This is a genomic window from Escherichia sp. KTE159, from assembly GCF_000408805.1.
Lineage (GTDB): Bacteria > Pseudomonadota > Gammaproteobacteria > Enterobacterales > Enterobacteriaceae > Escherichia > Escherichia marmotae.
Map to the genome: position 1 here is coordinate 1,574,951 of NZ_KE137292.1, position 57,671 is coordinate 1,632,621.

52 protein-coding genes, 2 tRNA genes, 1 pseudogene and 1 other annotated feature (2 of these 56 running past the window's edge) are annotated in these 57,671 nt (G+C 49.3%); of the genes and pseudogenes, 22 read left to right on the forward strand and 33 right to left on the reverse strand.

What is annotated here, in order from left to right; all coding sequences use genetic code 11:
* Both cysB and topA read right to left on the reverse strand, forming a co-directional pair.
* A protein-coding gene (gene cysB / locus A31E_RS14025) for an HTH-type transcriptional regulator CysB (RefSeq protein ID WP_000776256.1) crosses the window boundary here: on the reverse strand, positions 1-652 show its 5' portion. The gene continues 323 nt to the left of window position 1, outside the view; only the first 652 of its 975 coding nucleotides appear in the window; the start codon lies at positions 650-652; its stop codon lies off the left edge, out of view.
* 209 nt (positions 653-861) lie between these two features.
* Positions 862-3,459, reverse strand: a complete 2,598-nt coding sequence (gene topA / locus A31E_RS14020) for a type I DNA topoisomerase (RefSeq protein ID WP_001516492.1) — start codon at positions 3,457-3,459, stop codon at positions 862-864.
* Between the two features lie 379 nt (positions 3,460-3,838).
* Here topA and A31E_RS14015 point away from each other — a divergent pair, with 379 nt between their 5' ends.
* Complete coding sequence (locus A31E_RS14015; RefSeq protein ID WP_001031530.1) at positions 3,839-4,090, forward strand: YciN family protein; 252 nt, start codon at positions 3,839-3,841, stop codon at positions 4,088-4,090.
* Between the two features lie 35 nt (positions 4,091-4,125).
* Here A31E_RS14015 and sohB read toward each other — a convergent pair whose 3' ends face one another.
* Positions 4,126-5,175 (reverse strand): protease SohB, encoded by a 1,050-nt coding sequence (sohB, locus tag A31E_RS14010; RefSeq protein WP_000422073.1) that lies wholly within the window; start codon positions 5,173-5,175, stop codon positions 4,126-4,128.
* A 217-nt stretch (positions 5,176-5,392) separates the two neighbouring features.
* Between sohB and A31E_RS14005 the strand changes: the two genes are divergently transcribed.
* Both A31E_RS14005 and cobO read left to right on the forward strand, forming a co-directional pair.
* Positions 5,393-6,151, forward strand: coding sequence for a YciK family oxidoreductase (locus tag A31E_RS14005; RefSeq protein ID WP_000559299.1), 759 nt, complete (start codon positions 5,393-5,395; stop codon positions 6,149-6,151).
* Complete coding sequence (cobO, locus tag A31E_RS14000) at positions 6,148-6,738, forward strand: cob(I)yrinic acid a,c-diamide adenosyltransferase (protein WP_001516495.1); 591 nt, start codon at positions 6,148-6,150, stop codon at positions 6,736-6,738. Before A31E_RS14005 ends, cobO begins: the two co-directional genes overlap by 4 nt.
* Positions 6,739-6,790: 52 nt before the next feature.
* Here cobO and A31E_RS13995 read toward each other — a convergent pair whose 3' ends face one another.
* From A31E_RS13995 to rnm, 6 genes and pseudogenes are all read right to left on the reverse strand, one after another.
* Entirely contained in the window at positions 6,791-7,099 is a 309-nt protein-coding gene (locus A31E_RS13995; protein ID WP_001516496.1) for a hypothetical protein, read from the reverse strand.
* A 10-nt stretch (positions 7,100-7,109) separates the two neighbouring features.
* A complete protein-coding gene (locus A31E_RS13990; protein WP_016248755.1) occupies positions 7,110-8,132 on the reverse strand; it encodes a hypothetical protein in 1,023 nt (340 codons plus the stop codon).
* 169 nt (positions 8,133-8,301) lie between these two features.
* Positions 8,302-9,177 (reverse strand): 23S rRNA pseudouridine(2605) synthase RluB, encoded by an 876-nt coding sequence (gene rluB, locus A31E_RS13985; RefSeq protein ID WP_001291217.1) that lies wholly within the window; start codon positions 9,175-9,177, stop codon positions 8,302-8,304.
* A gap of 212 nt (positions 9,178-9,389) precedes the next feature.
* Positions 9,390-11,290 (reverse strand): annotated as a pseudogene (locus A31E_RS0122635) (DUF2207 domain-containing protein).
* A 27-nt stretch (positions 11,291-11,317) separates the two neighbouring features.
* A complete protein-coding gene (locus A31E_RS13980) occupies positions 11,318-11,938 on the reverse strand; it encodes an L-threonylcarbamoyladenylate synthase (RefSeq protein ID WP_001516499.1) in 621 nt (206 codons plus the stop codon).
* The gene (gene rnm, locus A31E_RS13975; RefSeq protein ID WP_001285652.1) at positions 11,935-12,816 is read right to left on the reverse strand and encodes an RNase RNM; all 882 of its coding nucleotides are present in this window, start codon (positions 12,814-12,816) and stop codon (positions 11,935-11,937) included. Before rnm ends, A31E_RS13980 begins: the two co-directional genes overlap by 4 nt.
* A 137-nt stretch (positions 12,817-12,953) precedes the next feature.
* Between rnm and trpL the strand changes: the two genes are divergently transcribed.
* From trpL to trpA, 6 genes are all read left to right on the forward strand, one after another.
* The gene (gene trpL / locus A31E_RS24155; protein ID WP_001700591.1) at positions 12,954-12,998 is read left to right on the forward strand and encodes a trp operon leader peptide; all 45 of its coding nucleotides are present in this window, start codon (positions 12,954-12,956) and stop codon (positions 12,996-12,998) included.
* Positions 12,975-13,068, forward strand: a sequence feature (Trp leader region). It overlaps the preceding gene by 24 nt.
* A gap of 21 nt (positions 13,069-13,089) precedes the next feature.
* Positions 13,090-14,652 carry an anthranilate synthase component I gene (trpE, locus tag A31E_RS13970; RefSeq protein WP_001194558.1) on the forward strand — a complete coding sequence of 521 codons (1,563 nt, stop codon included), beginning with the start codon at positions 13,090-13,092 and terminating at the stop codon, positions 14,650-14,652.
* Positions 14,652-16,247, forward strand: coding sequence for a bifunctional anthranilate synthase glutamate amidotransferase component TrpG/anthranilate phosphoribosyltransferase TrpD (trpD, locus tag A31E_RS13965; RefSeq protein ID WP_000763504.1), 1,596 nt, complete (start codon positions 14,652-14,654; stop codon positions 16,245-16,247). Before trpE ends, trpD begins: the two co-directional genes overlap by 1 nt.
* Positions 16,248-17,609 (forward strand): bifunctional indole-3-glycerol-phosphate synthase TrpC/phosphoribosylanthranilate isomerase TrpF, encoded by a 1,362-nt coding sequence (gene trpCF, locus A31E_RS13960; RefSeq protein WP_077688154.1) that lies wholly within the window; start codon positions 16,248-16,250, stop codon positions 17,607-17,609.
* An 11-nt stretch (positions 17,610-17,620) separates the two neighbouring features.
* Positions 17,621-18,814, forward strand: coding sequence for a tryptophan synthase subunit beta (gene trpB / locus A31E_RS13955; RefSeq protein ID WP_000209515.1), 1,194 nt, complete (start codon positions 17,621-17,623; stop codon positions 18,812-18,814).
* The gene (gene trpA / locus A31E_RS13950; protein ID WP_001516501.1) at positions 18,814-19,620 is read left to right on the forward strand and encodes a tryptophan synthase subunit alpha; all 807 of its coding nucleotides are present in this window, start codon (positions 18,814-18,816) and stop codon (positions 19,618-19,620) included. Before trpB ends, trpA begins: the two co-directional genes overlap by 1 nt.
* Before the next feature lie 168 nt (positions 19,621-19,788).
* On the opposite strand, the gene ompW is transcribed toward trpA, so the two are convergent.
* Positions 19,789-20,442 carry an outer membrane protein OmpW gene (ompW, locus tag A31E_RS13945; protein WP_000737210.1) on the reverse strand — a complete coding sequence of 218 codons (654 nt, stop codon included), beginning with the start codon at positions 20,440-20,442 and terminating at the stop codon, positions 19,789-19,791.
* Positions 20,443-20,958: 516 nt separating this feature from the next.
* On the opposite strand from ompW, the gene A31E_RS13940 reads away from it, so the two are divergent.
* The 3 genes from A31E_RS13940 to yciA all read left to right on the forward strand — a co-directional run bounded on the left by A31E_RS13940 (position 20,959) and on the right by yciA (position 22,775).
* Positions 20,959-21,702 (forward strand): YciC family protein, encoded by a 744-nt coding sequence (locus tag A31E_RS13940; RefSeq protein ID WP_000028560.1) that lies wholly within the window; start codon positions 20,959-20,961, stop codon positions 21,700-21,702.
* A gap of 30 nt (positions 21,703-21,732) precedes the next feature.
* Positions 21,733-22,272: a septation protein A gene (locus A31E_RS13935; protein ID WP_000808656.1), complete on the forward strand. Its 540-nt coding sequence runs from the start codon at positions 21,733-21,735 to the stop codon at positions 22,270-22,272.
* A 104-nt stretch (positions 22,273-22,376) separates the two neighbouring features.
* Entirely contained in the window at positions 22,377-22,775 is a 399-nt protein-coding gene (yciA, locus tag A31E_RS13930; protein ID WP_000108161.1) for an acyl-CoA thioester hydrolase YciA, read from the forward strand.
* A gap of 39 nt (positions 22,776-22,814) precedes the next feature.
* On the opposite strand, the gene tonB is transcribed toward yciA, so the two are convergent.
* Positions 22,815-23,534: a TonB system transport protein TonB gene (tonB, locus tag A31E_RS13925; protein ID WP_001516503.1), complete on the reverse strand. Its 720-nt coding sequence runs from the start codon at positions 23,532-23,534 to the stop codon at positions 22,815-22,817.
* A 223-nt stretch (positions 23,535-23,757) separates the two neighbouring features.
* Here tonB and A31E_RS13920 point away from each other — a divergent pair, with 223 nt between their 5' ends.
* Positions 23,758-24,054, forward strand: a complete 297-nt coding sequence (locus tag A31E_RS13920; RefSeq protein ID WP_000967596.1) for a YciI family protein — start codon at positions 23,758-23,760, stop codon at positions 24,052-24,054.
* A gap of 319 nt (positions 24,055-24,373) precedes the next feature.
* On the forward strand, positions 24,374-25,615 hold the full coding sequence (kch, locus tag A31E_RS13915; RefSeq protein ID WP_000020081.1) for a voltage-gated potassium channel protein: 1,242 nt from the start codon (positions 24,374-24,376) through the stop codon (positions 25,613-25,615).
* A gap of 34 nt (positions 25,616-25,649) precedes the next feature.
* Here the strand turns inward: kch and A31E_RS25745 are convergent, their stop codons facing one another.
* Complete coding sequence (locus tag A31E_RS25745; RefSeq protein ID WP_122983112.1) at positions 25,650-25,823, reverse strand: YciY family protein; 174 nt, start codon at positions 25,821-25,823, stop codon at positions 25,650-25,652.
* Between the two features lie 142 nt (positions 25,824-25,965).
* Between A31E_RS25745 and cls the strand changes: the two genes are divergently transcribed.
* Positions 25,966-27,426, forward strand: coding sequence for a cardiolipin synthase (gene cls / locus A31E_RS13910; protein WP_000214527.1), 1,461 nt, complete (start codon positions 25,966-25,968; stop codon positions 27,424-27,426).
* A 34-nt stretch (positions 27,427-27,460) separates the two neighbouring features.
* The gene (locus A31E_RS13905) at positions 27,461-27,790 is read left to right on the forward strand and encodes an HI1450 family dsDNA-mimic protein (protein ID WP_000366964.1); all 330 of its coding nucleotides are present in this window, start codon (positions 27,461-27,463) and stop codon (positions 27,788-27,790) included.
* Positions 27,791-27,840: 50 nt separating this feature from the next.
* Here the strand turns inward: A31E_RS13905 and oppF are convergent, their stop codons facing one another.
* From oppF to ychE, 6 genes are all read right to left on the reverse strand, one after another.
* Positions 27,841-28,845 (reverse strand): murein tripeptide/oligopeptide ABC transporter ATP-binding protein OppF, encoded by a 1,005-nt coding sequence (gene oppF / locus A31E_RS13900; protein WP_000994879.1) that lies wholly within the window; start codon positions 28,843-28,845, stop codon positions 27,841-27,843.
* Positions 28,842-29,855: a murein tripeptide/oligopeptide ABC transporter ATP-binding protein OppD gene (oppD, locus tag A31E_RS13895; RefSeq protein ID WP_000110968.1), complete on the reverse strand. Its 1,014-nt coding sequence runs from the start codon at positions 29,853-29,855 to the stop codon at positions 28,842-28,844. Before oppD ends, oppF begins: the two co-directional genes overlap by 4 nt.
* Positions 29,856-29,866: 11 nt before the next feature.
* Positions 29,867-30,775: an oligopeptide ABC transporter permease OppC gene (gene oppC, locus A31E_RS13890; protein ID WP_000979659.1), complete on the reverse strand. Its 909-nt coding sequence runs from the start codon at positions 30,773-30,775 to the stop codon at positions 29,867-29,869.
* 14 nt (positions 30,776-30,789) lie between these two features.
* Positions 30,790-31,710, reverse strand: coding sequence for an oligopeptide ABC transporter permease OppB (gene oppB, locus A31E_RS13885; RefSeq protein ID WP_000911114.1), 921 nt, complete (start codon positions 31,708-31,710; stop codon positions 30,790-30,792).
* Between the two features lie 85 nt (positions 31,711-31,795).
* The gene (gene oppA, locus A31E_RS13880) at positions 31,796-33,427 is read right to left on the reverse strand and encodes an oligopeptide ABC transporter substrate-binding protein OppA (protein ID WP_024193583.1); all 1,632 of its coding nucleotides are present in this window, start codon (positions 33,425-33,427) and stop codon (positions 31,796-31,798) included.
* Between the two features lie 733 nt (positions 33,428-34,160).
* Positions 34,161-34,808, reverse strand: a complete 648-nt coding sequence (ychE, locus tag A31E_RS13875) for an NAAT family transporter YchE (protein ID WP_000616766.1) — start codon at positions 34,806-34,808, stop codon at positions 34,161-34,163.
* A gap of 478 nt (positions 34,809-35,286) precedes the next feature.
* Between ychE and adhE the strand changes: the two genes are divergently transcribed.
* On the forward strand, positions 35,287-37,959 hold the full coding sequence (adhE, locus tag A31E_RS13870; protein WP_000301631.1) for a bifunctional acetaldehyde-CoA/alcohol dehydrogenase: 2,673 nt from the start codon (positions 35,287-35,289) through the stop codon (positions 37,957-37,959).
* A gap of 320 nt (positions 37,960-38,279) precedes the next feature.
* On the opposite strand, the gene tdk is transcribed toward adhE, so the two are convergent.
* Complete coding sequence (gene tdk / locus A31E_RS13865; protein ID WP_000068068.1) at positions 38,280-38,897, reverse strand: thymidine kinase; 618 nt, start codon at positions 38,895-38,897, stop codon at positions 38,280-38,282.
* A 599-nt stretch (positions 38,898-39,496) separates the two neighbouring features.
* Here tdk and hns point away from each other — a divergent pair.
* Positions 39,497-39,910, forward strand: a complete 414-nt coding sequence (gene hns, locus A31E_RS13860) for a histone-like nucleoid-structuring protein H-NS (RefSeq protein ID WP_001287385.1) — start codon at positions 39,497-39,499, stop codon at positions 39,908-39,910.
* A gap of 143 nt (positions 39,911-40,053) precedes the next feature.
* On the opposite strand, the gene galU is transcribed toward hns, so the two are convergent.
* The 3 genes from galU to rssA all read right to left on the reverse strand — a co-directional run bounded on the left by galU (position 40,054) and on the right by rssA (position 43,175).
* The gene (gene galU, locus A31E_RS13855) at positions 40,054-40,962 is read right to left on the reverse strand and encodes a UTP--glucose-1-phosphate uridylyltransferase GalU (RefSeq protein WP_000719000.1); all 909 of its coding nucleotides are present in this window, start codon (positions 40,960-40,962) and stop codon (positions 40,054-40,056) included.
* Positions 40,963-41,163: 201 nt separating this feature from the next.
* Entirely contained in the window at positions 41,164-42,177 is a 1,014-nt protein-coding gene (gene rssB / locus A31E_RS13850; protein WP_001516510.1) for a two-component system response regulator RssB, read from the reverse strand.
* 86 nt (positions 42,178-42,263) lie between these two features.
* Positions 42,264-43,175, reverse strand: a complete 912-nt coding sequence (gene rssA, locus A31E_RS13845) for a patatin-like phospholipase RssA (protein WP_024191887.1) — start codon at positions 43,173-43,175, stop codon at positions 42,264-42,266.
* Between the two features lie 112 nt (positions 43,176-43,287).
* Here rssA and A31E_RS13840 point away from each other — a divergent pair, with 112 nt between their 5' ends.
* From A31E_RS13840 to A31E_RS13825, 4 genes are all read left to right on the forward strand, one after another.
* The gene (locus A31E_RS13840) at positions 43,288-43,746 is read left to right on the forward strand and encodes a YchJ family protein (RefSeq protein ID WP_016248760.1); all 459 of its coding nucleotides are present in this window, start codon (positions 43,288-43,290) and stop codon (positions 43,744-43,746) included.
* Positions 43,747-43,795: 49 nt separating this feature from the next.
* On the forward strand, positions 43,796-44,638 hold the full coding sequence (gene purU, locus A31E_RS13835) for a formyltetrahydrofolate deformylase (protein WP_000555861.1): 843 nt from the start codon (positions 43,796-43,798) through the stop codon (positions 44,636-44,638).
* 159 nt (positions 44,639-44,797) lie between these two features.
* Positions 44,798-44,882: transfer RNA gene (locus A31E_RS13830), tRNA-Tyr, on the forward strand.
* 21 nt (positions 44,883-44,903) lie between these two features.
* Positions 44,904-44,988 (forward strand) — tRNA-Tyr (locus tag A31E_RS13825).
* A gap of 16 nt (positions 44,989-45,004) precedes the next feature.
* On the opposite strand, the gene A31E_RS13820 is transcribed toward A31E_RS13825, so the two are convergent.
* The 11 genes from A31E_RS13820 to A31E_RS13770 all read right to left on the reverse strand — a co-directional run.
* Positions 45,005-46,102: a fatty acid desaturase family protein gene (locus A31E_RS13820; RefSeq protein WP_016248761.1), complete on the reverse strand. Its 1,098-nt coding sequence runs from the start codon at positions 46,100-46,102 to the stop codon at positions 45,005-45,007.
* Positions 46,089-47,216, reverse strand: coding sequence for a sterol desaturase family protein (locus tag A31E_RS13815; RefSeq protein WP_016248762.1), 1,128 nt, complete (start codon positions 47,214-47,216; stop codon positions 46,089-46,091). The genes A31E_RS13820 and A31E_RS13815 overlap by 14 nt, the downstream gene beginning before the upstream one ends.
* Positions 47,209-47,826 (reverse strand): phosphatase PAP2 family protein, encoded by a 618-nt coding sequence (locus A31E_RS13810; RefSeq protein WP_010375759.1) that lies wholly within the window; start codon positions 47,824-47,826, stop codon positions 47,209-47,211. Before A31E_RS13810 ends, A31E_RS13815 begins: the two co-directional genes overlap by 8 nt.
* Positions 47,823-49,109, reverse strand: a complete 1,287-nt coding sequence (locus A31E_RS13805; protein WP_016248763.1) for a F390 synthetase-related protein — start codon at positions 49,107-49,109, stop codon at positions 47,823-47,825. Before A31E_RS13805 ends, A31E_RS13810 begins: the two co-directional genes overlap by 4 nt.
* Positions 49,106-49,912, reverse strand: a complete 807-nt coding sequence (locus A31E_RS13800; protein WP_001074136.1) for an MBL fold metallo-hydrolase — start codon at positions 49,910-49,912, stop codon at positions 49,106-49,108. Before A31E_RS13800 ends, A31E_RS13805 begins: the two co-directional genes overlap by 4 nt.
* Complete coding sequence (locus tag A31E_RS13795; protein WP_016248764.1) at positions 49,890-50,906, reverse strand: NAD-dependent epimerase/dehydratase family protein; 1,017 nt, start codon at positions 50,904-50,906, stop codon at positions 49,890-49,892. The genes A31E_RS13800 and A31E_RS13795 overlap by 23 nt, the downstream gene beginning before the upstream one ends.
* Entirely contained in the window at positions 50,903-51,910 is a 1,008-nt protein-coding gene (locus A31E_RS13790) for a 3-oxoacyl-[acyl-carrier-protein] synthase III C-terminal domain-containing protein (RefSeq protein ID WP_010375753.1), read from the reverse strand. Before A31E_RS13790 ends, A31E_RS13795 begins: the two co-directional genes overlap by 4 nt.
* A gap of 251 nt (positions 51,911-52,161) precedes the next feature.
* Complete coding sequence (gene narI, locus A31E_RS13785; protein WP_001160120.1) at positions 52,162-52,839, reverse strand: respiratory nitrate reductase subunit gamma; 678 nt, start codon at positions 52,837-52,839, stop codon at positions 52,162-52,164.
* Positions 52,839-53,549, reverse strand: a complete 711-nt coding sequence (gene narJ / locus A31E_RS13780) for a nitrate reductase molybdenum cofactor assembly chaperone (protein WP_000571675.1) — start codon at positions 53,547-53,549, stop codon at positions 52,839-52,841. Before narJ ends, narI begins: the two co-directional genes overlap by 1 nt.
* Positions 53,546-55,084 carry a nitrate reductase subunit beta gene (narH, locus tag A31E_RS13775; protein WP_000702663.1) on the reverse strand — a complete coding sequence of 513 codons (1,539 nt, stop codon included), beginning with the start codon at positions 55,082-55,084 and terminating at the stop codon, positions 53,546-53,548. The genes narJ and narH overlap by 4 nt, the downstream gene beginning before the upstream one ends.
* Positions 55,081-57,671, reverse strand: partial view of a nitrate reductase subunit alpha gene (locus tag A31E_RS13770; RefSeq protein WP_016248765.1) — the 3' portion only. 1,153 nt of this gene lie beyond the right edge of the window; the window shows 2,591 of its 3,744 coding nt (coding positions 1,154-3,744); its start codon lies off the right edge, out of view — the gene reads right to left on this strand; it ends in the stop codon at positions 55,081-55,083. The genes narH and A31E_RS13770 overlap by 4 nt, the downstream gene beginning before the upstream one ends.

The following is a 57,671-nucleotide window of genomic DNA, read 5'->3' on the forward strand; positions in this document are numbered from 1 at the left end:
GCGTCAACCCTGCGCGGTTAAAAGCGGTATCCAGTTCAGAGCGTCCGGTAAAACCGAAGGTATACGTCACCAACGGATACTGCGCCAGTTCTTCAATGGTGATTGCATTTTTGCCTGCCAGTGGGTGGTCCGGGGTCACCACAATAGCCCGGTTCCAGTGATAGCATGGCAGCATCACCAAATCTTCATACAAATGAAGTGCTTCCGTGGCAATAGCGAAATCGGCATTACCTTTAGAGACTGCATCGGCAATTTGTGTCGGTGATCCCTGGTGCATATGCAAAGAAACGCGAGGATAACGCTCAATAAAACCTTTGATGACGTTTGGTAACGCATAGCGTGCCTGAGTGTGAGTAGTGGCAATATATAATGAGCCTTTATCTGGCCAGGTGTGCTCTCCGGCAACCGATTTAATGGCATCTACTTTCGACAGGACTTCACGAGCAATACGAATTATTTCCTGCCCGGCTGGAGTAACCTGCGTCAAATGCTTGCCGCTGCGGGAAAAAATTTGAATGCCCAACTCATCTTCCAGCATTCTGACTTGCTTACTGATCCCAGGTTGTGATGTGTAAAGTCCTTCAGCCGTTGATGAGACATTCAGGTTATGATTGACCACCTCAACAATATAGCGAAGTTGTTGTAATTTCATGTTAAACCATCCACTTAGACGCCATCTGAACATCGTTTTTTCGTCACACCTGGCGGGTGACTAATACGATTTAATAATAAAAAAAGCGATAACTATAACCACTATATCATTTATAGCTTTAGTGTATAGGTGTGCAGAAAAAATAATATGTAATAAAAAAGGGCCGTTTTCGCGACCCTTTGTTTATAAAAACCGGAAAAAGTTAAAGGTTATTTTTTCCCTTCAACCCATTTGCCATCTACATAAAATGCTGACCAGCCAGTTGCCTTTCCATCTTTTTCCGAAGAGACATATTGCTGTTTGGTTTTACGGCTAAAGCGAACCATTGTCTTATTACCTTCCGGATCCTGCTGCGGCGCATCGGCCAGATAACGCAATTTTTCCGGTAAACGGTCGCGGAAGCGATAAAGCTCTTCCACCAGCGGTGCACGCGTTTCACGTGATTTCGGGAAGGTATTGGCAGCCAGGAACACACCGGCAGCACCATCACGCAGCACGAAATAAGCATCCGATTTTTCGCACGGTAATTCTGGCAGCGGAACCGGATCTTCTTTCGGCGGCGCGACTTCACCGTTACGTAAAATCTTACGCGTGTTTTTACACTCTTCGTTAGTGCAGGCCATGTATTTACCGAAACGCCCCATTTTCAGATGCATTTCAGAACCACATTTTTCACACTCAACGATCGGGCCGTCATAACCTTTAATGCGGAATTCGCCCTCTTCGATCTCGTAACCGTCGCAGGTTGGGTTATTACCACAGACATGCAATTTACGTTTCGGATCGATGAGATAGCTATCCATCGCCGTGCCACACTTCTGGCAACGACGTTTGGCGCGCAGCGCGTTGGTTTCAGCATCTTCGCCTTCCAGCACGTTAAGCACTTCGTTTTCCGGCACCAGGTTGATGGTGGTTTTGCAACGCTCTTTCGGCGGTAGCGCATAGCCGGAACAGCCGAGGAATACCCCGGTACTGGCAGTACGAATACCCATTTTGCGGCCACAGGTCGGGCAATCGATACTGGTCAGAACCATCTGGTTCGGCCGCATACCGCCCTCTTCCGGATCTTTTTCCGCTTTATCGAGCTGCTGGGTGAAATCCGAGAAGAAGTGATCCAGTACGGCTTTCCACTCTGCTTCGTGATTCGCCACCTGGTCGAGGCTGTTTTCCATCTGCGCGGTAAAGTCGTAGTTCATTAACTCACGGAAATTTTCTTCCAGGCGATCAGTTACGATCTCACCCATTTTTTCCGCATAGAAACGACGGTTTTCTACGCGCACATAACCACGATCCTGAATGGTCGAAATGATCGACGCATAGGTGGAAGGACGACCAATACCGCGTTTTTCCAGTTCTTTAACCAGCGAAGCTTCACTGAAACGGGCTGGCGGTTTGGTAAAGTGCTGAGCAGGTGTCAGCTCAACAAGCGACAGTGAGTCACCTTTATCGACAGCCGGTAAAATACGATCTTCATCGCCTTTACGCAGCGCGGGCATCACTTTCGTCCAACCGTCGAAACGCAAAATACGTCCGCGCGCTTTCAGGCGGAAATCACCTGCGCCAACGGTCAGCGTGGTGGAGTCATATTTCGCCGGGGTCATCTGACATGCAACGAACTGACGCCAGATTAACTGGTACAGTTTCTGCGCATCCGCTTCCATATCTTTCAGCGATTCTGCCATTACATTGACGTCAGAAGGACGAATCGCTTCGTGCGCTTCTTGAGAGTTTTCTTTGCTGGCGTATTGGTTCGGGCTTTCCGGCAGATATTTCTTACCGAAATTATCGCTAATATATCCACGAACCATATTTACCGCGTCCTGACTCAGGTTAGTGGAGTCGGTACGCATGTAAGTGATATAGCCAGCTTCATACAGACGCTGCGCCATCATCATGGTTTTTTTCACGCCAAAACCAAGACGGGTACTGGCAGCCTGTTGCAATGTGGAAGTAATAAAAGGCGCGCCAGGTTTACTGGTTGTCGGTTTGTCTTCACGTTCCAGCACGCTATAGCGCGCTTTTTCCAGCAGACTTACCGCTGCCTGAGTTTGTTCTTTAGTCGCCGGGCGGAACGGTTTGTCGTTCTGATGGGTCACCTGCAAGGCCAACGCTTCGCCTGATGGTGTGGTCGTGCTGGCATCCACCTCCCAGAACTCTTCCGGTACGAACGCTTTAATTTCTCGTTCACGCTCGACCACCAGGCGAACCGCCACTGATTGCACACGCCCGGCAGAAAGACCGCGAGCAATCTTTTTCCACAGCAGCGGAGAAACCATATAACCCACCACACGGTCCATAAAGCGACGCGCCTGCTGGGCATTAACACGATCAATATTCAGCTCACCAGGTTTGTTGAAAGCCTGGCGGATCGCGTTTTTAGTAATTTCGTTAAACACCACCCGGCTATAGCGCGCATCATCACCACCAATCACTTCCCGCAGGTGCCATGCAATGGCTTCCCCTTCGCGGTCAAGGTCGGTTGCGAGATAGATGTGGTCGGCTTTTTCAGCCAGTTGTTTCAGTTCAGAGACGACCTTCTCTTTACCAGGCAACACTTCATAGTGCGCCTCCCAATTGTGCCACGGGTCAACCCCCATACGGTTGACGAGAGCGCCACGTTCATCCTTTTTAGGCTTTTTAGCCGTCTTGGTGGAGGTAGAGTCGGCACTCTTTTTAGTAGTTGAGCCACTGGTCGGCAAATCGCGGATGTGACCGACGCTGGATTTCACCACGTAGTCACTACCCAGATACTTGTTGATCGTTTTGGCTTTTGCCGGGGACTCAACGATGACAAGAGCTTTACCCATATTCACCTTACCTAATTTGATTCTTCCAGGAATGCGTCGCACATTGATAAACCTTCCACTGGCAACGAGTTACCGATATGGACTCGCTCTCTGCGGATATCAACCCCTTGTCGTGACTCTGTTCACGAAAATTCAGGTGACTGAGTTAGCAGGTCTTTGCCTACAGGCGCTATAGCACGACGGAATTTTGGTCGAATGTCAAGCAAATCTATTGCCAGATTGACGAAAGCGTCACACTGTACCTGATAAAATCCGTTACGCAACTTTATTAGCATGCAAAATCCAAAGTTGCCAGTAAGGCGCACCTGACGCCAGCGTGGTATATTTGTCTGCAAGCCATGCCTGGCGTAGACTAATGTCCTTGTTTAAGGAGTAAATAATGAACAAAGAGACACAACCCATCGACCGCGAAACGCTGTTGAAAGAGGCCAACAAAATCATTCGTGAGCATGAGGATACGCTCGCAGGAATTGAAGCCACCGGCGTTACGCAGCGTAATGGCGTACTGGTGTTTACCGGCGATTACTTTTTAGATGAACAAGGATTGCCGACTGCGAAAAGCACCGCGGTGTTTAATATGTTTAAACACCTGGCTCACGTGCTCTCGGAAAAATATCATCTGGTAGATTAAAGCAAAACGCGAGGTCTGAACCTCGCGTTTGTCTTTTACATCAAAGGCTTTTGCCCGCGTTGCCACCAGCGTAACAACAATCGGTCGACGCTCTCTGCCGCACTGCCGGTAAATCGGTCTATTAACCGTTTACGCTGCATATAACGCACGTTAACCACTTCACGGCCTTCCATCAGACTCAGAATCACTTCATCACTGGTGTTTATTTCGTCAACCAGACCTTTCTCTACCGCCTGTTGCCCGTACCAGTGTTCGCCAGTAGCCACCTCTTCAATATCCAGAGACGGACGCATACGTTTTACAAAAGCTTTAAATAGCTGATGTGTTTCGTTCAGTTCTTCACGGAATTTCTCACGCCCTTCTTCGGTGTTTTCACCCAGCAATGTCAACGTCCGCTTATATTGCCCGGCAGTATGCAGTTCGATATCAATATCTTTACTTTTCAGGAAGCGGTTAAAGTTGGGCATTTGCGCCACCACACCGATGGAGCCAACAATGGCAAACGGTGCGGAAACAATTTTATCCGCAACACAGGCCATCATGTAGCCGCCGCTGGCAGCCACTTTGTCTACCGTAACGGTTAAAGGAATGTTTTTATCGCGCAGACGCTGCAACTGCGAGGCTGCCAGACCGTAACCATGAACCATACCGCCGGGGCTTTCCAGACGCAAAACCACCTGGTCACGCGGCTTAAATGCCGCGAGTACCGCAGTGACCTCTTCACGCAGCGAGTTCACTTCATGCGCGTCCATGCTGCCTTTGAAATCCAGCACCCAAACACGGGGCTTACTGTCAGTCACCACCTCGCCCAGTTTGGCTCTCGCTTTCGCTGCTTTCGCTTCTTGCTTGTGCTTTTTCTTCTGCGCTTTATGCCACTGTTTTTGCTGATGTGTATCCATCAGCGCTGCGGCCAGTTCTTCTTTCATCTCCTTATATTGTTCGCTGAGATTATTAACCCGTAACTCGCCACGCTGGCGCTTATTACGTTGGGCAACATTGACAATAATGGCGGCAATAGCCGCAATCGCCACCACAACAGTGACAATTTTCGCCAAAAACAAACCATATTCAGACAACAATTCCACGAGTCCCACCTTGGTTAAACAACGCTTTGCTTCACAGTTTACAACAGGCATGTTAAGCCGTCTCGCAGAGATATTCTTGACGAGAAAGTATGACAAAGTATTCATTTTACGGCGTTATCGCTCCTGGCTGATTGAAATGCGCCTCTGTTTAAGGCATAACCCCTCAAAGTCATAAGTACACTGGCAACGCGACGGATAATGTCGTTGAGGAGTAGCCATGCATTACCAACCAAAACAAGATTTACTCAATGATCGTATTATCCTGGTGACCGGTGCCAGCGACGGAATTGGTCGTGAAGCCGCTCAGACTTATGCGCGTTATGGCGCGACGGTGATTTTACTGGGTCGTAACGAAGAAAAATTACGTCAGGTCGCCCGGCGTATGTTCGAAGAGACCGGACACCAGCCACAGTGGTTTATTCTCGATTTGCTGACCTGCACATCCGAAGATTGCCATCAACTGGCACAGCGCATTGCCGTTAATTATCCGCGTCTGGACGGCGTTCTGCATAATGCCGGATTGCTTGGCGAAGTTTGCCCGATGAGCGAACAAAATCCGCAGGTCTGGCAGGATGTCATGCAGGTCAACGTAAATGCTACCTTTATGCTGACCCAGGCACTTCTTCCTTTATTACTCAAATCGGACGCCGGTTCGCTGGTCTTTACCTCATCAAGCGTTGGACGTCAGGGGCGTGCCAACTGGGGCGCATATGCTGCCTCTAAATTTGCCACCGAAGGGATGATGCAGGTACTGGCCGATGAATATCAGCAGCGTCTGCGTGTGAACTGCATTAACCCGGGCGGTACGCGCACCGCCATGCGTGCCAGTGCCTTCCCTACGGAAGATCCGCTGAAGCTCAAAACACCCGCCGATATCATGCCGCTATACCTCTGGCTGATGGGCGATGACAGCCGCCGTAAAACCGGTATGACCTTTGACGCCCAACCGGGCCGTAAACCAGGAATTTCCCAATGAGTGACGAACGCTACCAACAGCGTCAGCAACGTGTTAAAGAAAAAGTGGATGCCCGCGTGGCGCAGGCCCAGGATGAGCGCGGCATTATTATTGTTTTTACTGGCAATGGAAAAGGCAAAACCACTGCGGCATTTGGTACGGCAACACGCGCGGTAGGTCACGGAAAAAAAGTGGGCGTCGTGCAGTTTATTAAAGGCACCTGGCCTAACGGCGAGCGCAATCTACTGGAACCACACGGCGTCGAGTTTCAGGTGATGGCAACAGGTTTTACCTGGGATACGCAAAACCGCGAAGCTGATACCGCTGCCTGCCGTGAAGTCTGGCAACATGCAAAGCGAATGCTGGCTGATTCCTCGCTGGATATGGTTTTGCTCGATGAGCTGACGTATATGGTGGCGTATGACTATTTGCCACTGGAAGAAGTGGTGCAAGCCTTAAATGAGCGTCCACATCAGCAAACGGTGATTATCACGGGTCGTGGCTGTCATCGGGATATACTTGAACTGGCAGATACCGTCAGTGAATTACGCCCCGTCAAACATGCGTTTGATGCAGGAGTTAAAGCACAAATCGGGATTGATTATTAAGTGAAAGCACCTCAAAAGATTGCCTCTTGAGGTGCTTTAATCATAATTATATTCAAGCGGCAATAGCGAAATTCAGAATGCGTTTAATCTCATTCAAATGTCCCGGATATGCTTCATGATTCTCAGCGTCAACATCTTCAATAAATAATATCAGTTCAGTAATTAACGCATTCGCATCTTCATAACTAATTCCGCTTAACTCTGGTGAGGTTTCAGAACCATAGTTAATCGTCAGGTTGTTCATAATCGAGAGGATAAGGATAAAATATTTATGACAAACCTTACATGTGGTTTTATTGCCCAGGGTATTATACAGCATGTCGAGTAATGCCAGTATTCTACGATTTTGTACATCGTTCATAAAAAGCCTCCTATAACATTATTCCGCTAGCAATAAGTAGTTTTGCCAGCCCCTCAGACGCCTTTAACCCACTAATTACTTGTGCACGTAATATTTCATTTAGCCTTTTTTGTTCAGCCGCTGTGCGTGTTTTATTAGTGTATAAATCCTTAAGGTGATTCCCCTCGTCAAGAAATGAGTTCAGTGCTTGTATTGCTGGAATTGCAGGATCTGCTGCACGAAGACGTGTTTCATTAATGCTGATAATCGCAGCCAGGAATTCTTGTCTGCTCTTCAATGTCTTAAATTCATTACCTCCTCCTTTTTTTAAGGAGGCATTGTAATAAACGAGATTATTATGTACCGTCGCAAAGGTATTTCTTCCGGTTTGTTTACCTTTTGTCGCGATATCGTTTCGTATATCAGTTAGATCATTTTTTATTCTTTGCCAATGATTATTTACCGTACTACCTATATTCCCTGCGCTTACCCTTGTATTATACAACCCATTGAAATAAAACACTAAATCTTTAACCGCTGCTGCAGATTTTGTTAATGTTCCACCATCATTGATGCCCAGAAGTGCCCCCGCATTATTCGCGTGATCCAGAGCTTGTTTAAGCAATATGAACTGTTTGCTGTCTTTAACATCTAAATCCTCATTCAAAAGTTCGACATAAGAACTCATACTGCTAATGATTTCCATAGAAGCCAGCAATCTTTCTTTTTCAGTAGCGACTATCTTTGTAGTAAAAAGATCTTCTTGAGATTTTTTGTGCTTATCTCCAGGTTGCTGACACAATGACTCATTACTGGTACTGTTTTCAATAACTACCTCATAATCTGGTCGGGGTGCACACTCTGGATTAGTCGCATAAAAATTAACAAGAAAGTTTTCACGAGAAGCATAGTATTGTTTAAAGAAACTTGCATTCGCCGCCACCGCCTTGTTACCCGCAGTAATAACAGTTTCAGCTTGTTCATTTTTCAAAGCATCGGTTGCACAACCTGAAATCATTAACAGCGATAGAAATACTCCACTATATCTAATCATAACCCACCTCTTGACGTTGAGTTTATCTCAGATAATTAAATAGTAATGTGGCTATTTCCGGGCATTATTCATAAGCAAGTATGAAATTAAATTAAAATGCTGCGACTATTTATCATGCTTCAAATGAAGAAAAGACCCCGCAGGGCCTTTATTTTATACTTAACTTAAATTAACCGTTATTATTACGTCCGCCAGAACGACGACCGCCGCTCACCTGACTGTGACGTTTCACCGCACGTCGAATTTGATTCGCCTTCATACGACGACGATCTTTTTCTACGGCAACTTTAGAACTGGTTTCTGGCGGCAGTTCCACCAGTTCACGCAAATAGTTAGTCTGAGCGAGATCCAGCTCCGTCCAGCCACCGCGTGGCAGGCCTTTCGGCAGTGGAATATCACCGTAGCGCACACGAATCAGGCGGCTAACCTGCACGCCAACCGCTTCCCAAAGACGACGAACCTCACGGTTACGGCCCTCGGTAAGAGTGACGTTATACCACTGGTTGATCCCTTCACCGCCACTGAACTTGATGGTTTTAAAGGCTGCCGGACCATCTTCCAGTTGCACGCCGCGACTCAAATCACGCAGTTTTGCATCGTCAACCTGACCAAATACACGCACGGCATATTCACGTTCAACTTCACGGCTTGGGTGCATTAAGCGGTTTGCCAGTTCACCATCGGTGGTGAACAGCAACAGACCACAGGTGTTAACGTCGAGACGGCCAACGGCAATCCAGCGCGCCCCACGCAGCTTCGGCAGACGATCAAACACGGTCGGACGCCCTTCCGGGTCATTACGAGTACACAACTCGCCTTCTGGCTTGTAATAGGCCAGAACGCGACAAATTTGTTCAGCGGACTCGCGTACCGAAATCAGGTGACCATCGATACGGATTTTCAGCCCAGGGGTAACTTCAACGCGATCGCCGAGTTTAGCAATTTTGCCATCAACACTCACACGACCGGCTTCAATAATAGATTCAATTTCACGGCGAGAACCGTGGCCGGCACGCGCCAGCACTTTCTGTAGCTTTTCGCTCATAGAGCTTCCTTTTGGTGTCGCCTTCCCAGGCGTCTGATATGCTTTTGTGCAACAATGAGTCAGAACTTACATCTGACTCACTGATAGTAAAGTCTGTTTGAACTCTTCAGGCCTTAAGTAAACGACTCGACGTTTTAACTGGCCTGGCTTTGAGGCGCAACATACTACACTATCTTTATGGTTAAAGCTTGTTTCGATTAACATCGGTTTGGTTACCAACCACCACCGCCTCCACCTCCCGCACCGCCACCAGCGCCAGAACCACCACCGGAATAGCTCCGCCCCAACAAACTGGTATAGGCCCCGCAACTCAGGTGCGTCTGTAATGAGAATAAAACGCCGTTACGGGCAATCTCTGGAGCGCGAATAGCCGAAGAGAGCGAAGGGGCGATGCGTAACGCCCATTCCCTCCCCAAATTTGCTGATATAGCCCAACCTAACAAAGCGTAATCCAGTTTCCGTGTTTCCCCTTTCCGCCGCCGCCCACTGTGCGTTGCCGCCTCTTTACGCGCAAGATAGTTAACGATAGCTTCACCGTGGGCATAACGTTGCTGCCCAGTTTGGGTAAACTTTGGCAGAAAAATATACCCCATGCCAGTGAGATAACCGGTCAGGAAAACAGCGCTAAAATAACCCGCTGGCATATACCAGTAAAAGAATACATCTCCGACATTGATGTAGAGAGAATAGAAGGCCACGCCTGAACAAATCAGTGGTAAAAACAAAGTGATTATTACACGATTAACGCAAGGCTTGTCATCATCGCGGGCCAACAAAAGCTCAAGGGAACAAAATAAAAAAGGAAGAAGCCAGCAGATCATAATAAACATATCGCCCACCAGACTCATTCCTGCCCAACCTATGGGACTCAGATTACCGTAGAGAATGACCGCCAATATCGCCATTCCCCCCCATTGCAAAAACGCATCAGGTCGGTAAAAGGAAGACTTTTTACGCGGCAGATAAAATTTCTGCATCCGTAAAAATGCTCTGCGTAAGACGCTGTTGCGCCTCCCCGTGAGAACGACCTTATCGCCTTTACGAATAACGCTTCCAGTAATAACTGCTCTGCGGGCAGTAATACCGCATTATTTCTGGTGGCGCCTTCATTAACATGGATCAGGGTTTGCTGATTTTTGTCATACTGATCTTCCAGATGAATTTTTCCTTTCACAATCAGATTTACGATATCGGCACAAAAACCTTTATCGTCGTAAACCAGCTTCGCATCGAGACGTAACATTCCGGGCGTGTAATCTGGCGGAATGACATCGGTTTCAATCACATCTACCGGCGTAAATTGCGGCCTGCGCTTCCAGAGATATAACCATCCACACGCCAGGAGCAAACACGGTAACCAAATGATAAGAGACGATGTTGAGGGTCCAAAAAGATGGCTAAAAATATTCGTCGTGTGTTGTGCCGGGGCATTATCCAGCAAGGCATGAGGCCAACGGTAGAGAACCGTGAAGTCTTCTCGATAAAACGGATCGCGAGATTCAATTCTTCCGTCCTCAAGGATGCGGCCATTTCGATATGTGTCGCCCTCATCTCCGGTAAAGATATCGATTTCACTAAATGGATTACCCGCAATATTAGAGAACTTGAGTGAAAATCGGGTCTTATAGATTTCAAACGGCCAGTTGCTACCGGTCACGTTCCAGATTAGCAGGTCAGAATCTCCCTCACGCAGGAAAGCATTTTTAACCTGATAATGAATTTGATAATGATAGTCGCCTTGAGGCAAGAAACGTTGTTTATCGCCCACGACAATACTCATTAACCCAATATGCCAGTCAAGATGCCAGGGTTCAGGAACGCCGTCACGGGTAACGCCAACAATACGATAGTTCAGCAGTGCAGCGTCCCCATTAGACTGCATCCATAGTCGTGGTAAATCACGAGAAAATCCGTGCTTAATCTGCTGATTTCGCGCCTGAAAATAAATATTCTCTTTGATGTCGAGCACCCCATCCGGTTGCAGAGTGGCTTCAACATCAAAGAGCGAGATCCCTTCTTCATATGAAGGGATCTCCGTGTTTTTCGCATAACTCAACGAAGAGAAAAAAAGCCCAACTATCAACAGCAAAATGCAGCGATATATCCCTGCCATAATCTTCCATCCGTGGAACGCAATTTCTTATAAGAAAGGTTTCACATCACCTACGCCTTCACGCACCACGACTGGTGTGTCATCGGTGAGATCGATAACCGTTGTCGGTTTCTGTCCGAGGTAGCCGCCGTGAATAATCAAATCTACCTGTTTTTCCAGACGATCTTTAATTTCTTCCGGATCGGATTCGGTAAATTCACTGCCAGGTAGCATCAGCGAGGTAGAAAGCATCGGTTCACCCAGCACCTCAAGTAATGCCTGGGCGATGGGGTTAGATGGCACGCGCATACCAATGGTTTTACGTTTTTCCTGCAACAGTCGGCGCGGCACCTCTTTCGTTCCCTTCAGGATGAAGGTGTAGTTACCTGGCGTGTTGTTTTTCATCAGGCGAAACGCGACGTTATCAACAAAGGAATAGGTCGAGAGTTCGGAAAGATCACGACACATCAGGGTAAAGTTGTGACCGTCCGGCAACTGGCGAATGCGACAAATACGCTCCATCGCGTTTTTATCTTCAATTTTACAGCCCAGTGCGTAGCCTGAATCGGTAGGATAAACAATCACCCCGCCTTTACGCACAATCTCCACCGCCTGGTTGATCAGACGCTGTTGCGGATTATCTGGATGGATATAAAAAAACTGACTCATACTTCCCTCTCTGTCTTGTTCTGTGGCTGTTCCCAAAGCTGCCAGACGCCTTCAACGCCTGCGGGCAGCCAGAGTTTACGCCCCAGTTCAATCCACGGGCACGGCTGATGAAAATCAGAGCCTTGTGATGCCCATAAATGGTGCTGGCGTACAAGTGTCGCCAGTTGGGTGCGTTCATTGGGCGATTGCTGGCATTGCGCGACTTCCATCGCGTCGCCGTGATGTTCGGCAAAATGCGCAACCAATCTTTTCAGCCACTTAGCACTAAGATTGTACCGCCCTGGATGAGCCAGCACCGCCTTACCGCCAGAATGATGAATGACATCAATAGCTTGTTCTATTGTACACCACTGTGGCGGAACGTATCCGGTTTTCCCGCGCGCCAGATATTTTTTAAAGACGTCCGCCATTGAACTGGCTTTGCCACACTCGACCAGAAAACGAGCAAAATGTCCGCGAGTTACCGCGCCGCCCTGCGCTAGTCTTCGCGCCCCTTCCAGCGCGCCCGGTATTTGCGCTTTTTCCAGCCTTTCTGCGATTAACTGCGCCCGCTGATTACGCCGTTCAGTTTGCTGTGCCAGGAATTCACACATTGCCGGATGAGAAATATCAATATTCAACCCGACAATATGAATTTCATGATTTTCCCATACGGTGGAAATTTCCACGCCAGGAATAAGATTCAGTGCCAGTCCCGAACGTGAAATTTCTTCTCTTGCTGGCGAGATCCCTGCCGTGGTGTCATGGTCGGTGATCGCCAGGGTGCCGACGCGCATTTCTGCGGCACGGTGTACCAGCGCTTCCGGTGTCAGGCAGCCATCGGAAGCCGTAGTATGGCTGTGCAGGTCATAAATGACTGCGTAATTCGTGTCGCTCAAGGCGCACTCCCATTTTGGATAATGTTTTTTGCGTCGTCATCATAACGGTTCTGGCAAATATTCTGAAATGAGCTGTTGACAATTAACCATCGAACTAGTTAACTAGTACGAAAGTTCACGTAAAAAGGGTATCGACAATGAAAGCGATTTTCGTACTGAAAGGTTGGTGGCGCACTTCCTGAAACGGGCAGTGTATTCACCATGCGTAAAGCAACCAGATACCCAGCCCGCCTAATGAGCGGGCTTTTTTTTGAACAAAATTAGAGAATAACAATGCAAACACAAAAACCGACTCTCGAACTGTTAACCTGCGCAGGTGCTTATCGCGATAATCCGACCGCGCTTTTTCACCAGTTGTGCGGAGCACGCTCTGCTACGCTGCTGCTGGAATCGGCAGATATTGACAGCAAAGATGATCTGAAAAGTCTGCTGTTAGTGGATAGTGCGCTGCGTATTACCGCATTAGGTGACACTGTCACAATTAAAGCGCTAACTGACAATGGGACATCTCTGCTTGCATTGCTGGATAGCACTCTGCCTGCTGGCGTAGAAAATGAACAATCGCCAGATTGTCGCGTGCTGCGTTTTCCGCCCGTCAGCACTCTTTTGGATGAAGATGCCCGTTTATGCTCCCTTTCGGTTTTTGACACTTTTCGTTTGTTGCAGGATCTGGTGAATGTGCCGAAGGAAGAACGAGAAGCGATGTTCTTTGGCGGCCTGTTCTCTTACGACCTGGTCGCAGGATTTGAAGATTTACCGCAACTGGCGGCTGAAAATAACTGCCCTGATTTCTGTTTTTATCTTGCTGAAACGCTGATGGTGATTGACCATCAGAAGAAAAGCACACGCATCCAGGCCAGCCTTTTTGGTCAGAATGAAGAAGAAAAACAGCGCCTCACTGCTCGCCTGAACGAACTTCGCCAGCAACTCACCGAAATCGCGCCGCCACTGCCAGTGGTTTCCGTGCCGCATATGCGTTGTGAATGTAATCAGAGCGATGAAGAGTTCGGCGGTGTCGTGCGTTCGTTGCAAAAAGCGATTCGCGCCGGAGAGATTTTCCAGGTCGTGCCATCTCGCCGTTTCTCACTGCCCTGCCCGTCACCGCTGGCAGCTTATTACGTGCTGAAAAAGAGTAACCCCAGCCCGTACATGTTTTTTATGCAGGATGATGATTTCACTCTGTTCGGCGCGTCGCCGGAAAGTTCACTCAAATACGACGCCACCAGTCGTCAGATTGAAATCTACCCGATTGCCGGAACACGCCCACGCGGTCGTCGCGCCGATGGTTCACTGGACAGAGACCTCGACAGCCGGATTGAACTATCGATGCGTACCGACCATAAAGAGCTTTCCGAGCATCTGATGCTGGTGGATCTCGCCCGTAACGACCTCGCGCGCATTTGCACCCCCGGCAGCCGCTACGTAGCCGACCTCACCAAAGTTGACCGTTATTCCTACGTGATGCACCTCGTCTCCCGCGTGGTCGGTGAACTGCGCCACGACCTTGACGCCCTGCACGCTTACCGCGCCTGTATGAATATGGGCACGTTAAGCGGTGCGCCGAAAGTGCGCGCCATGCAGTTAATTGCCGAAGCAGAAGGTCGTCGACGCGGCAGCTACGGCGGCGCGGTAGGTTATTTCACCGCGCACGGCGATCTCGATACCTGCATTGTCATCCGTTCGGCGCTGGTGGAAAACGGCGTCGCTACCGTGCAAGCCGGTGCTGGCGTGGTGCTTGATTCTGTTCCGCAGTCGGAAGCCGACGAAACCCGTAATAAAGCCCGCGCTGTACTGCGCGCTATCGCCACCGCGCATCATGCACAGGAGATTTTCTGATGGCTGACATTCTGCTGCTCGATAATATCGACTCTTTTACTTACAACCTGGCAGATCAGTTGCGCAGCAATGGTCATAACGTGGTGATTTACCGCAACCATATTCCGGCGCAAACCTTAATTGAACGTCTGGCGACGATGAGCAATCCGGTGCTGATGCTTTCACCCGGCCCCGGTGTGCCGAGTGAAGCCGGGTGTATGCCGGAGCTACTCACCCGTCTGCGTGGCAAGCTGCCGATTATCGGTATTTGCCTCGGTCATCAGGCGATTGTCGAGGCTTACGGCGGTTATGTCGGCCAGGCGGGGGAAATACTCCACGGCAAAGCTTCCAGTATTGAACATGATGGTCAGGCGATGTTTGCCGGGTTAAGCAACCCGCTGCCGGTGGCGCGTTATCACTCGCTGGTTGGCAGTAACATTCCGGCCGGTTTAACCATCAACGCCCATTTTAATGGCATGGTGATGGCGGTGCGTCATGATGCAGATCGCGTTTGCGGTTTCCAGTTCCATCCGGAATCGATTCTCACCACCCAGGGCGCACAACTGCTGGAGCAAACGCTGGCGTGGGCGCAACAGAAGCTGGAACCGGCCAACACGCTGCAACCGATTCTGGAAAAGCTGTATCAGGCACAGACGCTTAGCCAGCAGGAGAGCCACCTGTTGTTTTCAGCCGTAGTTCGCGGCGAACTGAAGTCCGAACAACTGGCGGCGGCGCTGGTGAGCATGAAAATTCGCGGCGAGCACCCGAATGAAATCGCCGGGGCGGCAACTGCCCTGCTGGAAAATGCTGCGCCGTTCCCGCGACCTGATTATCTGTTTGCCGATATCGTCGGCACCGGCGGTGACGGCAGCAACAGCATCAACATATCTACCGCCAGTGCTTTTGTCGCTGCTGCTTGTGGACTGAAAGTTGCGAAACACGGCAACCGCAGCGTTTCCAGTAAATCCGGTTCGTCCGATCTGCTGGCAGCATTTGGTATTAACCTGGATATGAATGCCGATAAATCGCGCCAGGCGCTGGACGAGTTAGGTGTCTGTTTCCTCTTCGCGCCGAAGTACCACAGCGGTTTTCGCCACGCGATGCCAGTTCGCCAGCAACTGAAAACCCGCACCCTGTTTAACGTGCTGGGGCCATTGATTAACCCGGCGCATCCGCCGCTGGCGTTAATAGGTGTTTATAGCCCGGAACTGGTACTGCCTATTGCCGAAACCCTGCGCGTACTGGGGTATCAACGTGCAGCAGTGGTGCATAGCGGCGGAATGGATGAAGTTTCTTTGCACGCGCCAACGATTGTTGCGGAATTGCACGATGGAGAAATCAAAAGTTATCAACTGACTGCTGAAGATTTTGGCCTGACGCCCTACCACCAGGAGCAACTGGCTGGTGGGACTCCGGAAGAAAACCGTGACATTTTAACACGCTTGTTACAAGGTAAAGGTGACGCCGCTCATGAAGCAGCCGTCGCGGCGAATGTCGCTATGTTAATGCGCCTGCATGGCCATGAAGATCTGCAAGCCAATGCGCAAACCGTTCTTGCGGTACTGCGCAGTGGTTCCGCTTACGACAGAGTCACCGCACTGGCGGCACGAGGGTAAATGATGCAAACCGTTTTAGCGAAAATTGTCGCAGACAAGGCGATTTGGGTAGAAGCCCGCAAACAGCAACAACCGCTGGCCAGTTTCCAGAATGAAATTCAGCCGAGCACGCGACATTTTTATGATGCGCTGCAGGGCGCACGCACCGCGTTTATTCTGGAGTGCAAAAAAGCATCGCCGTCAAAAGGTGTGATCCGTGATGATTTCGATCCTGCACGTATTGCCTCCATTTATAAACATTACGCTTCAGCAATTTCGGTGCTGACTGATGAAAAATATTTCGAGGGGAGTTTTGATTTCCTCCCTATTGTCAGCCAAATCGCACCACAGCCAATTTTATGTAAAGACTTTATTATCGACCCTTACCAGATCTATCTGGCTCGCTATTATCAGGCTGATGCCTGCTTATTAATGCTTTCAGTGCTGGACGATGAACAGTATCGCCAGCTCTCCGCCGTCGCCCATAGTCTGGGTATGGGCGTGCTGACCGAAGTCAGTAATGAAGAGGAACTGGAACGCGCCATTGTGCTGGGAGCAAAAGTCGTTGGCATCAACAACCGCGATCTGCGTGATTTGTCGATTGATCTCAACCGTACCCGTGAGCTTGCGCCGAAACTGGGGCACAACGTGACGGTGATCAGCGAATCCGGCATCAATACTTATGCTCAGGTGCGCGAGTTGAGCCACTTTGCTAACGGCTTTCTGATTGGTTCGGCGCTGATGGCCCATGACGATTTGAACGCCGCCGTGCGTCGGGTGTTACTGGGTGAGAATAAAGTGTGTGGCCTGACTCGTGGGCAAGATGCCAGAGCGGCTTATGACGCTGGTGCTATTTACGGCGGATTGATTTTTGTTGCCACATCACCGCGCTATATCAGCGTTGAACAGGCGCTGGAAGTGATAGCTGCAGCACCATTGCAATATGTCGGCGTGTTCCGCAATCACGATATTAATGAGGTCGTTGATAAAGCGAATACCCTGGCATTGGCGGCAGTACAACTGCATGGCAGTGAAGATCAGGAGTATATCGACGCCCTACGTGACGCTCTGCCTGAAAATGTTGCCATCTGGAAAGCATTAAGCGTCGGTGAAGTCCTGCCTGCACGCGATCTTCAGTTCGTCGATAAATATATTTTCGACAACGGCCAGGGCGGCAGCGGACAACGTTTCGACTGGTCACTGTTACATGGTCAATCGCTAAGCAACGTTCTGCTGGCGGGTGGTTTAGGCGCAGATAACTGCGTGGAAGCGGCACAAACCGGCTGCGCCGGGCTTGATTTTAATTCTGCTGTAGAGTCTCAACCGGGCATTAAAGATGCACGCGTTTTGGCCTCGGTTTTCCAGACACTGCGCGCATATTAAGGAAAGGAACAATGACAACATTACTTAACCCCTATTTTGGTGAATTTGGCGGCATGTACGTGCCACAAATCCTGATGCCTGCTCTGCGCCAACTGGAAGAAGCCTTCGTCAGCGCGCAAAAAGATCCTGAGTTTCAGGCGCAGTTTAACGACCTGCTGAAAAATTATGCCGGGCGTCCGACCGCACTCACCAAATGCCAGAACATCACGGCGGGAACTAACACCACGCTGTACCTGAAACGTGAAGATTTACTCCACGGCGGCGCGCATAAAACCAACCAGGTGTTGGGGCAGGCATTGTTGGCAAAGCGGATGGGTAAAACCGAAATCATCGCGGAAACCGGGGCCGGTCAGCATGGTGTGGCTTCTGCGCTTGCCAGCGCCCTGCTCGGTCTGAAATGTCGCATCTATATGGGTGCCAAAGATGTCGAACGCCAGTCGCCAAACGTTTTTCGGATGCGCTTAATGGGTGCAGAAGTGATTCCTGTACATAGCGGTTCCGCAACACTGAAAGATGCCTGTAACGAGGCGTTACGCGACTGGTCTGGTAGCTACGAAACTGCTCACTATATGCTGGGTACTGCTGCCGGCCCGCACCCTTACCCAACCATTGTGCGAGAGTTCCAGCGGATGATTGGCGAAGAAACGAAAGCGCAAATTCTGGAAAGAGAAGGTCGCCTGCCGGATGCCGTCATTGCCTGCGTTGGCGGCGGCTCGAATGCTATCGGTATGTTTGCTGATTTCATTAATGAAACTGACGTCGGTCTGATAGGTGTTGAGCCAGGTGGTCATGGCATCGAAACCGGCGAGCACGGTGCACCGTTGAAACATGGTCGCGTGGGCATCTATTTCGGTATGAAATCACCGATGATGCAGACCGAAGACGGGCAGATTGAAGAGTCTTACTCCATTTCTGCCGGTCTGGATTTCCCGTCCGTCGGCCCACAACATGCGTATCTCAACAGCATTGGGCGCGCAGATTACGTTTCAATTACCGATGATGAAGCACTGGAAGCGTTCAAAACACTGTGCCTGCATGAAGGGATCATCCCGGCGCTGGAATCCTCCCACGCCCTTGCCCATGCACTAAAAATGATGCGCGAAGCCCCAGAGAAAGAGCAACTGCTGGTGGTTAACCTTTCTGGCCGCGGCGATAAAGACATCTTCACCGTTCACGATATTTTGAAAGCACGAGGGGAAATCTGATGGAACGCTATGAAACTCTGTTTGCCCAATTGAAGGAGCGCAACGAAGGCGCATTTGTTCCTTTTGTTACCCTCGGTGACCCCGGCATTGAACAGTCGCTGAAAATTATCGATGCCTTGATTGAAGCAGGTGCCGACGCGCTGGAGTTGGGCATTCCTTTCTCCGACCCGCTGGCTGATGGGCCAACTATTCAAAACGCGACCCTGCGGGCTTTTGCCGCAGGCGTAACTCCGGCTCAGTGTTTTGAAATGCTGGCGCTGATTCGCCAGAAGCACCCAACCATTCCCATTGGCCTGCTGATGTATGCCAATCTGGTATTTAACAAAGGCATTGATGAGTTTTATGCGCAGTGCGAGAAAGTCGGCGTCGATTCAGTGCTGGTTGCTGATGTACCTGTAGAAGAGTCCGCGCCTTTCCGCCAGGCCGCGTTGCGCCATAACGTCGCACCTATCTTCATCTGTCCGCCGAATGCCGACGATGATTTGCTGCGCCAGATTGCCTCTTATGGTCGTGGCTATACCTATTTGTTGTCGCGTGCGGGTGTGACGGGTGCGGAAAACCGCGCGGCATTACCGCTTAATCATCTGGTCACGAAGCTGAAAGAGTATAACGCTGCGCCTCCATTACAAGGGTTCGGTATCTCCGCGCCGGAACAGGTAAAAGCGGCGATTGAGGCAGGCGCTGCGGGGGCTATTTCTGGGTCAGCAATTGTGAAAATCATTGAGCAACATATTAATCAGCCAGAGAAAATGCTGGCAGAGCTGAAAACGTTTGTTCGCCCGATGAAAGACGCCACGCGTCTTTGAGACTGATGACAAATGCAAAACTACCTGATGCGCTACGCTTATCTGGCCTGCATACACCATACAATACATTGATTTTTCAATATTTTGTAAGCCAAACAAGACGTTCACACCGCATCCGGCATCAACAAACCGCCAGAAAGTATCTGGCGGTTTGTTGATAGCAAAGAATTAAAAACGATAACCCGCAGAGAACATAAACACCCACGGGTCAAGGCGCACATGGTCAGAATAATGTCCTGCCGGCAGTACTGCGCCGTTGGATTTATATTTCACGTCGGTATCGATATCCATGTACCAGACCGACATATTAAGCAACCAGTCACGGTTGATGAGATAATCCAGACCAACTTGCCCCGCCACTCCCCATGAATCCTTCAGACTAAGATCGGATAATCCAAGACCTTCACCGGTATCATTGAAGTCATTATTAAAGAAGGTGGTGTAGTTAATACCAGCACCGACGTAAGGACGGAATTTACTGCTGGCATCACCAAAATACCACTGCGCCATCAATGTTGGCGGTAAATGGTGGACTGTCGCAATATCTCCGGTCGTGGCTGTGCCAACTTTATGGCGGAACGGTGATGCTGCCAGCAGTTCAACGCCAATGTTATCGGTCGCCATATAGGTAAAGGTCAGCCCCAGTTGGGTGTTATTGGTCACACTAAATCCACCCAGGCTTCCCAGAGTCCCACCCGCGCCTTCAGTTGGACGTACAGTCGCTGAACCTGCTCGAATGAAGAACTCACCTGCTTCATGCGCATAAACGCTGCCAGAGAGAAGTGTACTTACTGCCAATGCCGCCACTGTTAATTTTTTCATGCTCGCTCCGTCGTTATGGTTATAAAAACGTGACGAATATACCCACATTGGAGTAACAAGTGATCCTACACAGATCACACTACATTTTCTAAATCACCATTTATTGATCTGGATTAATTTAGAAGTTGCATTGCAAATCCTGGTTAATGTGATGTAAATCAATTCCACCGTATTTCACTCCAAATACATCCTTTTGCTACCTTATTGCCTCTTGAATCTGGTTCCTTTTTACTCTGCCACCCCAAAAAACCGTCAGTGTGTCGCTCTGAAAAGCACCTCTGGAAAACGGTAAACTGCGGTATTTATGCAAACAGACCGTCCATATGGCAGAAATTTGCCATATCAGGAGAAGTCTGGGAAATCAACGAAACCTGTAATCGCGCCCACGCCCTCGGCGGATTACCAGTGCTTTACAAAGATATGCTTTTCCATACATGTCCTGATGCTGCCACTGAGAGGCTAACCAGGGTACAATTGCCCGCTAATTAACACCTGCATAAAACTCAAGGAGAGTGCATGTCTATCACGGCGCAGTCCGTATACCGTGACACCGGAAATTTCTTCCGTAATCAATTTATGACCATTCTGCTGGTATCACTGCTATGTGCATTTATCACAGTGGTGTCAGGACATGTTTTCTCACCCAGTGACGCACAACTTGCGCAGCTCAATGACGGTGTTCCCGTTAGTGGCAGCGGTGGGTTGTTCGATCTGGTACAAAATATGTCCCCGGAACAGCAGCAAATTTTGCTGCGTGCGTCTGCCGCGTCCACCTTTTCAGGATTAATCGGTAACGCCATTCTCGCGGGCGGCGTATTATTAATTATCCAGCTAGTGTCCGCAGGTCAGCGGGTCAGCGCATTACGGGCAATTGGCGCGAGCGCTCCGGTATTACCGAAGTTATTCTTGCTAATCCTTCTGACGACGTTAATTGTGCAAATAGGCATCATGCTGGTGGTCGTTCCTGGTATCATCATGGCCATCCTGTTAGCACTGGCCCCCGTGATGCTGGTCCAGGATAAAATGGGCGTTTTCGCCTCCATGCGCAGCAGTATGCGACTGACATGGGCGAATATGCGTCTGGTGGCACCTGCGGTATTGAGCTGGTTACTGGCAAAAACATTGTTGTTGCTGTTTGCCTCTTCGTTTGCCGCATTAACCCCAGAAATTGGCGCTGTACTGGCGAACACCTTGAGCAATCTGATTTCAGCCGTATTGCTCATCTATCTGTTCCGCCTGTACATGTTAATTCGCCAATAATCCTGAAGCATTTGATTACGGAATCGTAAAATGAAGCAGTTTCTTGATTTTTTACCGTTGGTTGTCTTCTTCGCGTTCTACAAGATTTATGACATCTATGCGGCAACTGCGGCGCTGATCGTCGCCACGGCGATTGTGCTTATTTATAGCTGGGTTCGCTTTCGTAAAGTTGAGAAGATGGCCCTGATCACCTTTGTTCTGGTGGCCGTCTTCGGTGGTCTGACGCTGTTCTTCCACAATGATGAGTTTATTAAATGGAAGGTCACCGTCATTTACGCTCTGTTTGCCGGTGCCCTGTTGGTTAGCCAATGGGTAATGAAGAAACCGCTGATTCAACGTATGTTGGGTAAAGAGCTTACTCTGCCACAACCGGTGTGGTCGAAGCTGAATCTGGCCTGGGCAATCTTTTTTATCCTTTGTGGGCTGGCGAACATCTACATCGCATTCTGGCTGCCACAAAATATTTGGGTCAACTTCAAAGTGTTTGGTCTGACCGCCCTCACCTTAATCTTCACACTGTTAAGCGGTATCTATATCTATCGCCACATGCCACAGGAAGATAAATCATAATCTGCCAGCCAGTCCTGCGGGACTGGCGCTGCATCTCCTCTGTTCTCATCAGGAAAATCATAGTAGCATCGCGCCTGTGATTTTCCTTTTTAGTCGGTTTTACCATGTCAACAACACATAACGTCCCCCAGGGCGATCTGGTTTTACGAACTTTAGCCATGCCTGCCGATACCAATGCTAATGGCGATATTTTTGGTGGTTGGTTGATGTCGCAGATGGATATTGGCGGTGCCATTCTGGCAAAAGAAATTGCACACGGTCGCGTCGTGACCGTTCGCGTGGAAGGCATGACCTTTCTGCGACCTGTAGCAGTCGGTGATGTGGTGTGCTGCTATGCACGCTGTGTCCAAAAAGGGACAACATCGGTCAGTATCAATATTGAAGTGTGGGTGAAAAAAGTGGCGTCCGAACCGATTGGGCAACGCTATAAAGCGACAGAAGCGTTATTTAAGTATGTCGCTGTTGATCCTGAAGGAAAGCCTCGCACTTTACCCGTTGAGTAATAGTCAAAAGCCTCCTGTTGGAGGCTTTTGAGTTTTTGCTTACTGAATTTCGGTGGTGCCATTAATTTTAAACAGAATGTTTACCACAATTCCACTCCCTGGTTTACCCGGCTCGTAACGCCATCTGCGCATCGCGTTTTTCACTTCACGCTCAAACATATTCGCAGGTTTGGCAGAAAGAATTTGTACGTTATCCACCCGGCCATCCGGTGTAACGTCAAACTTAACCTTGACCTGCCCTTCAATGCGCAATGCCTGCGCGCGCGCTGGATACTGCGGCTGATTACGGCTTAGTGCGCGCGGACCTGACGCCACACTGGTAACTGGCTTGCTGCTTGCAGCCGTTGCCGTACTGGATGTCGGGCGAGTCGGTGCCGTATTTTCAAACGGTGACGCCGGGCGCGATTCTACCGGTTTAACATCGCGTTTTGGCTGTTCCTGCACCTTTTTCACCGGCTTCGGTTTCGGCTTAGGTTTCGGCTTCGGCTTTTCAATGACCACCGGCGCTTCTTTTGGCGGCTCTGGTATCGGCTCAGGTTCCGGTTCCGGCTCCACCACCGGCTCTGGCGGCGGTTGAACAGCTTGTGGCGGTTCAAGATCCGCTGGTGCAACCATGGTGACAGAAATCGGCTGCGCAGGCGCAGGTAGTTCAATAACCTGATGTACCGAGGTATAGAGTAGACCCGCCACAACAGCACCATGAATGCAGACCGAAAGTAACGTCGGCCAGGGGAAGCGGCGAGGTAAATCAAGGGTCATTGAAGTCATAATCGTTTCAGTAGAAAAACCAGGCCTCGATTTTAAATGCAAATAGCAATCATATTCAATAAGGCAAGGCGATCAGGATCAGTGAAAATGCATTTTTTGGCTCAATTGACCTTACTTTAAGTACAGCCTTAACAAAGACATCATCTTTCCGTTGCAGATCTTTGTCCTTTCAAATAACGTACTTTACAACTTTTCCGAACAAGGAGTTGCGCCCGTGTTGTATGTTATTTACGCTCAAGACAAAGCCGATAGCCTCGAAAAACGTCTTTCCGTTCGTCCGGCACATTTAGCACGTTTACAGTTACTGCATGATGAAGGCCGTTTACTGACGGCGGGACCAATGCCTGCGGTTGATAGCAATGATCCGGGTGCCGCAGGTTTTACCGGATCGACGGTGATTGCTGAATTTGAATCTCTGGAAGCAGCGCAAGCCTGGGCCGATGCCGATCCTTACGTAGCGGCCGGTGTATATGAACAAGTATCAGTGAAACCCTTCAAAAAAGTATTCTGAACATTTTCTCTTCTTCTAAGGGGCACGATGGTGAAAATCGTGCCCTTATTTATTGTTTCCTGGCTTAGGTACACCACACAATGATTGCTCCAGCAGCAACAAACAGTTAATAACTTTATCTGTATATCCTGATATATCATCAGCATATTCAGGAGAAAAATACATAATATCCTCCCCTTATGCGACAGAGCGCCTTAAAACCTTTGATTGCGACGGATAAAGTCATCTACTATTGATTAACACATTCATGAGTCGTATGTATGTTCACATTATGTACGCGTAAAGATAATTAAACAAAATTGTGGTTACAGAGGTATCAGTGAGTCACTGGGCTACATTCCGGCAAACAGCGGTAAATTTATGGGTGACACTACGGCACGATATTATCGCGTTGGCCGTCTTTCTAAATGGATTGCTTATTTTCAAAACAATCTATGGCATGTCGGTCAATCTGCTCGATATTTTCCATATCCAGGCATTTTCAGAACTTGACCTCTCCCTTCTGGCGAATGCACCTCTGTTTATGCTGGGTGTCTTTCTTGTACTGAACTCAATCGGCTTGCTGTTTCGGGCAAAACTGGCGTGGGCGATCAGTATCATTTTATTGCTGATTACACTTATCTACACCCTACACTTCTATCCCTGGCTGAAATTCAGCATTGGGTTTTGCATCTTTACACTGGTGATTTTGCTGGTGCTGCGCAAAGACTTCTCCCACAGTAGTGCCGCAGCCGGAACAATTTTCGCTTTTATTAGTTTTACGACGTTACTGTTTTATTCCACCTATGGCGCGCTTTATTTAAGCGAAGGTTTTAATCCGAGAATAGAGAGTCTGATGACGGCCTTCTATTTTTCGATAGAAACGATGTCAACGGTGGGCTATGGCGATATCGTCCCTGTTTCTGAATCGGCACGTCTGTTTACTATTTCGGTCATTATTTCCGGCATTACTGTTTTCGCCACCTCCATGACGTCTATTTTTGGTCCGCTTATCCGCGGAGGATTCAATAAACTTGTGAAAGGAAACAAGCATACGATGAATCGTAAAGATCACTTTATTGTTTGCGGGCACTCCATTCTGGCAATCAACACGATTCTGCAACTGAATCAACGCGGACAAAATGTGACTGTTATCAGTAATCTGCCAGAAGATGACATCAAACAACTCGAACAGCGATTAGGTGACAATGCTGATGTTATTTCCGGGGACAGCAATGACAGTTCGGTATTAAAGAAAGCGGGAATCGATCACTGCCGGGCTATTCTGGCGCTCAGTGATAACGATGCAGATAACGCTTTTGTCGTCCTGTCGGCTAAAGATATGAGCAAAGATGTCAAAACAGTGCTTGCCGTCAGTGATAGCAAAAATCTCAACAAAATTAAAATGGTACATCCGGACATCATTCTCTCGCCGCAACTGTTCGGCAGTGAAATCCTGGCGCGTATTCTCAATGGTGAAGAAGTTAATAATGATATGCTCGTCTCAATGTTGCTGAACTCCGGGCATGGTATTTTCAGCGATAAGAACGACGATGATGGCAACGAAACTGTGAAAAAATAAAACCGGATGGGCACCGTGATGGTGCCCGGCTCATTCAGATATTGTAGATCGCAAACAATAACGAGTTACGCTGTTTGTTTAGAAGGCACTTCCTGATGCTGTGGATACGCATATTTCGGCGCGACTGCCCCTCAAGCCAACGCGATTTCCGTCGGCTAGCCTGACGCTGCATGCGCCAGCGCCCCACTTCCGTTCTACTCCGCTTCATGTTAACTACTCTATGCAATAACAGAGTGGTCATTATACCTCCGCCCCCGACGCTGACCAGTGCTTTTCCGGTGTTTTTATTTGCCAGATGAATCCATATGCGTAAACTCATAACAATGCGCTTTCAAAAGGATTTCTAATCTATGACAACCGTTTATACGTTGGTGAGTTGGTTGGCCATTCTGGGATACTGGTTGCTCATTGCAGGCGTAACATTACGCATTCTAATGAAACGACGCGCCGTTCCCTCCGCTATGGCCTGGCTGTTGGTCATTTACATTCTGCCTCTGGTCGGAATTATTGCCTATCTGGCAGTCGGTGAACTGCATTTAGGCAAGCGCCGCGCCGAACGTGCAAGAGCGATGTGGCCTTCTACGGCTAAATGGCTTAACGATCTTAAAGCCTGTAAACACATTTTCGCGGAAGAAAATAGCAGTGTCGCCGGGCCGTTATTTAAGCTCTGCGAGCGCCGTCAGGGTATCGCGGGCGTTAAAGGTAACCAACTGCAACTGATGACCGAGTCTGATGATGTGATGCAGGCGTTGATCCGTGACATCCAACTGGCTCGCCATAATATTGAGATGGTGTTTTACATCTGGCAGCCCGGCGGCATGGCAGATCAGGTGGCTGAGTCGTTGATGGCCGCAGCCCGCCGCGGTATTCATTGCCGACTGATGCTCGACTCTGCCGGGAGTGTGGCTTTCTTTCGCAGCCCGTGGCCGGAGCTGATGCGTAATGCTGGTATCGAAGTGGTCGAATCCTTAAAGGTTAACCTGATGCGCGTATTTTTACGCCGCATGGATCTGCGCCAGCACCGCAAGATGATCATGATCGATAATTACATTGCCTATACCGGTAGCATGAATATGGTCGATCCACGTTTCTTCAAACAGGATGCGGGAGTAGGACAATGGATTGACCTGATGGCCCGCATGGAAGGTCCTATTGCTACCGCCATGGGGATTATTTATTCCTGCGACTGGGAGATTGAAACCGGAAAACGCATTCTGCCACCGCCGCCTGATGTCAATATTATGCCGTTTGAACAGTCCAGCGGTCATACGATCCATACCATAGCTTCTGGCCCCGGCTTCCCGGAAGACCTGATTCACCAGGCGTTACTCACCGCTGCATATTCAGCACGCGAATATTTAATCATGACGACGCCCTACTTCGTGCCCAGCGATGACTTACTTCACGCGATTTGCACAGCAGCACAGCGCGGAGTTGATGTCAGTATTATTCTGCCGCGTAAAAATGACTCAATGCTGGTAGGCTGGGCCAGCCGCGCATTCTTTACTGAACTGTTGGCCGCTGGGGTTAAAATTTATCAGTTTGAAGGCGGGTTATTACATACCAAGAGCGTGCTGGTCGATGGCGAACTAAGTCTGGTGGGGACTGTGAACCTTGATATGCGCAGCCTGTGGTTAAATTTTGAGATCACGCTGGCGATCGACGATAAAGGTTTTGGTGCTGACCTGGCTGCTGTTCAGGACGATTATATCTCGCGCTCACGTCTGCTTGATGCGCGGCTGTGGGCAAAACGACCGCTCTGGCAGCGCGTTGCCGAGCGACTGTTTTACTTCTTCAGTCCATTGCTGTAAAACGTCGCCAACAGATGTTAAACGGGTAGTGACTATGGATATGGATTTAAACAATCGCCTGACTGAAGATGAAACGCTTGAGCAGGCTTATGATATTTTTCTCGAACTGGCCGCAGATAATCTCGATCCGGCGGATGTTCTGCTGTTCAATCTTCAGTTTGAAGAACGTGGCGGTGCGGAGTTATTCGACCCGGCAGAAGACTGGCAGGAACATGTTGATTACGATTTGAACCCGGACTTTTTTGCAGAAGTGGTGATTGGTCTGGCGGACAGTGAAGATGGTGAAATTAACGATGTTTTCGCCCGTATCCTGTTATGTCGCGAAAAAGATCACAAACTTTGCCATATCATCTGGCGTGAATAAATATCGCTTTTGGTGTGAAAAAGGGCTGACGGTTGTCAGCCCTTTTGTTTTTAAAGCGGATCGACTTTCAGGCAAGAGACCGCATGTCTGAAACTGCCCTCCAGCACCGGACGCGTTTTGGCACATTCCGGGCCGGCGATCGGGCAACGTGTGCGGAACACACAACCAGACGGAGGATTGATGGGCGAAGGCAATTCCCCTTCCAGTAACTGGATGGATTTGTTCTTCTCCAGATCCGGATCAGGAATTGGCACCGCCGACATCAAGGCTTTGGTATAAGGATGCAGCGGATTGTGGTAGACCTCATCATACGTCCCCAGCTCCACCGCGTGTCCGAGATACATCACCAGCACGCGATCGGAAATGTGTTTTACCACTGCCAGATCGTGAGCAATAAAAATTAATGACAATCCCATCTCACGTTGCAACTGCTGGAGCAGGTTCACCACCTGTGCCTGAATTGACACGTCCAGCGCCGAAACAGGCTCATCGCAGATAATCAGTTTCGGTTCAAGAATGAGTGCACGTGCAATTCCGATACGCTGGCACTGCCCCCCGGAGAACTCATGCGGATAGCGGTTAATCAGGTTAGGTAGCAAGCCGACTTTCATCATCATCGCCTTCACGCGCTCACGGACTTCCTGGCGTGACATTTTCGGATGATAGGTACGCAGCGGTTCAGCGATGATCTCGCCAATCGTCATACGTGGGTTAAGAGACGCCAGCGGGTCCTGAAAAATCATCTGGATATCACTGCGAACGGCACGCCATTCATCAGGCTTCATCCCTAACAACTCTTTTCCTAACCACGCGACGCGCCCATCGGTCGCTTTAACCAGGCCGATAATAGCGCGGGCAAAGGTGGATTTACCGCAACCGGATTCCCCTACTACGCCTAATGTCTCCCCTTCATAAAGTCGAAGTGTGACTCCATCAACGGCTTTCAGGGTTTTCGCCGGTTGCCAGAACCACTGTTTGCCATCTTTAATCTCAAAGTGAACTTTCAGATCGGCAATTTCCAGGAGAACTTTTCTTTCTTCCGTAACAGCATTCATAACAGTTCCCCCACTGGTTTAAAACAGGCGCGCAGGCGACCTGGCGTGAACTCTTCCAGCGGCGGCGCACTGCTACAAATTTCCATCGCATGTGGACAGCGCGGCTGGAACGGGCAACCTTTTGGTAAACGTAGCAGGTTTGGTGGATTTCCCGGTATGGTCAACATAGCTTCACCTTCCGCATCAAGACGCGGCACCGCATTGAGTAAACCGATAGAGTAAGGATGAACGGGCTGATAAAAGACATCGCGCGCGTTGCCGTATTCCATGGTGCGCCCGGCGTACATCACCAATACTTTGTCACAGATCCCCGCCACCACACCCAGATCGTGGGTGATCATAATGATGGCAGTATTGAATTCCCGTTTCAGGTCATTCAATAGCGTCATGATTTGCGCCTGCACAGTCACGTCCAGCGCAGTGGTAGGTTCGTCAGCAATCAGCAATTTAGGCCGACACAACAATGCCATCGCAATCATTACACGCTGACGCATACCGCCAGAAAATTCATGCGGGAACATCTTCATGCGCTTACGCGCTTCCGGCATTTTTACGGCATCAAGCATCCGCACCGACTCTTCAAACGCTTCAGCCTTGCTCATACTCTTATGCAGCATCAGCACTTCCATCAACTGCTCACCGACGCGCATATACGGGTTCAACGAAGTCATCGGGTCCTGAAAAATCATCGAGATTTGTTCAGCGCGCAGTTTATTGAGTTCGCGTTCTGGCAGGTTGAGGATCTCACGGCCATTAAAAGTGGCCGATCCACCAATGTGTCCGTTCGCGGCCAGCAGTCCCATTAAAGCAAACGCGGTTTGCGACTTACCGGAACCAGACTCACCCACGATACCCAACGTTTCTCCGGCACGCAGAGAAAAATTCAAATCATTGACCGCTGTGACGTCGCCGTCCGGGGTACTAAATGTCACTCGCAAATCCTTCACGTTCAGCAGTGCGTTAGCCTGTTGCTGTGCAAGCGGTACGGTTGCAGTTTCAATTACGCTCATGGCTGCACTCCTTAACGATCTTTCGGGTCGAGGGCATCACGTAAGCCATCCCCGATAAAGTTGAAACAAAACAGCGTCACCACAAGGAAACCGGCCGGAAACAGCAGCAACCAAGGCGAGACTTCCATCGAGTTCGCACCATCACTTAGCAATGCGCCCCAACTACTTAACGGCTCTTGCGTACCCAGCCCCAGGAAGCTAAGGAAAGACTCAAAGAGGATCATGCTTGGCACCAGTAGCGATGCGTACACCACCACTACGCCGAGCACGTTCGGCACAATGTGGCGAATCACGATACCGGGCGTAGAGACTCCACCAACTTGTGCTGCCTCAATAAACTCTTTGCGCTTCAGACTAAGGGTTTGCCCACGTACGATACGCGCCATATCCAGCCAGGAAACCATGCCAATCGCCACGAAAATCAGCAGAATGTTTTGGCCAAAGAAGGTCACCAGCAAAATGACGAAGAACATGAATGGGAAGGAATTGAGGATTTCCAGCAAACGCATCATTACCGAGTCCACCTTGCCGCCAAGATAACCGGAAAGCGAACCGTAAAGCGTACCTACGACTACAGCCACCAGCGCCGCAGCAACCCCGACCATGAGTGAGATACGCCCACCAATTGCAACACGTACCAGCAGATCGCGTCCGGATGAGTCAGTACCAAAGTAGTGACCGGACTCCATATCTGGAGCGCTGGACATCATCGCCCAATCGGTATCGTCATAGGCAAATTGCGAAAGCATCGGTGCCAGGATAACAAACAGAGCAATCAGCACCAGTACAATGAGACTGGCGACCGCCGCACGGTTATGCATAAAACGACGGCGTGCGTCCTGCCATAAACTGCGCCCTTCGACCTCCAGCTTTTCACTGAAATTTTCCAGCGTCTCGCTGTTTTTCTTACTTAACATCATCGCGAGCTCCAGTATCAGTAACGGATTTTCGGGTCGATAACCGCATATAGCACATCGACAATGGCATTGAACAAAATGGTTAATGCACCAACCAGAATGGTCAGGCTTAAAACCAATGAATAGTCACGGTTCAACGCGCCATTAACAAACAATTGCCCGATCCCAGGTAAACCATAAATGGTTTCGATGACCATAGAACCGGTAATAATGCCGACAAATGCGGGTCCCATATATGAAAGTACGGGTAACAGCGCAGGTTTTAATGCGTGGCGAAGGATAATTCTGCGCATAGGTAAACCTTTCGCGCGGGCAGTGCGAATAAAGTTGGAGTGTAAAACTTCAATCATTGAACCACGGGTAATACGCGCGATACTGGCGATATAGGCGAGTGACAACGCCACCATCGGTAATATCATGAATTTCAGCGCCCCGCCATTCCATCCGCCGCCGGGTAGCCAATGCAAAATGATCGCGAATATCATGACTAATAATGGCGCAACCACAAAACTGGGGATAACCACCCCGGTCATTGCCAGCCCCATCACGGTATAGTCCCATTTGGTGTTTTGTTTTAATGCGGCAATAACGCCAGCACTCACACCCAGCACCACCGCGAGGAAAAATGCAGCGGCACCCAATTTTGCAGAAACAGGAAAACTGGATGCTACCAGGTCATTGACCGAATAATCTTTATATTTAAAAGACGGACCGAAATCGCCATGCGCCAGTTGTTTCAGGTAGCTGAAATACTGTGTCATGATCGGATCATTAAGATGATATTTCGCTTCGATATTGGCCATCACTTCTGGCGGTAACGTGCGTTCACCAGTAAAAGGACTTCCCGGGGCGAGGCGCATCATAAAGAACGAAATAGTAATAAGAATAAATAGCGTCGGAATCGCTTCCAGACAGCGACGTAGAATAAATTTTAACATTGCCGTACCTTCTGGCCTGTGCCTTCTGTAATGCGATAAAAACCAGACACCGTGGAGCAGGACTCGCCTACCCCACGTATTGCCATTAGTGCTTCACAATGTACATATTTCTGGTGTAGGTGTTATCCAGCGGATCTTTACCGGTATAACCTCCAACCCACGGTTTTACCAGACGCGCGTTCACGTAGTAATAAACCGGAACAATGGCCGAATCTTTATCCAACTGTTGCTCTGCTTTGGTGTACAACGCCGTGCGCTGCGCCTCGTCAGTGGCTTTCAGCGTTTCCGCCATAATACTGTCAAACGCCGTGCTCTTATAATGCGCGGTGTTCATCGAGCTGTTCGACAGCATGGTGTTCAGGAAGGAGGTCGGTTCGTTGTAGTCGGCACACCAACCTGCACGAGCCACATCAAAAGTTCCCTGGTGACGGGTGTCAAGGAAGGTTTTCCATTCCTGGTTAACCAGTTTGACGTTAACACCTATGTTTTTCTTCCACAGCGAAGAGGCGGCAATGGCCAGCTTTTTATGCAGATCGGACGTGTTATATAGCAGGTTAATCGTTAACGGTTTGTCTGCAGTATAACCCGCTTCGGCCAGCAGTTTTTTAGCTTCTTCGTTACGTTTTTCCTGGCTCCAGCCAAACCATTCCGGCTGAGTTAATTTTGCACCATCAGTATAAGGAGGTGTGTAACCATAGGCTGGCATATCGCCCTGTGCTTTAACTTTATTAACAATGATATCGCGGTCCATACCCAGTTTCAGCGCTGTACGCACGCGCACGTCGTTGAATGGCGCTTTCTGGTTATTAATTTCGTAATAGTAGGTACACAGATATGGGTCGACGTGAACTTCGTCCGGGATCTCTTTTTTCAGTTTCTGGAACAGCTCGATCGGCATGTTGTTATAAGTCATATCGATTTCACCGCTGCGATAGCGGTTTACATCGGTAACTTCAGAAGCGATCGGCAAATAAGTCACCTGATTAATAACCGTTTTCGCGTTGTTCCAGTAAGTCGGGCTGCGCTCAAGAACGATACGTTCGTTAACGACCCAATCTTTTAATGTATAGGCACCGTTGGTGACGATATTACCCGGCTGAGTCCATTTTTCGCCAAATTTCTCAATGGCGGCTTTTGGCACCGGAGAAGTAGACGGGTGAACCAACAATTTATAGAAGTACGGAACAGGCTCACTTAATGTAACTTCTAACGTGTGATCATCGATGGCTTTCACGCCGAGATCGGTAATCGGTTTTTTCCCTTCGAGAATTTCATCAATACCGGCAATATGCCCATATTGCAGATAACTTGCATAGGGAGACGCCGTGTTCGGATCAACAGAACGTTGCCAACTATATACAAAGTCTTGCGCAGTGACTGGCGTGCCATCAGACCATTTCGCATCTTTACGCAGATGGAATGTCCAGACTTTAGCGTCTTTATTATCCCAGGATTCAGCAACGCCCGGAGCCGGATGGCCGTCGAGATCGCTGACCAATAAGCCTTCAAACAAGTCGCGGCTGATATTAGACTCCGGAACCCCTTCAATTTTGTGCGGATCTAATGATTGAACTTCAGAACCATTATTGCGCACCAGCGTTTGTTTTTCTGCGAGCTGAACACCCGCGGGCACATCAGCCGCCAACGCGACATTCCCTGCCATAAGCGCAGCCAGAACGCCTGCTGCGACTAAACTTCTCTTGGTGATGTTGGTCATTGTTTTTTGGACTCCCTCATTATAATTACTGGTTTGAACCAGCATGTGTAATCCCGGATTGGGACCCTGGACAGATTCGGAGACTTTCTGCTGCCAGGTTACTTTATCGTTACGCTTTACTATCACCGACTTTGTTTATTCTGGTGATTCGGACGACCACCTTACGTCGATTCTTACTGTGCCTCCCCTGTCGAGACACATTTATTTACTGCAGCAATTTTTATTGTTAATAATTCCCATTACCAATAAAATTGCCTGATGGTTGGCCGGAAAGTATCAAATGCGCTTCTTGCTCGCCAATACATTTTGCAAAATTGTTAAGCAATTCTCTTTTATTGACCATGACAGTACCTAAACCCCCCATCAAGCTGCCAATAAAATCATTTAAAAACATAAAGATAGAAAATCAGGAAGCAAGACTGTCTTTTCTGGTAACCATTATGATAGAGAAATGCACAATAATTTAACAACAGCTCATTATTTAGCACATTCCTCTACCAAATCCAGTGGAATTACTAATATCATTTCAATTATTCTTCAGCAAGACCCTGAATTATGATGTCGCGAAAATAACATGATGAGGAGGAGCGCGAGGTAAGGATATTCTTATAACTGGCTGTAATATGAGAAAAAATATTTATCTATTTCGTTTGCTTCTGATAACTGCGTTGGGTCAAAGTAAAAATAATGACGAAAAAACGGAGCACTATGACTCCGTTTCGGATGAAAGGAATTAATTGAGCAGGCCAGGGAAAATCCCTTTGATTCCATTAACAATAAATTCAATCCCTAATGCCATCAGTAACAACCCCATAATACGGGTAATCACGTTGATGCCGGTCTGGCGCAGAACCCTTACCAGCCAGGGAGCCATACGGAATAAGCCCCAACAACATAAAGCAAACAACGCGATTGCCACAAAAAAACCGAACAAGTAACCAATGCTGTGATAACGCGTTCCCCAAACGATAGTTGAGCTGATCGCTCCCGGCCCTGCCATCAAAGGCAATGCGAGCGGTACAACGCCGATGCTTTCACGAATTGCGGTTTCTGATTTTTCTTGTTTGTTCTGTTTATCCTCGCCAAGTTTGCCACTGATCATCGACATCGCAATTGTGACCACCAGAATGCCGCCCGCGATACGGAACGAATCAATCGAGATGCCAAAAAGTTGCAGAATCGTGTCGCCAAGAAAAAGCGCAATCCACAAGATGATCGCTACCGACAGGTTGGCGGTCAGATTTGTTTTGTTTCTCGCTGCCGCGGTCTGATAGCTGGTCATACTGATGAACACAGGGATGATCCCAACAGGGTTAACCAGCGCAAATAACCCGATAAAAAACTTAAAATAAACGGGAAAATCAAAGAGTGTCTGAATCACAGTTAGCTCCGAAGCAAAGGCCGGATAATGTTAGTCATAACCAAGGGTAAAAAATACGCGCTGACAATACGCCTTTTGGCAGCATTTTTCACCTCCTAACTGCTTAAAATCACTATCATTCATTATTGTTATCTAGACGTACAAAACATGCTAATGTAGCCAACAATAAATACTACAATTTATTAACTATTAGCTTTTGTAGCTAAAAGCGGAGCTGAAAGGTGTCAGCTTTGCTGAATTTTGATCTAGATCACGCAATCAGTACCCAGAAGTGAGTAATCTTGCTTACGCCACCTGGAAGTGACGCATTAGAGTTCAATGACTCTAATGTTTAAACTCTTTTAGTAAATCACAGTGAGTGTGAGCACGAGTAAGATTTTGATTTTCAAAGGTTAAGCAAATCATCATCGCACTGACTATACTCTCGTATTCGAGCAGATGATTTACTAAAAAAGTTTAACATTATCAGGAGAGCATTATGGCTGTTACTAATGTCGCTGAACTTAACGCACTCGTAGAGCGTGTAAAAAAAGCCCAGCGTGAATATGCCAGTTTCACTCAAGAGCAAGTTGACAAAATCTTCCGCGCCGCCGCTCTGGCTGCCGCAGATGCTCGAATCCCACTCGCGAAAATGGCCGTTGCTGAATCCGGCATGGGTATTGTTGAAGACAAAGTGATTAAAAACCACTTCGCTTCAGAATATATCTACAACGCGTATAAAGATGAAAAAACCTGCGGTATTCTGTCCGAAGACGACACTTTCGGTACTATCACTATCGCTGAACCAATCGGTATTATTTGCGGTATCGTTCCGACCACTAACCCGACTTCAACCGCTATCTTCAAATCGCTGATCAGCCTGAAGACCCGTAACGCCATCATTTTCTCTCCACACCCGCGTGCAAAAGATGCAACTAACAAAGCTGCTGACATCGTTCTGCAGGCTGCTATCGCTGCTGGTGCGCCGAAAGATCTGATCGGCTGGATCGATCAACCTTCTGTTGAACTCTCCAACGCGTTGATGCACCACCCTGACATTAACCTGATCCTTGCAACCGGTGGTCCAGGTATGGTTAAAGCGGCATACAGCTCCGGTAAACCAGCTATCGGCGTAGGTGCAGGTAACACCCCAGTTGTTATTGATGAAACTGCTGATATCAAACGTGCTGTTGCATCTGTACTGATGTCCAAAACCTTCGACAACGGCGTAATCTGTGCTTCTGAACAATCTGTTGTTGTGGTTGATTCTGTTTATGATGCTGTGCGTGAACGTTTCGCGACCCACGGCGGCTACATGCTGCAGGGCAAAGAACTGAAGGCAGTTCAGGACGTTATCCTGAAAAATGGCGCGCTGAACGCAGCTATCGTTGGTCAACCGGCGTATAAAATTGCTGAACTGGCAGGCTTCTCTGTTCCAGAAAATACTAAGATTCTGATCGGTGAAGTGACTGTTGTTGATGAAAGTGAGCCGTTCGCTCATGAAAAACTGTCCCCGACTCTGGCAATGTACCGTGCGAAAGATTTCGAAGACGCGGTAGATAAGGCAGAGAAACTGGTTGCTATGGGCGGTATCGGACATACCTCTTGCCTGTACACCGACCAGGATAACCAACCGGCACGCGTTTCTTACTTCGGTCAGAAAATGAAAACTGCCCGTATCCTGATCAACACCCCGGCGTCTCAGGGTGGTATCGGTGACCTGTATAACTTCAAACTCGCACCTTCCCTGACTCTGGGTTGTGGTTCCTGGGGTGGTAACTCCATCTCTGAAAACGTTGGTCCGAAACACCTGATCAACAAGAAAACCGTTGCTAAGCGAGCTGAAAACATGTTGTGGCACAAACTTCCGAAATCTATCTACTTCCGCCGTGGCTCCCTGCCAATCGCGCTGGATGAAGTGATTACTGATGGCCACAAACGTGCGCTCATCGTGACTGACCGCTTCCTGTTCAACAACGGCTATGCTGACCAGATCACTTCCGTATTGAAAGCGGCTGGCGTAGAAACTGAAGTCTTCTTCGAAGTTGAAGCAGACCCGACTCTGAGCATCGTACGCAAAGGCGCAGAACTGGCGAACTCCTTCAAACCGGACGTCATTATCGCGCTGGGTGGTGGTTCCCCGATGGACGCTGCGAAGATCATGTGGGTTATGTACGAACACCCGGAAACTCACTTCGAAGAACTGGCGCTGCGTTTTATGGACATCCGTAAACGTATCTACAAGTTCCCGAAAATGGGCGTGAAAGCGAAAATGATCGCAGTCACCACCACTTCCGGTACAGGTTCTGAAGTTACTCCGTTTGCGGTTGTAACTGACGACGCTACTGGTCAGAAATATCCGCTGGCAGACTATGCGCTGACCCCGGATATGGCGATTGTTGACGCCAACCTGGTTATGGATATGCCGAAGTCCCTGTGTGCTTTCGGCGGTCTGGACGCAGTCACTCACGCTATGGAAGCTTATGTTTCTGTACTGGCTTCTGAGTTCTCTGATGGTCAGGCTCTGCAAGCGCTGAAACTGCTGAAAGAATACCTGCCAGCGTCCTACCACGAAGGGGCTAAAAACCCGGTAGCACGCGAGCGTGTTCACAGTGCGGCAACTATCGCAGGTATCGCGTTTGCGAACGCCTTCCTGGGTGTATGTCACTCAATGGCGCACAAACTGGGTTCCCAGTTCCATATTCCGCACGGTCTGGCAAACGCCTTGCTGATTTGTAACGTTATTCGTTACAACGCAAACGACAACCCGACCAAGCAGACTGCATTCAGCCAGTATGACCGTCCGCAAGCACGCCGTCGTTATGCTGAAATTGCAGACCACCTGGGTCTGAGCGCACCGGGCGACCGTACTGCTGCTAAGATCGAGAAACTGCTGGCATGGCTGGAAACGCTGAAAGCAGAACTGGGTATTCCGAAATCTATCCGTGAGGCTGGCGTTCAGGAAGCTGACTTCCTCGCGAACGTAGATAAACTGTCTGAAGATGCATTCGATGACCAGTGCACCGGCGCTAACCCGCGTTATCCGCTGATCTCCGAGCTGAAACAGATTCTGCTGGATACCTACTATGGTCGTGATTATGTAGAAGGTGCACCAGCAGCAAAGGAAGCAGCTCCGGCTAAAGCAGAGAAAAAAGCGAAGAAATCCGCTTAATCAATAACTCTGTATAACAGTATAAACGGTCCCTTTTGGGGCCGTTTTTTGTTTTTGTCATAAACCGATACTATGCAAGATCAAATAACTCAGCAGCGTTAGTATTCTCATATTTATACTGTTATCTAATGTGCGAAAACTGCGATAACCTGTAAACGACTCTACTTCGTAGATGACGAAGCATCGGAGCACTAAAACCGTTTGGTTACACTTTTAGCGATGGTTAAGAGTAGGGAAGGATTTATGACCCGGAAGAAGTTAGTAAAACGAACTGACAGGATAAAGGCGTCCCGTTCATCCTGTCAGTAAAGAAAATCTTATTAATCGTGTTGGTGTTTTTCCTGAATAGCCGTCAGAGAGCCGACTTCTAACGCTTCTTTATAGTGTTTACGGCAAACTGAGACATAACGCTCATTACCACCAATAACCACCTGCTCGCCTTCGTTATAAGGTCTACCCTCCTGATCGAGACGTAACACCATGCTTGCCTTACGGCCACAAAAGCAGATGGTTTTTAATTCGACCAGTTTGTCTGACCATGCCAGTAAGTATTGGCTGCCGGTAAATAATTCACCGCGAAAATCGGTACGTAAACCATAACAAAGTACAGGTATATCGAGTTGATCGACAACCTCCGATAATTCATATACTTGTTGTCTGCTTAAAAACTGGCATTCATCAACCAATACACAATGAATTGCCTGTTGTTCATGCTCCGCACGAATCTCATCAAATAATGATGAATTTTGGTTAAATAATTTTGCAGGTGATGACAAGCCTATACGCGAACTGACTTTCCCAGCTCCGAAACGATCATCAATTTCCGCCGTATATACGACAGTGCGCATACCGCGTTCCTGGTAATTGTATGAAGATTGCAACAATGCCGTAGACTTACCCGCATTCATTGCGGAATAGTAGAAATATAGCTGTGCCATCAGCCACAGACCCTCAATGATATGAAATAAAGTTGGTTGAAGTTTATCATAATTCGCCAGTTTTACAGTGCAACAGTACGCGCAGAAGAGGTATATACGTCATTCTTTTAGAAGGATGGCATAATCCTTCAGAGCTATCATTGCGACTGCTTTGCTTGTTATAACTGCGTAAATGACTCCTGGTAACTATTCACAATCTTTAACTTGTTGCACAAGTAATAACCCCCTGTTGACCTCCAGCATACGGCAATACAAAGTCCCTGCACTTATTGCAACTGTTCTACTTTTCATCATTCGCTTAATAGGGGATTTCGTAAACATGACTAATACCGAAGAGTAAAAGGTGCCAGCACATGTTAATCCCTACATAAAATGTGACATGAATCAGGAAGTTTTAACCTTAGGTGGTGCAAAAGTACCGATGCAAATAGGGCTATATGCCGCGTCTTTTCTGACTAATTTTATGAAAAGATATTTATTGGCGGCACAAAATAAAGAACAATTTTGAATTCCTTACATTCCTGGCTATTGCACAACTGAATTTAAGGCTCTATTATTACCTCAACAAACCACCCCAATATAAGTTTGAGATTACTACAATGAGCGAAGCACTTAAAATTCTGAACAACATCCGTACTCTTCGTGCGCAGGCAAGAGAATGTACACTTGAAACGCTGGAAGAAATGCTGGAAAAATTAGAAGTTGTCGTTAACGAACGTCGCGAAGAAGAAAGTGCGGCTGCTGCTGAAGTTGAAGAGCGCACTCGTAAACTGCAGCAATATCGTGAAATGCTGATCGCTGACGGTATTGACCCGAACGAACTGCTGAATAGCATGGCTGCTGTTAAATCTGGCACCAAAGCTAAACGTGCACAGCGTCCGGCTAAATATAGCTACGTTGACGAGAACGGCGAAACCAAAACCTGGACTGGCCAGGGTCGTACTCCGGCAGTAATCAAAAAAGCAATGGATGAGCAAGGTAAATCTCTCGACGATTTCCTGATCAAGCAATAATCTTTTTTAGATTCAGCTTGCTTAAAATCCCGCCATTGGCGGGATTTTTTATTGTCCGTTTTAAGACTATCCAATAAGAATAAGCTATAAAAAAACGGCATTGATAACTCAATGCCGTTCCGTAGAAAACATCGCTATAGATGTTACTTCTTAATGCCCATCTCTTCTTCAAGCCAGGCTTTAAATTCAGTACCCAGTGTATTGTGACGAATACCGTATTCGACAAATGCCTGCATGTAACCTAATTTATTACCACAGTCATGGCTCTTCCCTTTCATATGATAGGCTTCAACCGTTTCTTTCTCGATCAGCATATCAATAGCATCGGTCAGTTGAATTTCATCGCCTGCTCCCGGAGGAGTTTTTGCCAGCAGCGGCCAAATATCAGCGCTAAGTACGTAACGACCAACAATAGCGAGATTAGATGGTGCAACATCTGCTTTCGGTTTTTCTACTACACCAACCATCGGCACACTTTCACCAGGCGCTAATTCCACACCTTTGCAATCCACAACACCATATGCTGTCACATCAGCAACAGGTTCAACCATGATCTGGCTATGACCAGTTCCATCAAAGCGGCGGATCATCTCTGCAAGGTTATCCTGCGACAAATCGGATTCGTATTCATCCAGAATAACGTCTGGCAAAATAACAGCCACAGGTTCATCACCAACGACCGGGTGAGCACACAATACCGCGTGCCCCAGACCTTTCGCCAGCCCCTGACGAACTTGCATAATAGTCACGTGCGGCGGACAAATAGACTGCACTTCATCAAGCAACTGGCGTTTTACACGTTTCTCCAGCATAGCTTCCAGTTCAAAACTGGTATCAAAGTGGTTTTCAATAGAGTTTTTAGATGAGTGAGTAACCAGCACAATTTCAGTAATGCCAGCCGCAATACATTCATTCACGACGTATTGAATTAATGGCTTATCGACAAGCGGTAGCATCTCTTTCGGGATAGCTTTTGTCGCCGGCAACATCCTGGTTCCTAATCCCGCTACCGGGATAACGGCTTTTTTGACTTTCGTGTTAATGGCAGCCATTTAAATTCTCCTGGACTGTTCGTGTATTGAACGTGTTCATATTTCTGTATCACATCCCAGTATATCAGTACCCTGACAAGGCCTGGTTCCGAAAAGGATGTGAGTTAACATAATTAAGACAATTACTTATACGAATGGCGACGATAGTACCACCAGCCAACATTAGCGGGTAATGCAATTTTATCCAAAATTATCGTTTGCTCATTCCGCAGACAACATCAACCGCAGCCTTCCACCGGTTCCCCAAATTTGACATTGCCAGGCATCACATCGCTGACTCAATTGATTCAAATAGGCATTACCTAATGTCCCTAACGGAACGCCATTACTGATTTGAATCTGGTGTTCGCCCGCATTCAACGTCGCATTCAAGCCTGCGGAAACCAGAATGAGATTTTTCAATTCACGATGATAATAGCCGACTAATAGCGGAAACTGACCAGGCAAATTGGCCTGGCGTAGTAAATGGTTTACCTGCTTCAATAACGCGCCTAACTCTGGCAAACGTTGATTTTGGTGCGCAAGCTGTTCCTGTAATAAGCCATTAAACAGCGCACGTAATAACAAAGCGGCAAGGACGCCATTATGTCCAGCTCGGGTTACATCAAGACAATAAAAAGCCAGATCATTTTCCGATAGTGCTGCAATATCAAGTACCAGACCAGGTTTATCAACAGCTACGAGTTGGCGATAATTAACCCGGCAATGGGAAATCTCCTGCTGAACCGGTGGTTGTAATTCTTGCAATAATTTCGCGGCAGCGGTGGGATTATCCACCATTGCATCCCAGTCGCGAAAAAGTCTTTCTTCTTCCTCAACCCGGGAGTTAAACATGCTGGGATAAAGACAAGCAAAAACCATCTCACGCAGGCGATTAAGATCTTTAACCGGTTTCAGCAAAACATCTTCTACCCCCAGGCGTAACGCTTTCGCAATATCTGCCATATTTTCCGTAGCAGAAATCACCAGGACAGGGGTTTGATCCCCCCGGTTACGGATATGCTCCAGCAGTTTTAAGCCATTCATTCTTGGCATTGCAATATCACATATCATCAGATCGGGTGTGAAACCTCCCAGTAGCTCAAGGGCATCCACCCCATCAGCCGCCAGTACCGTTGTCGCTCCCAATGAGGAAAACCACGAATCCAGAAGCGAGCGAAAGACTGGCTCATCTTCAACTATGAGAATCTGTTTTCCGACCAATGGCTGCGTCATGTTCTCTCCCCTGACTGGCTTTATTCAATAGTGACATGCTATTGCCATCAGTGCCTGTCAGAATTAACTTAAGTGTAGATAAAAAATCAGATTAAAACGTTAGTTCGAACCAGCGGTAAAAGTTCATCCATTTTCTTTTCTACCGCCAATTGTCCTGCCGCAATCGCGGCGTTGGCACGATGAAAATCCAGGGTAGATATCTGCGGACATAAAGGTTGAATCAGAATATCAGGCGGGTCTCCAGCCATGCGGTTTCGTTTGAGGCGGTTTTCCAGCACCTGGATTGAGGTAGTCATAATTTCTGTCGCTGTCGGTGCCGTGACAGCCCGGCGTGCAGTAAAACTGCTTAACCGCTCTTTCAGCCGTGCATGCCACGGTAAAGCATCTTCAGTGTCATCATTTTCAGTACTGACATTGAATGAAAGAAGGTCTTGTTGCATCAAGTGCGCATCGTGCTGGAGATCAACCGCTATTACGATATCAGCGCCCATCGCACGCGTGAGGGAAATAGGAATCGGATTAACAACTGCGCCATCAACCAGCCAATAGCCGTTATGAGCAACCGGTGCCATCAGGCCGGGAATGCTGCATGATGCTCGAATAGCAAGATGGAGATCGCCTTCGGTAAACCACAGTTCTCTCCCCGTACTTAAATTTGTGGCGACCGCAGCGAAACGGCGTGAACAATTTTCTATCTCTGTTTCCGGCATAATTTCGCGATACCGATTGAATACACGCTCACCGCGCAGCAATCCGCCACGCTGCCAGGAGAGATCCATCAGCCGTAAAACATCCCAGTAGCTAAAAGAGGTGACCCACTCTTCCAGCGCGGACAGGCGATCACATGCATAGGCTGCGCCCACCAGCGAACCGATTGAACATCCTGCAACGATATCTATTTCAATGCCCATTTCTTTTAGCGCGTTAATGACGCCAATATGCGACCATCCTCGCGCCGCGCCGGATCCTAGCGCCAGCCCTATTTTTATCTTTCTCATTATTCCTGCAAGCTTCCCCTGGAATGCAGCCGTAGCCACATCGCTACTGCTCGGTTAACATAGTGCTACGCAGGCGATTAATACGCCGTTATTGTTTCCAGGGAGATTATTTGTGTCTGAGCTTTGTCCCTGTGGTAGTGCTGTCGAGTATAGCCTATGTTGCCACCCTTATGTGTCTGGTGAAAAGGTTGCACCTGATCCTGAACATCTCATGCGTTCGCGTTACTGCGCTTTTGTGATGCAAGACGCAGATTATTTAATAAAGACTTGGCATCCATCCTGTGGCGCTGCAGCGTTGCGTACCGAATTGATGGCCGGATTTGCGCATACCGAATGGTTGGGGCTGACCGTATTTGAGCGCTCATACCATGAAGGTGATGACGTAGGTTATGTTAGTTTCGTCGCTCGATTTACCGAACAGGGTAAAACAGGAGCGATAATTGAACGTTCGCGATTTTTGAAAGAAAACGGTCAGTGGTACTATATTGACGGTACACGTCCACAGTTTAGCCGCAACGATCCCTGCCCTTGTGGTTCAGGTAAAAAATTTAAAAAGTGCTGCGGCCAATAATGGTTGACGGTACGGTTAAGCAAACACTCTCAACAAGGTTTTTCCAGCAATGCATTCACTCCAACGAAAAGTTTTGCGTACCATTTGCCCGGATCAAAAGGGTCTGATCGCGCGTATTACTAATATTTGCTACAAGCACGAGTTAAATATCGTGCAGAACAATGAATTTGTTGATCACCGCACCGGGCGCTTTTTTATGCGCACGGAGCTGGAAGGCATATTTAATGATTCCACCCTGCTGGCGGATCTCGATAGCGCATTGCCGGAAGGTTCTGTGCGTGAGCTCACTCCCGCCGGTCGTCGTCGGATAGTCATTCTGGTCACTAAAGAAGCACATTGCCTTGGCGATCTGCTGATGAAAGCCACTTATGGCGGACTGGATGTGGAAATAGCGGCAGTCATCGGCAACCACGACACTTTGCGTTCACTGGTGGAGCGTTTTGATATCCCGTTTGAACTGGTCAGCCATGAAGGATTAAGTCGTAACGAACACGATCAGAAGATGGCAGATGCTATTGATGCTTATCAGCCTGATTACGTGGTGCTGGCGAAATATATGCGTGTATTAACGCCGGAGTTCGTGGCGCGCTTTCCGAATAAGATTATCAATATTCACCATTCATTCCTGCCGGCATTTATTGGCGCACGCCCGTACCATCAGGCGTATGAGCGCGGGGTGAAGATTATTGGTGCAACAGCACACTACGTAAATGACAATCTGGATGAAGGTCCAATCATCATGCAGGACGTTATTCATGTGGATCATACTTACACTGCTGAAGATATGATGCGGGCAGGTCGTGATGTCGAGAAAAATGTATTAAGCCGCGCGCTTTACCAGGTTTTGGCCCAGCGCGTTTTTGTTTACGGTAACCGGACGATTATTCTTTAATCGCCAGCCAAAAGAACTGGTTGCCTTTAATCCGTTACGGATGAAAATTACGCAACTAGTTCATTTTTCTCAACGTAACACTTTACAGCGGCGTGTCATTTGATATGATGCGCCCCGCTTCCCAATGAGGGAGCAGGCCAGTAAAAAGCATTACCCCGTGGTGGGGTTCCCGAGCGGCCAAAGGGAGCAGACTGTAAATCTGCCGTCATCGACTTCGAAGGTTCGAATCCTTCCCCCACCACCATCTCAAGCATTACTTTCCCCTGGTGGGGTTCCCGAGCGGCCAAAGGGAGCAGACTGTAAATCTGCCGTCATCGACTTCGAAGGTTCGAATCCTTCCCCCACCACCATCACTTAGTTCTTATCTCAATTCTTAGGCTTCTCACCCATTCGCCGTAAAAATTGCTGCTGTAGCCCCAACAAATCCGATAACGTCAGTAACTGGTAATCCAGCCCCTTCTGCTTTGCGATATCCGCAATAATGCGACTTAACGCCGGATAGTGGCGATGATTCCAGTGGGGAAAAAGATGATGGGTAAGATGCAAATTAATCCCGCCCAACCAATAACCAAGCGATGCCGGTTGTGGCGTCCAGTCAAAGGTTGTAGCGAAAGTATGAGCCAGCCTGCCCACTGCTATTTTCCCCTCTTCTGGCGGCAACTGGGTATTCCCCTTTGCCCAATGTGTTCCTATGATCAGCATGACAAAGATCAGAGAAGCGAGCATTTGACTGAGCAAATAAATCAGCAGAATAGCCCTAAAACTAAACACATCGGACAATAGCCAGAAAGGAAGCAGCAGGCACATGGCGAAGTGCGCCAGTTTGCCGCCTAAAAAATACCCCCAGCCAGTAAAACCACGCAATGCCAGATGCGGCGTTACCGGCGTGAACCCTCCACGATCGAGCCAGTCCACTACCCAGATATACCAGGGAAAGGTTAGCGCCGCGACCAGCGGCCAGTAGCGATGTTGCTGGCGCATAAAAGGTCGCCACCGTTGCCATGGCGTCTGGCGAAGAATGCCATTTTCTGCGGTGTCAGGATCGTAAAATTCGATATTGGTAAAACCGTGATGAAAGCGTACATGGCGCACCCGCCAGCAGTCAGGATCAAGCCCTATCGGAAAAGCAACCATCCGATTAAGCCAGGCATTGGCCTTTTTACCACGCAAAAATGCATCGTGCGAAGCGTCATGCACCACATTGACCGCTAACAACATGGCGCAAAATATCATCGCCAGATACCACAATAGATATAACACCCACTGGCTTTGAGACAACGCCAGTGAATAACAGGATAGGCAAGCAATAATCAGTGTCACCATTTTGGCGAATGCCCATCCGTCGGCATATCGATGATCACCTGATTTTGCCAGATACGCTTTCGTACCCTTTTGCAACTGTTTTACCAGGTGCGGATCATCGGCAGGAAAAGTGATTAACCTGTTGGGATTAAACAGGTTCATAGTGTTTCCTTAGCGACTTACGCCCCACACCACTCACGAATAACACACAATGGGCCAGCAAAACGCCAGCTAATCCCTTCCAGACCAGAGTGCTCCATGAACACATATAAAGAATAAAATAAAGCAGTGACAACGTCACAGAGCACCACAAAATCATTCCCCAACGTCGTCCATCGCCCATGCCCCCCAGAGCTACTGAGCCTGCCACCAGTAACACGAATAATACAGCCTGCTCACTGGTAATATACTCAATGCCATAGCCATATTGCTGGATGTAGCCCAGCACCATCATAAACAGCAGAATAACCCCTGCACCCACAGCCCACGGAGAACTCTGGTATCGGCGTTCAATCGCTTTGCCAACAGAGTGAAACCCCATTAAGCGTAAAAAAGGCAGATTACTTTCGCGCATCGGATTACAGGATAATCGACTATTTTTTACGCCATAGGCAACATTGCCATGATCCGGCCCGGCGCTATACGAACCAAAAAGTTTATCCCACAACAAAAAGGTGCCACCGTAATTGGTATCGGCATATTGTTTTTCATTCAAATGATGGATGCGATGGTGAGAAGGCGTGATCAGCACCTTTTCCAGCCAACCCAGTTTCGGCGTTAGCGCATTATGGTTAAAAAACTGCCAACTGTAATGCGCGATGGAAACTGCCAGAAAGACACTTAGTGGTACTCCAAGCAGCGCCAGCAGCATAAAAAACGGAATTGAGGTCAATGAGGAGTACCACGAGTTACGTACACCTAATGACAGGTTGTAGTGTTCCCCCTGATGATGCACTACATGAACCGCCCACAGCGGGCGCACCTCGTGATGCCATCGATGTAGCCAGTAAAAACCGAAATCCCACACCAGCAAAGTAAACAGCCACAGCAGGATCACGGGCGCATTATCAAACAGCCCAAAGCTAAAGTGATTGACCACCAGGCTATAGCAGAGTACTTCCAGGCAGCGAAATAGCCACAGCATCATATGTCCGGAGTTGATATTGAAAATAACGTCCAGCCAGTCGATTTTCTGTCGTCCTGATACTTGCAATACTCCGGCTTCGACTAACACAAATAACATCATCAGGATAATAGGGGTTAATAAGTCACTCATGATTCATATTCCTTTCTCGCCTGTCGCGCATATCCAGCCACGCAGCTATCCAACCGCAAATCAACGCCAACATCACGCCACCGACTAAATCAATAAATAAATGCCTGCGTAATTGCAGAATTGAAAAGGCGATAGCTATCGCCCAAACCACGCTCATCAGCGTCAGCCAACGGTTCCCCTTTTTGGCTATTGCCCATACTGTCAACAGCGTGAGCGCAGCGTGTAAAGAAGGGAAACAGTTCTGGCTTGAGTCAATCGCTATCAGCCCGTTTAGTGCACCCGCAGATACCCCAGACTGCACAAACGGGGGATATTGCATTGTTGTGGGCCAGAGAAGATAAAACACACCAGCCGCCAGTGCCGAAAGTTGCATTGACCGGGCCAGCCAGCGCAGGTGGGAAAGTGGTGTTGATAAATAGCCTAACGGTACAACAAGAAAAAACGAGAGATACAACCACACGGCTGAAGGGGAAAATGGAATCAGATTATCAATCACGGAAGGCGTTAATTGACATCCCTCACCTTGCAGGCGATCGCTAAAGTTGTAGATAACCCCAACAGTTCCCCAGCCAAACAGCATCTGTTTCAGGCGTCGCAACAGATTGCTCATTCCCGCCCCCACTGACGCACAATCCGCCGCCGCTTGGCTGTAAAAGCAACGGGCACAGTTTGCGATTCCAGCGACCATATCAGTTGCTCTACCGCGATATTCTGGCGCATAAACAAGGCATTCAACGCCTCCCGACAATGCTCCAGCATCCGCAGTTCGCAATCAGCTAATAACGTCAACTGTGCTGCTCCGGTTTGTAGCAGTCGATAATCGGCTGTTAGCGGCAACGTCATCGCCAGCACACGACTACAGGCATCGGCAAAAACGGTCTGAACATCACCAGATCTTGTCGGCAGTTGCAGTTGATCATCCTGCCGCCCTTCGATACGCGCAATCGCCATTGTCGCGCTGCCACAGGGGCATGGCTGTTCGCTTGCCACCAACACGTCATCAAGTCGATAACGCACCACCGGTTGTGTGGTGCGAGTAAAGTCAGTGACGATCGGTACGAAACGGCGTTCATCCAGCCATTGTGGTTCAACGTGAATAAATTCTTCATTGAGATGTAACGTGCCACAACGGCAGGTAGAAGCGAGAAACCCTTCTGTCGCCTGATAAATTTCGCCCACATTGCTGAACACGCTGCGCAGTAATTCCCTGTCCTGCGGCTCCAGAACTTCCGCCACCGAAACCACTTTTTTGACCTTCAGCGTCAGATCTCCCGCAATGACCGCCAGCGCGAGTGCGCGTAATACCTGAGCTGGTGCGACAATGATCGTAGGCGAACGTTGTTCCAGCCGTTTGGTTTGCGCCTGGAATGGCGCTAACAGATCGTAAAAATCGAGGCTTAACCAGCGATTATTCACACTTTGATAGAGGTTGTTATCTGCTCGCAGAAACAGTGCTACTCGCTCTTTGGCAAACAATCCATCGGGCAACACTTTTGCCAGCACACCTGCGGCCCAAATCTGCTGCTCCTGTGGGCTAACGACAAAAAGCCCACGACGCCCCGATGTGCCAGATGAAAGTCCAACGCTGAACTTGCCAACACAGGGTTTAAAATCACGGCTCTGCTCACTGCGCATCGCACAGACGAGAAGCTCATCGCGCTTTAAACCTGCGGTATTCATCTCATCGAAATGCGTCATCATTAACGCTTTGTCCATCAATGGCCACTGGTTAAAGGGCAACGCCAGATAACGCTGAAACCACAGACTTTTAGACAAGGTATTTTGCCGGAACAAATGCAACCTTTTTGCCTGCCAGTTTTCCAGCGCCTGACGATCGGTAAAATGCAGCCTGCGGGTACGAAAGTAGCGCCAGAGCAACGTCAGCGGGATCATAGTTCCCCCTCGTGGCATAATCGAATATCCACTGCGCCGTTTTGCCAAAGCTGATGTAATTGCCCAAGCGTGCGGTAGTAGGCGTGGCTGTCAGACATAACCAGATGCGCCAGCGGTGACGGTCCACGCAGTTCCCGATAACTAGCAGGTGCCCACGCGGCATCGGCAGCCAGTAAAATCCAGCCATCATCAGTAAGAACAAACGCCCCAATGTGTCCGGCTGCATGGCCCGGCAGCGGTACAAGAATGACTTCACCACGGCTTTCTGGTAGCAAGTAACCATGCTCAAACGGTGCCAGTTGTGCGGGCAAACTTACCGCTTCAAAACTTTCAATAAAACGGAGTGAGGACTCAAAACTCTCCGGGATTAGCCCTGGCACAAAGGCCTGGCGCAGCGCAGCGACACCACGCAGAGTTCTTACCTGCCGCCAGCCTTCACCAGAACAGATGCAGGCGACATTAGGGAAATCTCGCAGGCCAGCAATATGATCGGCGTGAAAATGCGACAGAATAATCGTATCAACATCTTTCGCCATCAGTCCCTGTGCGGAGAGTTGCCGTACCAGCGCTTGTTGCGGATCGAAATATACCGGAGTGACCTGACGATAAAAGCGAAATACGCCGGCTTGCGTGTAATGTGCAAACCACGAAGAATAGCCAGTGTCCCACAGCCAGCGTTTCTCACCCGCTTCCAGCAGCCACGCACGGGCGGGGAATTTACACACTTTCAGCCCTGCCCCTTTCAGCGCAATACAGCCAATATGTGTACACCAGCCCGTTTCAAATGCGGTTATTTTTGCCATGTTCCCTCAGCCATTGTCCCGTGATTGCAATACCTTGTTCCATCGAAAAGCGCGGGTGATATCCCAGCTCTGTAATGGCCTTTTGCGCACTCAGCGTCATATCAAAACAGAGTGTTCCGGCGCTGTAACGTGTGATGACAGGCTCCTGATTAACGCATTTCCCGTACAGTTCCAGGCCTCGCGCAACCACAGAAAGCAATGGCCAGGGAACGGCAGCAATTCGGTAGCTCAAGCCCAATTGCTGGTGCAGCAAGGCGTCAAGCATTACAGATAATTTCTGCGGCTGATGATTGCTGATGTTGTAAATACTGCCCGAGCGTAAGCCTGCAACCTGCGTTGCCAGTTGCATGGCATACACCACGTTCTGCACGAAAGTGAGATCCAGTAACGCTTCACCACCCCGCGGCAAACGTAAGCAGCCGCCGCCCTGTTGCAGTTGCTGCATCAGACGGGGAACAATCACCTGGTCATGAGGGCCAAACAAACCACGGGGACGCAAAAGAATAAACCTCGTGGCAGGATATTGAGCTACTGCCCTGGCAATAACCTGCTCAGCGGCGTATTTACTGCGGGCGTAATGGCTGGAGAATGCTCGCGCAAGATAGGTTTCTTGCAAGTCATAGTGATGTTGAAAATCAAAGTAAACCGCAGGCGTAGAGATATGGATAAACCGGGGGATCCTCAGCCTGCCTGCCGCCTGTGCCAGAGTGTGGGTCGCTTTGACATTGGCGAGCCAGAATGCCGTTTTGTTGCCCCAGGGCGAAGACTTCGCCGCACAGTGCCAGACAGCATCGCAGCCTTCTACCAGCCGTGCGCAATCATCCTCAGTTGCCAGGGTTAAATCGAGAGCCACAAACTGTGCGCCTGCGCTTGTCAGATTTTTACCGACCTCGCAATTTCGCCCTGTTGCCACTACCGACACACCCGATTGCAACAAATATTGCACGGCATTTCGCCCCAGGCCGCTGGTTGCCCCCGTCACGAGGATCTTCACGGTAAAAGCACCAGACCAGCCAGTGTTAATCCTGCTGCCGTGCCAATCAACATCGCAGGTCTACCTGCAGTGAAACGACCGCTAATCACCGCTTCATGCAGCGCTGTGGGTATAGAGGCCGCCACCTGATTGCCGTAGAAACGGTAGACATCGACGAGCGCGGGTCCCGGCACTTGCAGCCGTTTTCGCATATGTTCAAGGGATAGATGACTGGCCTGGTGAGGAACGACCGTGCCGATATCACTCAGTCGCAGGTCGCTTTTTTGCAGTAAGCGCGAAAAATAATCTTCAATAAGCGAAGAGGCAAAACGAAACAGCGGTTTCCCCTGCATATGAAAAAGAAAGTCGCTGTTACTGACGCCTGAGCGTGGATTACACCGCGTGCCGCCAGCGCGTATTTCACATAGTTCGCTGCCTTCGGGGTACATTTCGATCAGGCTGGCAATAATCCCGCTGCGACCATTGCCCCGCTCAACAATCGCGCACGCCGCACCATCACCAAAAATTAATGACGATTCTTCATGGTTCCAGTCAATACCGCGTGAAGCGATATCCGCCGAAACGATGGCGATCCGCCGATATGCTCCGCTGTTTAATAATCCGGCAGCCACTTCCAGTGCAGAAATAAAGCTAACGCAACTGCTGTTGATATCAAACCCGGCAATGCCTGCAGGCATGGCTGCGGCTTTGAGAATATGAATTGCGCTACAGGGTAATGCCTGTACAGCAACGGCTGACGCACAAATTAACAGATCAATATCACACGGTTTTAACGCAGCAGTCGACAACGCATTATGCAAAGCTTCTGCTGCCAGTTCGGCCTGACTGGCGTCGTTACTGGCGAAATAACGCCAGCAAATGCCGGAACGTCGCTCAACATAGCCCGCAGGTTTATTTAGCTGAACATCCAGTTGTTGAGAAGTGATTTTATTCGGTGGTAAGGCGATCCCCGTGGCGATTATTTTTAACGCCGCGGAGATCGTCGGTTGATTAGGTCGATCCACGGTCAGTGCTCCTTCACTGCTCCAGGGGGACCTATCATAGAGGTGGGATACGTTTCCCTACAATCCGAAAAAATTGACAGTGTGTAACTGGCAATTTCAGCAGGCTGACAACGTACTCTGCGTTATGCCGGATGCGGCGTGAGGCCTACAAAAATGAGCTAATTCCATATATTGCAGAATTCTCGTAGGCCTGATAAGCGCAGCGCATCAGGCACTTTGCCATTTTGCGCCAGACGACTTATTTTTCTGGCTTAGTGGCGAGCACGCACCAACTGATACTTACGCGTCAAATACTCTACCGGTACGCTCCAGATGTGTACCAAACGCGAGAACGGGAACAGCAGGAATAAAGTCATCCCCAGCACCAGGTGCAGACGGAAAATAAATGCCACACCGTCGAGGTGTTGAGAAGCGCCACCGTGGAAGGTCACTACTGACTGCGCCCAACCAACCAGTTTCATCATCTCACTACCGTCCATATGCTGAGCGGAGAATGGAATGGTCAGCAAACCCAGTGCACACTGGATGACTAACAGTGACAGGATCAGGATGTCTGCTCCGGTAGTGGTTGCACGCACGCGCGGGCTGAACAGACGGCGTTTCAGTAACAGCACACCACCAATCAGGCACAGCACGCCGCTGGCACCACCAGCAAACATCGCCATTTTCTGTTTCACTTCAATCGGCAGCCACGCTTCGTAAACCCAGTGCGGCGTCAGCATACCGAGGAAGTGACCGACAAAAATCCCCAGAATCCCGATATGGAACAGGTTCGACGCCAGGTTCATCCCTTTGCGATCCAGCATCTGGCTGGACGCCGCGCGCCAGGTGTACTGCCCGTAGTCATAGCGCAGCCAGCTACCAATCAGGAAGACCGCCCCTGCAATGTACGGGTAGATATCAAAGAAGAACATATTCAGGAATTGCATTAGTGCTGTCCTCCGGTGGTGATATTCAGATATTGCGGCGCGACGGCACCCGCAAAGCGACGTTGATGGGCAGTGATTGCCGAATCACCGCAGCCTTTGTCAGCAAAGAACTTAACCTGCTCTTCTTCCCAGACGGCATCCAGCGCCTGCGGCGTATCATCGCGTGCTTCATCGGCAATTTTTTCCGCCACTTTGTCGCTGTCGATAGCGGTATTCGCCAGTTTGAGCAGCAAATCAAACAACACCGCGTAGCGGCTCTCACGCTGTTGCAGACGAGCACTCAGCAACGCCAGAATCGGCGCAATGTCCTGCAAGCCCCCTACCGCTTCGCTTTTCGGCAACTGCGCCAGATACTCCAGATACAGCGGCAGATGATCCGGCAATTCACGGCTATTTAGCTGCAAGCCGTGCTGCTCGTACTGCGCCAACAGGTCAACCATTGCCTGGCCACGATCGCGGGATTCGCCATGAACATGTTCGAACAGCAGTAGCGATGTGGCGCGACCACGGTCAAACAGTTCGCTGTACTGCGCCTGCGCATCCAGCGGATCAAGCGCAGTTAAATCACGCAGGAAAATGCCCAGCGCATGGGCATCTTCTTTCTGTAAGTTTTCCGACGCAGCAATAGCCTCAAACATCTCTTGTTGATGCTGCCACAAGGCAGCATCCGGATATTCAAGGAGGCGCGAAACAATCACGAGTTCGATCATGGATGTGGCTCCGTTTTGCTGGTCACGTCGATGGCATCGATACGGCGGCTGTTGAACAGATTAAATTTCGTATCTGAGCCGTGGCAGCCGTCACCAAAGGTAAAGCCGCAGCCATTTTTCTCCGGGAAAGCTTCCCGCGCCAGTTCACGATGGCTGCTCGGCACCACAAAGCGATCTTCATAGTTAGCAATCGCCAGATAACGGTACATCTCCTGCGCCTGAGCTTCGGTCAGACCGACCTCTTCCAGCGCACGGGTATCGACTTTACCGTCAACGGTTTCAGCTCGTTTGTAATGACGCATTGCCAGCATACGTTTCAGCGCGAGCAGCACCGGTTGGGTATCACCGGCGGTCAGCAGATTCGCCAGATACTGAACCGGGATACGCAGACTTTCAACGTCTGGCAGAATGCCGTTGCTACCCAGTTCGCCCGCATCTGCCGCAGACTGAATCGGTGACAGAGGCGGAACGTACCAGACCATCGGCAGCGTGCGATATTCCGGATGCAGCGGCAGCGCCAGCTTCCACTCCATCGCCATTTTATAAACCGGCGACTGCTGTGCCGCTTCAATAACACTCAGCGGAATACCGTCCTTAATTGCCTGCTCAATGACTTTCGGATCGTTCGGATCGAGGAACACTTCCAGTTGGCGCTGGTAGAGATCTTTCTCGTTCTCGGTGCTGGCTGCACGTTCAATAGCGTCCGCATCGTACAGCAGCACGCCGAGATAACGGATACGACCCACGCAGGTTTCTGAACACACGGTCGGTTGACCCGCTTCAATACGCGGATAGCAGAAAATGCATTTCTCAGACTTACCGCTCTTCCAGTTGAAGTAGATTTTTTTGTACGGGCATCCGGTGATGCACATACGCCAGCCACGGCATTTATCCTGATCGATCAGGACGATGCCATCTTCTTCACGCTTGTAGATCGCACCGCTCGGGCAGGTCGCCACACATGCCGGGTTCAGACAGTGTTCGCACAGGCGCGGCAGATACATCATGAAGGTGTTTTCGAACTGGCTATACATCGCCTTCTGGATGTTGTCGAAGTTCTTGTCTTTCGCCAGTTTGTCAAATTCGCCGCCCAGGTCATCTTCCCAGTTCGGCCCTTTTTCGATTTTCGCCATCCGTTCGCCAGTAATCAGCGAACGCGGACGAGCAATCGGCTGCGATTTGCTGCCTTCCGGCGCGGTATGCAGGTTCTGATAGTCAAAATCGAACGGCTCGTAATAATCGTCGATCCCCGGCAGATGCGGGTTAGCGAAGATTTTACCCAACAACATGGCGCGGTTACCCATGCGCGGTTGCAGTTTGCCGTTGATTTTACGGATCCAGCCGCCTTTATATTTTTCCTGGTTTTCCCAGTCGGTTGGGAAACCCTGACCCGGCTTGGTTTCAACGTTGTTGAACCACGCGTACTCCACGCCTTCGCGGCTGGTCCAGACGTTTTTACAGGTAACTGAACAGGTGTGGCAGCCGATGCACTTATCGAGATTCAGCACCATGCCGACTTGTGAACGAATTTTCATTTTACGCTCTCCTGTACCTGGTCATTGCCTTCGCCATCTAACCAGTCAATGTTCTTCATCTTACGCACTACAACAAACTCATCGCGGTTAGAACCTACGGTGCCGTAGTAGTTAAAGCCGTATGCCAGATGGGCATAGCCACCGATCATATGCGTCGGTTTCGGCGTAATACGGGTGACCGAGTTATGGATGCCCCCACGCTGTTGGGTGATTTCTGAACCAGGCAAGTTAACGATACGTTCCTGCGCGTGGTACATCATGGTCATCCCTGCCGGAACACGCTGGCTGACAACCGCACGGGCAGTTAGCGCACCGTTGCTGTTGAAGACTTCAATCCAGTCGTTATCGGCAATACCCAGCTCTTTCGCATCAGCTTCGCTCAGCCAGACCACCGGGCCACCGCGACCTAAGGTCAGCATCAGCAGGTTGTCGCTGTAAGTGGAGTGGATCCCCCACTTCTGGTGCGGCGTCAGGAAGTTGAGGGCTTTTTCCGGATTACCGTTGGATTTCTGCCCCATCACTTCTTTCACCGAACGGGTGTCGATCGGCGGACGATAGACCAGCAGGCTTTCACCGAAATCACGCATCCACTGATGATCCTGATACAACTGCTGGCGACCAGAGAGCGTGCGCCACGGAATCAACTCGTGAACGTTGGTGTAACCGGCGTTGTAAGAAACGTGTTCATCTTCCAGACCAGACCAGGTCGGGCTGGAGATAATTTTACGCGGCTGTGCCTGAATATCGCGGAAGCGGATCTTCTCGTCTTCTTTATTCAGCGCCAGATGCGTATGGTCACGACCAGTAAACTCACTCAGTGCCGCCCAGGCTTTCACGGCTACCTGACCGTTGGTTTCTGGTGCCAGCGTCAGGATCATTTCCGCCGCATCAATCGCCGTGTTGAGCATCGGCTGGCCTTTCGCCGGACCTTCCGCTTTGGTGTAGTTGAGCTTACGCAGCAGATCCATCTCGCTCTGGGTGTTCCAGGCGATACCTTTACCACCGTTGCCGATTTTCTCCATCAGCGGACCGATAGAGGTAAAGCGTTCGTAAGTTGCCGGATAATCGCGCTCTACGACCATAATGTGCGGTGCGGTTTTACCTGGGATCAGGTCGCATTCGCCTTTTTTCCAGTCTTTTACATCCAGCGGCTGCGCCAGTTCAGCGGCAGAATCGTGCTGGATCGGCAGCGTGACGATGTCAGTTTCTTTACCCAGATGACCAACGCACACTTCGGAGAATTTCTTCGCGATGGCTTTGTAGATTTCCCAGTCACTTTTCGCTTCCCAGGCCGGATCGACCGCCGCAGACAGCGGGTGAATAAACGGATGCATATCCGAAGTATTCATGTCGTCTTTTTCGTACCAGGTTGCAGTCGGCAAAATGATGTCGGAGTAGAGACAGGTGCTAGACAGACGGAAGTCCAGCGTCACCACCAGATCCAACTTGCCTTCCAGACCGTTGTCCTGCCAGTCCACTTCTTCCGGCTTCACTCCGCCCTGCTGCCCCAGATCTTTGCCCTGGATACCATGTTCCGTCCCCAGCAGGTACTTGAGCATAAACTCGTGACCTTTACCGGAAGAACCCAGCAGGTTAGAACGCCAGATGAACAGGTTACGCGGATGGTTTTTGCCGTTTTCCGGCTGCTCCGCAGCAAAACGAATGGAACCGTCTTTCAGGGATTTCACCGTATAGTCAACCGGATTCATCCCGGCTTTTTCTGCTTCACGTGCGATGGTCAGCGGGTTAGTGCCTAACTGCGGAGCAGATGGCAGCCAGCCCATACGTTCAGCACGCACGTTAAAGTCGATCATGTGGCCGGTATAACGGGATTTATCCGCCAGCGGTGACAGCAGCTCTTCCGCCGTGACGGTTTCATAACGCCACTGGCTGGAGTGGTTATAGAAATAAGAGGTACTGTTCATATGACGTGCCGGACGCTGCCAGTCAAGGGCAAACGCCAACGGCTGCCAGCCGGTTTGCGGACGCAGTTTTTCCTGACCTACGTAGTGTGCCCAGCCGCCGCCGCTCTGACCGACACAACCGCAGAAAATCAGCATGTTGATCAGACCACGATAGTTCATATCGAGGTGATACCAGTGGTTCAGACCGGCACCAACGATAATCATCGAACGACCGTGCGTTTTATCAGCGTTGTCAGCAAATTCACGGGCTATACGGATAATTTGCGAACGTGAGACACCGGTGATCTTCTCAGCCCAGGCCGGAGTGTAGGCTTTCACATCATCATAGCTGGTTGCGCAGTTGACGTCGTTCAGACCACGTTCCAGGCCATAGTTTGCCAGCGTCAAGTCATAAACCGTAGTCACCAGCGCGGTGCTGCCATCAGCCAGTTGCAGGCGTTTCACCGGCAGTTTGTGCAGCAGAACGTTTTCCAGTTCCACTTTGTTAAAGTGTTCAGTGCCGTCGCCGCCAAAGTACGGGAAGCCCACTTCAGCAATCTCATCCTGGCTACCCAGCAGGCTAAGTTGCAGTTCGGTTTCTTCGCCGGTTTTGCCGTCACGTTGCTCCAGATTCCATTTGCCCTTCTCGCCCCAGCGGAAGCCAATAGAACCATTCGGCGCGA

Excerpts from the sequence above, each read along its gene's own strand:
- trpCF (WP_077688154.1), top strand. The coding sequence starts at position 16,248 with ATGATGCAAACCGTTTTAGCGAAAATTGTCGCAGACAAGGCGATTTGG.
- trpA (WP_001516501.1), top strand. The coding sequence starts at position 18,814 with ATGGAACGCTATGAAACTCTGTTTGCCCAATTGAAGGAGCGCAACGAA.
- rluB (WP_001291217.1), bottom strand. The coding sequence starts at position 9,177 with ATGAGCGAAAAGCTACAGAAAGTGCTGGCGCGTGCCGGCCACGGTTCT.
- A31E_RS13980 (WP_001516499.1), bottom strand. The coding sequence starts at position 11,938 with ATGAGTCAGTTTTTTTATATCCATCCAGATAATCCGCAACAGCGTCTG.
- oppC (WP_000979659.1), bottom strand. The coding sequence starts at position 30,775 with ATGATGTTAAGTAAGAAAAACAGCGAGACGCTGGAAAATTTCAGTGAA.
- A31E_RS13800 (WP_001074136.1), bottom strand. The coding sequence starts at position 49,912 with ATGGCAAAAATAACCGCATTTGAAACGGGCTGGTGTACACATATTGGC.
- A31E_RS25745 (WP_122983112.1), bottom strand. The coding sequence starts at position 25,823 with ATGAAGCGGAGTAGAACGGAAGTGGGGCGCTGGCGCATGCAGCGTCAG.
- hns (WP_001287385.1), top strand. The coding sequence starts at position 39,497 with ATGAGCGAAGCACTTAAAATTCTGAACAACATCCGTACTCTTCGTGCG.
- yciA (WP_000108161.1), top strand. The coding sequence starts at position 22,377 with ATGTCAACAACACATAACGTCCCCCAGGGCGATCTGGTTTTACGAACT.
- A31E_RS13820 (WP_016248761.1), bottom strand. The coding sequence starts at position 46,102 with ATGAACCTGTTTAATCCCAACAGGTTAATCACTTTTCCTGCCGATGAT.
- trpD (WP_000763504.1), top strand. The coding sequence starts at position 14,652 with ATGGCTGACATTCTGCTGCTCGATAATATCGACTCTTTTACTTACAAC.
- purU (WP_000555861.1), top strand. The coding sequence starts at position 43,796 with ATGCATTCACTCCAACGAAAAGTTTTGCGTACCATTTGCCCGGATCAA.
- A31E_RS13935 (WP_000808656.1), top strand. The coding sequence starts at position 21,733 with ATGAAGCAGTTTCTTGATTTTTTACCGTTGGTTGTCTTCTTCGCGTTC.
- A31E_RS13815 (WP_016248762.1), bottom strand. The coding sequence starts at position 47,216 with ATGAGTGACTTATTAACCCCTATTATCCTGATGATGTTATTTGTGTTA.
- trpB (WP_000209515.1), top strand. The coding sequence starts at position 17,621 with ATGACAACATTACTTAACCCCTATTTTGGTGAATTTGGCGGCATGTAC.
- A31E_RS14015 (WP_001031530.1), top strand. The coding sequence starts at position 3,839 with ATGAACAAAGAGACACAACCCATCGACCGCGAAACGCTGTTGAAAGAG.
- oppA (WP_024193583.1), bottom strand. The coding sequence starts at position 33,427 with ATGACCAACATCACCAAGAGAAGTTTAGTCGCAGCAGGCGTTCTGGCT.
- adhE (WP_000301631.1), top strand. The coding sequence starts at position 35,287 with ATGGCTGTTACTAATGTCGCTGAACTTAACGCACTCGTAGAGCGTGTA.
- oppD (WP_000110968.1), bottom strand. The coding sequence starts at position 29,855 with ATGAGCGTAATTGAAACTGCAACCGTACCGCTTGCACAGCAACAGGCT.
- oppB (WP_000911114.1), bottom strand. The coding sequence starts at position 31,710 with ATGTTAAAATTTATTCTACGTCGCTGTCTGGAAGCGATTCCGACGCTA.
- A31E_RS13990 (WP_016248755.1), bottom strand. The coding sequence starts at position 8,132 with ATGATTAGATATAGTGGAGTATTTCTATCGCTGTTAATGATTTCAGGT.
- tonB (WP_001516503.1), bottom strand. The coding sequence starts at position 23,534 with ATGACCCTTGATTTACCTCGCCGCTTCCCCTGGCCGACGTTACTTTCG.
- ompW (WP_000737210.1), bottom strand. The coding sequence starts at position 20,442 with ATGAAAAAATTAACAGTGGCGGCATTGGCAGTAAGTACACTTCTCTCT.
- A31E_RS13805 (WP_016248763.1), bottom strand. The coding sequence starts at position 49,109 with ATGATCCCGCTGACGTTGCTCTGGCGCTACTTTCGTACCCGCAGGCTG.
- trpE (WP_001194558.1), top strand. The coding sequence starts at position 13,090 with ATGCAAACACAAAAACCGACTCTCGAACTGTTAACCTGCGCAGGTGCT.
- galU (WP_000719000.1), bottom strand. The coding sequence starts at position 40,962 with ATGGCTGCCATTAACACGAAAGTCAAAAAAGCCGTTATCCCGGTAGCG.
- oppF (WP_000994879.1), bottom strand. The coding sequence starts at position 28,845 with ATGAATGCTGTTACGGAAGAAAGAAAAGTTCTCCTGGAAATTGCCGAT.
- narH (WP_000702663.1), bottom strand. The coding sequence starts at position 55,084 with ATGAAAATTCGTTCACAAGTCGGCATGGTGCTGAATCTCGATAAGTGC.
- cobO (WP_001516495.1), top strand. The coding sequence starts at position 6,148 with ATGAGTGACGAACGCTACCAACAGCGTCAGCAACGTGTTAAAGAAAAA.
- A31E_RS13905 (WP_000366964.1), top strand. The coding sequence starts at position 27,461 with ATGGATATGGATTTAAACAATCGCCTGACTGAAGATGAAACGCTTGAG.
- cls (WP_000214527.1), top strand. The coding sequence starts at position 25,966 with ATGACAACCGTTTATACGTTGGTGAGTTGGTTGGCCATTCTGGGATAC.
- A31E_RS13940 (WP_000028560.1), top strand. The coding sequence starts at position 20,959 with ATGTCTATCACGGCGCAGTCCGTATACCGTGACACCGGAAATTTCTTC.
- A31E_RS14005 (WP_000559299.1), top strand. The coding sequence starts at position 5,393 with ATGCATTACCAACCAAAACAAGATTTACTCAATGATCGTATTATCCTG.
- A31E_RS13995 (WP_001516496.1), bottom strand. The coding sequence starts at position 7,099 with ATGAACGATGTACAAAATCGTAGAATACTGGCATTACTCGACATGCTG.
- topA (WP_001516492.1), bottom strand. The coding sequence starts at position 3,459 with ATGGGTAAAGCTCTTGTCATCGTTGAGTCCCCGGCAAAAGCCAAAACG.
- narJ (WP_000571675.1), bottom strand. The coding sequence starts at position 53,549 with ATGATCGAACTCGTGATTGTTTCGCGCCTCCTTGAATATCCGGATGCT.
- rssA (WP_024191887.1), bottom strand. The coding sequence starts at position 43,175 with ATGAGAAAGATAAAAATAGGGCTGGCGCTAGGATCCGGCGCGGCGCGA.
- narI (WP_001160120.1), bottom strand. The coding sequence starts at position 52,839 with ATGCAATTCCTGAATATGTTCTTCTTTGATATCTACCCGTACATTGCA.
- A31E_RS13810 (WP_010375759.1), bottom strand. The coding sequence starts at position 47,826 with ATGAGCAATCTGTTGCGACGCCTGAAACAGATGCTGTTTGGCTGGGGA.
- rssB (WP_001516510.1), bottom strand. The coding sequence starts at position 42,177 with ATGACGCAGCCATTGGTCGGAAAACAGATTCTCATAGTTGAAGATGAG.
- tdk (WP_000068068.1), bottom strand. The coding sequence starts at position 38,897 with ATGGCACAGCTATATTTCTACTATTCCGCAATGAATGCGGGTAAGTCT.